The following is a 57,671-nucleotide window of genomic DNA, read 5'->3' on the forward strand; positions in this document are numbered from 1 at the left end:
AAATGATGGTCATTTAAGTAATCTTTTGCCACAACCGCGGCTTTTTCATGCTTGACTGTAACCCGATAATTCATTTCTTGCATCTCGCTAGTGGTAATCTTACCCGCTAACCTATTTAAACTTTTGACAATTGTCGGATTTTTCTTAGCAAAGTGCGTACGCATTAATGGTGCCCCTTGATAGGGCGGAAAGAAACTTTTGTTATCTTGCAGTAAAATTAAATGGTACTTTTTAATTTGTGGATCAGTTGTATACGCATCGGTCACATCCACCTTACCTTTCGCTAGCGCCTCATATCTTAATGAAGGTTCCATCGTTCGTACGCTGTTAAAATGTAGCCCATAGGCCTTTTGTAATCCTGGATAGCCATCAGCTTGTTGGAAAAAATCAGGGTCAAATGCCGCTTTAAGTTCAGGGTATTTAGCTAAATCAGCAAAAGTTCTCAAATGATATTTGTCTGCGATTGCTTTAGTGACTGTGATCCCATAGCCGTTTTGATATTTCATTGGTGCCAAATAGGTTAAGTTATACTGCTGTTTTAAGGCTTGAGCGGCATCTTTGTAAGCCGTGGTTGCATTTGCAGCCACGTTTTTATGTCCTTTCACTAATGATTGCAAAACTGTACCAGTAAACTCAGGATAAATATCGATATTTTGATTTTGCAATGCCTTGAACAAAAAGCTAGTGCCCCCAAAATTACGTTTTAATTTTACGTGAATATTCGGATTAGCTTGCTGAATCAGGTCCTTATACATGTTAATCAATACCTCAGGCTCGCCACCCATTTTACCTGCTATCGTAATGGTTTGCGTTTTTGGTGTCAACATCGTTTTAATTCCTGCAAAGCCGCCAAATAGCACAATTAAAATACCAATACCAATGACTAGGCGCTTAAAAGAAGCTCGCGCCAATACTTTGATCAACGCACTAGCAATCAAAGCTAAAATAGCCGATAACACTGCCCCAACGATCAAGGCATCATTGTTATTAGTTTGAATACCCAATAGGATGTAGGTTCCGAGCCCACCGCCACCAATTAATGCCGCTAAGGTTGCAGTACCAATCACCATAACAACCGCAATTCGGATGCCTGAGATAATCATTGGTAAGGCCAATGGAAATTGTACACGAAATAATTTAAATCGTTTAGAAACACCAAAAGCATCAGCGGCTTCAATCAATAACGGATCAATGTTGGTCAAACCGGCATAAGTATTTTGAAAAACTGGCATAATTGCATATAAAACTAATGCGATAATTGCTGGAACAGTACCAATGCCCACAAACGGAATCAAAATTCCTAAAATCGCTAAACTAGGAATTGTTTGAATCACACTGGTAACCTGAAGAAAAAACTCACCAATTTTCCGATGATCAATCAATACAACTGCTAATGGAACGGCCAGCACTACCGTGATTAAAATAGCAATAATTGACAACTCAATGTGCTGCCCCAACGCTGCAATAATGTCGCTACTATTTCTATTAATATAACTACTAAGTGAATTCATTACTTATTTAGCCTCCTGTTCTAGCGACGCCAAATAATTGATTAAATCTACCGGTCGTAAAGTCGTTTGTTCGACTTTAATTACTAGATCAGGTGTCGTCTTTAATTGCGCCGCCCAATCAAAAATCGTATCTGTACCCTTAAGTACTTGACCAACTTCAGTCGATGGTTGCCCAAAACCAGCCTTGACAACCTGATTCAAAAAAATATTTTGGGTATCATTTTCATCGAAGAAAGTTGCGACAAAAGCATTTGCTGGCTTAGCTAAAATTTCGTTAGGAACGCCAACTTGCTGCAAGGTACCATTATGGATCACGGCCAATCGATCGGCTAGCTTGATTGCCTCCGACATATCATGGGTCACGAAAACAAAAGTTGTTGCCAACTCGCGATGCAACTGAATCACTAAATCCTGAAGTTGTCGTTTAGAAATCGGATCCAATGCACTAAAAGGTTCATCCATCAAGACAATATTTGGTTCTGCTGCTAGCGCTCTTACAATACCAACCCGCTGAGCTTCGCCACCAGACAATTCGCTTGGCATCCTATTCATGAAAAGCGTAGCTCGCAGGCCAACCCGATCTAATAACTCGGCTACTCGCTGGTCACGTTTTTGCCTATCCCACCCCAGCGTTTCCAGCTGGATTGCTGCGTTTTGTGCAACTGTCATATTAGGAAACAACGCACCAGCCTGTAGTACATAACCGATATTTTGCCGTAAATGTCGAATATCAAAGCTTTTAACATCCGCACTATCAATAGTTACATTTCCGATTGTAGGTTCATTCAGGCGATTAATCATCTTAAGCAGGGTCGTTTTACCAGATCCAGAAGGACCAACAAGTACGAACAACTCGCCGCTTTTAATGGTTAAACTTAAATTATTTAAAGCATCATTACTAGCATATCTTTTAGTAACATTTTCTAATTTAATCATATAATCCCTCCTTCGACCTACTAAATATAATGATTAAAAATTACATATGCAACTAAACAAACCGATATTATTGAAAAAAAGTTATTTAAGCCCTATAATTATGTAACAGCAAAAGTTACGGAGATGATTAAATGCGTTTATCAACTAAATTCAGCGATACGATTCATTTACTTGCGTTTTTGCAAGTATATTCAGATATTAAATTAACTAGTGCAGTAATTGCGGCCAGTATCCAAACCTCACCTGTTGTCGTTAGACGTCTGGTTGGTGCTTTAAAGAATGCGGGTTTCATTGACAACGATCCAAAAAACCATAACCCCCGAATTGCCATCGATCCCAAAGATATTACCTTGCTGGATATTTATCTGATCACTGAAGGGCATACCCCACTTTTTGTCATTGATAAAGAAACCAATCCCCTTTGCCGTGTTGGCGGCAATATTCAGCCTGTTTTAACTAATATATACGGTGAAGCTGAGCAAGCTGCATTGACCGTTTTAAATAGTAAAACAATGCAAGATATCATTGATTCATTAATTGTTCACAATAAAGTTAAGCAGGCTAAAGAAAAGTCAGACCTGGCACAAGACGCGTAATTTCAATATATATTTATGGAAATAAATGAGTACATGACAAATTGTTAATTGTAAAATTTCACACTAAAAAAATCCCCGTCAAAGCTTAGGATCGCAATTAGCGAATCCCAAATTTTGGCGGGGATTTTGGCGGGGAACTATCTAAATACCCCGCCAAAACTTAGCTTTATATCTCAACAAAATACCGTTAAATCAACATTCCGGCTTCAATTTTTATATCTAAATTATTCCCACTCAATTGTCGAAGGTGGCTTGCTCGTAACATCGTACACTATGCGATTAACGTGCTTGACCTCATTAACAATTCTAACTGAGATTTCCTGCAAGACATCCCATGGAATTCGGGCAAAATCTGCAGTCATGCCATCAATTGAAGTAACAGCTCTGATACCGACCGTATAGTCGTATGTTCGTCCATCACCCATTACACCAACGCTCCGAATACCTGGTAACACTGTAAAGTATTGCCAAATTTCTTCGTCTAAGCCGGCTTTCTTCATTTCCTCACGTAAGATAGCATCGCTGTCACGCACAATTGTCAGCTTTTCTTCAGTCAACTCACCGATTACTCGGATTCCTAAACCTGGTCCTGGGAATGGTTGGCGCCAAACTAAATCATGAGGCATCCCCAGTTTCTCACCTAACTCACGTGCCTCATCCTTAAACAAAGTCCGGAGTGGTTCAATCAATTCAAAGTGCATATCTTCTGGCAATCCACCAACATTATGATGCGACTTGATTGTTTGTGCAGTATCCGTACCACTTTCAATCACATCAGTGTATAAGGTTCCTTGCGCTAAGAAATCAATTCCTTGCAGTTTTTGTGCTTCGTCGTTAAACACTTGAATAAATTCATTGCCGATAATCTTGCGTTTTTGTTCTGGTTCACTCACACCAGCCAGTTTGTCTAAAAAGCGTTTCTGGGCGTTAACTTGGATAATATTTAATCCAAATTTACCCGACAAGCTATCCATAACTTGCTCAGCCTCGTTTTTACGCAGTAGTCCATGATCAACAAAGATACTGGTCAACTGTGATCCAATTGCTTTGTGCAGTAAGACACCAACCACGCTGGAATCAACCCCACCTGAAAGGCCCAATAAGACCTTCTTATCGCCGACCACTTCACGAATATGTTCAATCTGCATTTCAATAAAGTCATCCATGGTCCAGTTTGATTCGGCTTCACAGACATCAAATGCAAAATGTTTCAAAATTTCAGTACCATACTCGGTGTTTTGTACTTCAGCATGAAACTGAATTCCATAAAACTTACGTTTATCATCGGCCATTGAAGTAATTGGACAGTTTACACTGGTTGCTACCGTCTTAAAACCATCAGGTACTTGACGAACCAAGTCGCCATGACTCATCCAAACATATTGTTTCTTTGGCAATCCTTTAAACATAACAGCAGAATCATCAGTCACTTCAATATCTGCGTGACCATATTCTGAGTTATGCGCATTTTCAACTACCCCACCAGGTAATTTGTAAGCCATTAGTTGCATCCCATAACAAATTCCTAAAATTGGAATACCTAATTCAAAAATCTCAGGGTCCACTGAAAAGGCACCGTCAGCGTACACACTATTAGGGCCACCCGAAAAGATAATTCCCTTAGGGTTGATTTTTTTTATTTCAGCTGCAGTAATTTTATGCGATAGTAACTCAGAATAAACTCCTAAATCACGAATCCGTCGCGTGATCAACTGGTTGTACTGACTACCATAGTCCAACACAATGATCTTATCGAACGAATCCAAGTTAGTGTTTGCCAATGCATGCCACCCTTTCTAGTTTTACTTTAATGCTCCCATTTTACGGGTTTAAAGTCACCTGGTCAATGCTTATTAGAGCTCTTTAATTTACTACTTCCGCAGATAAATTTTATTAATTAAGTGATGTTTCGTTTTATGCAGAATTAAGTCAGCCCGATTGCGTGTTGGCAAAATGAATTCTTCCAGGTTTTTCAAATCAATCTCTTTCCAGATTCGTCGTGCCATATCAAATGCCTCATCACGATCACCAATTGCATAAGGATAATAATAATTGGTTGGGTCTCTGAAGGCAGAATCTAGTAGCAACCCGAAACGTTCTAAAAACCAGTGTTGAATGAGCTCTGGTTGTGCATCCACATAAATTGAAAAATCAAAAAAATCACTGACATACAATCGTTCATTGGTTGGTAGCTGCAACGTATTAATTCCTTCAACAATCAAAATATCAGGTCGTTCAATCCGATGCATTCGATCTGGCACAATATCATAAGTTGCATGTGAATAAACCGGCGATTTAACTACTGCTTCGCCACGTTTAACATCGTTTAAAAACGTTAGTAGTTTTTCCATGTCATAAGATTCTGGAAATCCTTTGCGTTCCAATAAATGACGTTTTTTTAGCTCTGCATTAGAAAATAAAAAGCCATCGGTAGTAATCATTTCTACTCGTTGCTCCGGCATTAATTGATCCAGCAAAAATGACAATAGTCGTGCAGTGGTACTTTTACCAACCGCCACTGGACCTGCAATTCCAATAATAAACGGAATCCGGGGTTCTTTAATCTGCAAAAAGCTCGTTTTTTGTTGCTGCCACTGTTGGTACTCGTTAAACCTTAATTTAAGTAACTGAACTAATGGTAAATAAACAGCTTCAACATCATCTAACGAAATTCGATCATTTAGCCCACGAATTTGATCCAGGTTATCTTCACTAAGTTGCACACGCCCATTAGGGTAAAAGCTATGCCATTTATCACGATCAAACTGATAATAATTCACTCTGTCTTCCATGGTTGAATTCCTGTACATCCTTATGATTAATTTTCTCGTTCATTCTACCATAACTAACTGAAGTAGTCGGTTTATTTTTACTAATTCTGAGATTTCATTTTTTATTGCTGAAACGTGCAAATTACCGCAAAAGTCTAGGGCTAAAGTAAAATAAGCACTGATCCATAGTTCGGATTAATGCCAGCTGTTTCCTTTTTGTATTGCTGAAACGTGCAAATTACCGCAAAAGTCTAGGGCTAAAGCAAAATAAGCACTGATCCATAGTTCGGATCAATGCTTATTTTGCTTTAGCCTACGACTTCTGAACGCGGTAATTTGCACTCTTTTACTTTGCCGTTGGGAATACTAAATCACTTGTATCCATTCCCTTTAATTCTGGTGCGTCCGTTGAATAGTCACTTAGTGTTGATTGACCGTCATTTTTAGCCATAACACTTGTTGGGTTTGTCTTTTGTGCTGCTTTTAAGCGTTTCAAGCTCTTATTTAGATTGTATGAGAAGTCTGTTTTATCGACTTTCTTGAATCCTTTTGGTGTGTAGAATCGCAGTAAGTCACCATTGACAACCTTATCTGACAAGTTAAGTTCTGTTGTCACATATTTTTGTGCCTTCGCAATGACTTTCTTTTGTGCTGCAGTTTGTTTCTTAACTTCCTTACCAGTCTTGGTATTGTACACATGCCCACCGTACTTAGTATACGTAGATGATACAAAGTCACCATTTCTAAAAGCTACTACTTGTTTACGGTTATTCGACAGCAAATCCTGTCCAAATTGAACATATTTACTTGAGTCAATTCCTAGCAAGTTCTCAATCGTTGGTAGAACATCAATTTCACCACCATACGTGTGGTTGATGCCACCTTTCAATCCCTTCATTTGAATCATGAATGGAACCTTCTGGAACATTGCTAAATCATAGTTATTCACACTCTTCTTACCTAAGATCTTAGCAATCGCTGGCTTATGATTATCTGAAATTCCATAATGGTCCCCGTATAACACAACCATACTATTGTCTCGTAAACCACTCTTGTCGAGATAATCATAGAATTCGCCAATCGATTGATCTAAATAGTGTGCTGTTTGAACGTATGGATCAACAGTATTATCACCGGTATTCCAAGCCTTAATCGACTTATTGTCCTTGTCCAGAATATATGGATAGTGATTCGTAACCGTAATTAACTTAGCATAAAATGGCTGCGGTAGTTGCTGCACATAGTTAGCCGCATCTTCCATGAATAACTTATCCTTAATTCCGTACCCCGCATCATAGTTTTTCACCTTCGGAAAGTATGATTTACTGAAGTAATAGTCATAACCAAACGACTTATAAGCATTGTCCCGATTCCAAAAACTTGGAACATCTCCATGAAATGAAGCTGAAGTATAACCACCATTTTGATCTAGAATAGCTGGCGCTGCTTGGAACGTATTTGTTGTCCCATCAGTAACCATTGCAGAGCCTTCAGAAAGGCCAAACAACGAATTTTCCAGCATTAACTCTGCATCAGCTGTCTTACCTTGTCCAACTTGATGGAAAAAGTTATCAAATGCAATCGTATCACTCGAATGGTAAATCTTATTCAAGTTGGGAGTTACTTCTTGTCCATCCCACTTATAATCGATCATAAACTGTTGTAAACTTTCCAAGTGAATGATGAAGACATTTTTTCCCTTGGCCACACCTTTGTATTCAATGTTAGAATCAGCGTGATTTTTCTTTAAAAACTTAAGAACTGGTTTGATATCAGATGTGTTGGCCTTAGCCTTTACCGCATTATTTTGGGTCGTTTTAACTCCATCATATACGGTATATGCTTCTAGTCCCAAATACTTAACGATGTAATTACTATCAAATGTTCTTGTCAATAGACCAGATCTGTTTGATTCAGCCATTCCCAGATTAAAACCAAACAAAACGATTCCAATCACAGAAAAGACACCAGCAAACCGGAGTCTAAAATAGCGTGTATCAATCCGAATCACATGGAACGCCAGTAACAAAATCAATAGGATTACATCTGCGTAAACCAAAAAATCAGATCCACGCAAAATCCCCATCAAGCTCTTACCTAGGTTATTTGAAACTGAGCCAGAGCCCTTCATAATATTAAAACTCAAGAAATCAGAAAATTCGCGGTAATACAAAATGTTAGCAAACAGCCATGTCGACAAAACAGCGTTGATGAAAATCATTAACCAATATGCTAGTCGACCGCGGAAATACAAGGCAATCCCAATTAATAAAATCGCTGCTGGAAAAGGATTAAATGCCAGCAAGAATTGCTGGATGCTCCCTGTTGCCCCGAGCGTAAATTTATTTTGATATGCCCAATATGACTTAATTGCAAATAAAACAACCGTGAGTAGGAAAAAGCCTAGTCGAGTGTTTAGACCGCCTCTTACCTTCTGCAGCACAGTTTTCATAATCTTTCCTCCATCTAAAAATATCGCCACGTTCAATCATACCGTTTTTACGGTAGATAACAATTTAATCTCGTAATATTTCCCAAATGTTTAGAATTTCGTCACAAATTAAATTACAACGGTTAATTCAGAATCAAGTATAACCTAATTTGTTCCCGACCGGGATATCAACTTGCCATTTTATAGCTTTAATTGAAAAAAATATAAAGTTTTTTTGGAATTTATTATTATAACCAATTCTAAAACGTCAAGCCCACCGTCTAATGCCCCACAAGCTTACTTATCGTTCGATATTCGTTTCAAGTTAATTGATCATAAGCTCAAATCATAAAAGTTGTCTCTAAGCCTATTGCAAAGGGTTTCATAAGATGTTTTAATTAGATCGCACACAATAATATTTTGTAAAGGAGCGTGTAGGTTTATGAAAAACCAGGGACAAGGCGAACACACTTATCGTCGCTTGACGAAAGTATTGTTAGTTACCTTGGCAGCTGTATTTTCGATCTTAATTGCTGGTGGATTTCTCATTTTTAAGAATGAAGCACCACGACCACAAAAAATGGTGGATCCGGCAGGAACAACGATCATCAGTCATTCAGATATGTTGAGTGGCCAAGCTGTGTATGAAAAATATGGGTTAACAGATTATGGGACTCTTTTGGGGAACGGATCTTATTTGGGGCCAGATTATACCGCAGAAAGTTTACACATTTACTTGCGCGGAATGGATCACTATTATGCAAATACATTATATGGTAAGAGCTATAATTCAATTAGTGACTTCCGCCAAGATGCAATTAAAGCGAAAGTTAAAAAAGAAATTCGGGTGAATCGCTACGATAAAGCGACTGACACTCTAAAATTAACTAACGCTCAGGTAGCTGGAGTTAAGTATTTACAAAAGTATTATCGTCATGAATTCGTCAACAATCCACGACAAGCCGGCTTACCAGAAAACATGATTAATCAAAAAACAACTGATGAATTCATGTCTAATGGTAATAAGGTCGATCAACTCACGTCCTACTTTTTCTGGACAGCATGGGTTTCATCAACCAACCGTCCTAATCGTGAATTTACGTACACAAATAACTGGCCCTATGACTTAGACGCTGGTAACGTAATGCCTGCTGAAGCGATGGTTTGGACCGCAATTAGTGTTGCTGTGCTCGTTGCTGGTGTTGGTGTCATTATTTGGTACCAACGTCGTTATCACTTTGATATGGACGCTGCTTACTCAGAAGGTAATATGCCGGTGATTAACGCGGACGCACCAATTACAACTAGCCAGCGTAAATCAGCTAAGTATTTCATGATCGTGATGTTGATGTTCTTGGTGCAAGTTTTACTGGGAGCATTAATGGCGCATTATTATTCAGAAAATACGTTCTTTGGTCTTGATCTGCAAAATATTTGGCCATTCAACCTGGCTAAATCATGGCATTTGCAATTGGCAATTTTCTGGATTGCAACTTCTTGGCTTGGTGCTGGGGTGTACCTCACACCACGAGTGTTAGGCCGTGAGCCAAAACATCAAGGTGTACTAGTCGATATCTTATTCTGGGCATTAATCGTTGTGGTCGGCGGTTCCATGCTAGGCGAGTGGGGAGCCATTCTTAACTGGAAGTTCTTTAACAACAAATGGTGGCTCTTTGGTCACTTCGGTTGGGAATATATTGAACTTGGTAAGTTCTGGCAGATTCTGCTCATCATCGGAATGCTGCTATGGGTAGTCATCTTAATGCGTGGCTTCATTCCTAAGATGCGTAAGAAACTAGACGGCTACGACCGTACTCGTTTGATTACTTTATTGTTCATGGGTTCAATTGCGATCCCTGCATTCTACCTTGCTACTTTATTTATTTTGCCACATTCACACGTTACATTTGCTGATTACTGGCGTTGGTGGATTGTTCATCTTTGGGTAGAAGGTATCTTCGAATCATTCGCTGTAATCTTAATTGGATACTTAATGGTTGATATGAAATTAACTACGATTAAATCAACCATCCGTGCTCTCTACTTCCAGTTGATCCTATTACTTGGATCAGGAGTTGTCGGAATGGGACACCATTACTTCTGGGAAGGTGACCACTCCATTTGGTTGGCCTTAGGTGCTTGTTTCTCAGCACTAGAAGTTATTCCACTTTGCCTTTTGATTTGGGAAGCTTGGACACATTACCGAGTTGTTCGCGACTCAGGGATTGAATTTCCGTACAAACCAACCTTTGTTTTCTTAGCTTGGACTGGAATTTGGAATGCAATTGGTGCCGGTGCCCTCGGATTCTTGATTAACGCACCTGCAATTAATTACTTTGAACATGGTACTCAATGGACATCTGCTCATGCGCACACATCAATGGCCGGAGTTTACGGTATGCTTTCCCTTGCCATTATGTTGTTCGTTCTACGTAATGTTTCAAAGAAAGAAATTTGGACCCCTAAACTTCACAAGATGATCAGTTGGTCTGCATGGCTAATGAACATTGGTTTAGCTGGTATGACGATTATTGCACTACTACCAATCGGTTATTTACAGTTGGCAGATGCATTAAAACACGGTTACTGGCATGCGCGTTTGCTTAGTTTTTATCGTGATTCTCCAGTTGTTGAAATGCTTTGGGCACGAATTGTGCCAGATAGCATCTTCATCATTGGAGTGGTCATTATGCTATTCGTTGTTGCTAAGATCTTCTTCAATTTGAAGCCGGCAACGGCCGATCATGAAGACGTGCAAGAATAATTAAGATCTCTAAATCTTAAATCTGTTCCATAGAAATAGAGTCGCAATCATAATTTGATTACGACTCTATTTTTTATATTACCTTCTCCATTAATCCTAAGAAAATGGTAAGAATTAATAAATCGGCAGATCCTCCCAAGCTCAAATTATCTTTTGTAAAAACTTCATCCAGCTGATATAAAAATTGCAGTCCTTGATCTGTGCAACTACCACCTAGTTCAAAGTATCGTTCAACTTGGCGATGTGTCCAGTCTAGTATATCAACTGTACCTGCTCGTTTAATTAGATTTGAGTCGTCCGAGTAACTAACAATTGTCATTAAAGTATCTAACAACCGTTGATTAACTGTGCCCTTACTGGCTTTTAGATAAGGTAACGCATGATTAAAAACAATTGGAAATCCAGCCTGAGCCTCGCCACGAATACCAGTTTTTCCATACTTCAAAAACTGTTGTTCGCCCGCCGTTAAATTCATTGAATTTTTTTGTTTTATTTTATCAAAGTCATGATCAATCAGATCGTTGAGCATCGCCTTTATAATCACGACTAAATCATTATTAAAATTTGCCTGCACTTCACCTTTAGTGCGATTTAGAAGATACCCAGTCGCAGCTGTGAAAACACCAAGCGAAAACACTGCCCCTTTATGCGTATTTACACCCTTTGTAACTGCAAACATATCTTTTTCTGCTTGAATTCCCAGAGGACGGATGGTCTCGAATAGCTGTGTTAAATCATTATTACCGAACACTAATCCAGCTTGCACACATTGATTAAAATAGCTTTGTAAACTAACCGAACTATCAATGAAAGTAAAGACAGTCATATCCGAATGTGAGCCATGGCCATGTGGGTCAACCAACCCAGGCTTAGGGGTAACTGAAACTTCATACAAAAGTGCTTTCAAGGCATTTTCAGTAATTTCATTTGCAAGCTTAAGCTTATTTTTGCGCATCATCACTAAATATCTCCATCTATGTTTTCAGCATACAAGCACGATATTTTTGCCTGTAATTCAGCAACACTATGCCGTCTTGATCGAGCACATTCTTTAGCGGGCCGGCCACAAATTAAGCACTTCCTAGGTTCCATATCGAAATTACTACGCGACAAATGACCACTTTGATGACTCATAACATCAATATCAAAAAGCCTTCCCAAAGTCGCGTAGTTCTCAAACTCAATTGCCAACTGTTTAATAGTTCGCGCATTTTCATCAACAATTAAAAATGCTTCATTACCAGTATTAATGTTCCAATTAATTTCATCAATAATTTTAGGAATCGTCTGTTTAAAGTCCTTATATACTAAGGCAAACAATTTTTCTAAATATTGATTATTTTTAATTGGACCTGGAATATTCAATTTAACTGCTACGACTGTATATTCCAAGTATTGGCTCATTAATTGTTGCTGTAATGCCACTCGTTTATCTTTGTTATTAATAACATCCTCTATAAACTGTGGCTCACCGACTGTAAAAATACTATCTATCATCTATTTACCCTCTGAACTGATTAATATTCAATAATACTAAACCAAATTTACACGCTGCACCACAAGAAAAAGACGAATTACTATTTAATCACTAACTAGCAATTAAATCATCAATTCGTCTTTTTTTGCATTTAGTCTTTAACCTGTTTAATGGAATCAATAATAGTACCATCACGGTACTCAACTAATGCCACTGTTCGATCAGTGTATTCAATTGGTTTGGGTGTCCCTACAATTTCGCTAGCTCTTTTTTGTAAATCTGCAATTGTAAAGACTGGCACTCCTGGAACTTTCTTCATAGCTTCAATTAAGTCTGCACGTTTTGGATTGATTGCAATTCCTACTTCCGTGACCAACACATCGATTGAATCACCAGGAGTAACCACTGTCGTTACTTCAGGAACAATTGTTGCAATTCGTCCACGTACAAGAGGTGCTGAAATAATTGTTAATTTTCCAGTAGCGGCATCTTGGTGTCCACCGATTGCGCCACGAATAACTCCATCTGATCCCGTCATAACATTGACGTTGAATTTGGTATCAATTTCAAGAGCACTCAAGATCACAACATCTAATTGGTCCACCATTGCACCTTTATTGTAAGGATCTGCATACCAAGAGGCATCTATTTCCTGTTGATTCCTAGAAGTATGCATTGATTCAGCAGCACCTTTATCAAAATCTTGCACGTCCATCACTTTATCAACCAATCCCTCTTCCAAGAGATCAATTGTTGGCTTTGTAATCCCACCTAAGGCAAATGAAGCACGAATATTACTATTCTTCATACTCTCACGAAGATATCTTGTAACAGCCAAAGCAGCTCCACCAGACCCTGTTTGAAACGAAAATCCATCTTTAAAATATGGGGAATGTGTGATAACCTCATTAACCATTGCCGCAATTTTCAGTTCCTTTGGGTCCTTTGTAAATCTTGTTGCACCTGAGCCAATCTTTTCTGGATCACCAACCTTGTCAATTTGAACAACATAATCAACCTGAGTTTGATTAATTGACGCTGGTGTATTTGGATATGGGACCAAATTATCTGTCAGTAAAACAACTTTATTAGCGTACTGTGCATCCATCAAAGCATATCCTAATGAGCCAAATACAGCCTTTCCATCCATTCCATTAGCATTCCCCAGTCTATCTGAGTTAGGAACTCCTAAAAATGCGACATCTATTTTAATATCACCCTGTTCAATTGCTCGTGCTCGATTTCCATGAGATCTAAAAATAACTGGATTCGCTAATGCACCATGTGAAACCGCATCCCCTAAACTTCCACGCATACCAGACGATGTAATATTAGTCACTGTTCCGGCCTTAATTGCCTTCACAACCATATTATTCATCACATTTGTAAGTGAAGAAGGTGCCAAAGTTAGATCTTTAATTCCTTGATCCATAATTTCTTGCATAACTAGATTAAAAACAAAATCGCCTTCACGAAAATGATGGTGAAAAGAAATGGTCATCCCATCTTTAACATTGTTCGCAACAATCTCTTTAATTGAATTCGAAACCTTGTTATCGCCAGTAGAGATAGCTACTTTATGTGTTGCTCGTGATACCTCTTTATTTTCAATTTGAGTTGATTTATACGGTTGATAACCTAACTTATTCATCAAATCATCTGGTAAACTACGCTTTACATTATTATCCAAGTAAAACACCATCCTCATCTACTAACCCGGAAGCTTTTGCCAATTTCATTACGCGTTGTGCCCTCAAAGCAACAGGGCGATCGACCATTTGACCATTCATCGAAATTACCCCTGACCCTTTAATTCGAGCGTCTTCAATCGCAGCTAATACACTTTTGGCGTGTAAAATTTCTTTTCTAGTTGGTGCGTAAACCTCATTAACCATTGGTATCTGGCGTGGATTAACCAATGACTTACCATCAAATCCTAATTGATGAACAAAATTAGTTTCTCGCATAAACCCTTCAACATCATCAACATTTGAAAAGACAGTATCAAATGCAGCGATTTCAGCTGATCGAGCAGCATTTAAGATCATGTTTCTAGCAAATTCTAGCTCTTTACCATCTGCATAACGGTGAGTTTTTAAATCTGTAGTGTAGTCTTCAGCTGATAATGCAATTCCAATCATCCTATCAGAAGCATTAGCAATTTCAACAGCATTCAATACACCTTTAGCAGACTCGATTGCTGCCATCATGTGAGTTGTTCCCACAGGAATACCAAAATTATTTTCCACTTCAATAATTTTATTCTCTAATTGTTCAAGCATGCTAGCAGATTCTGTCTTTGGCAACCTAATAACTTCAATTCCAGCTTTAACCATTGCAGTAACATCGTTTTCCCAGAACGGCGTATCAAGACCGTTAATTCTAACAACAAGCTCAGCATCTCCATAGTTTTGGGTAGTTAGTGCCTCATACACCAAAATTCTGGCAGCATCTTTTTCAGCCAGTGAAACAGCATCTTCAAGATCAAACATAATTGAGTCAGCACCATAGATTCCTGCATCCTTTAACATCGCAGGATTATTTCCTGGCACAAACATCATTGTTCTTCTTAAACGTTCTTCAGTATTTTCGGCCATTTTTACAGCACCTCCCAAGATGGTTTATCAGCAATTCCCAGTGCTCGATTAGCAGCGGTTAAAGTACGGGCCCTAATAACACAGTTTAAAGCGCCTTTATCTACTGCCTTAACCTTTGCACTTTCGATATTGCTTGCTGCTAGTGTTTGTTTAATAACACTTTCAATTTCATCGCCGAATTCTTTTTTTACATCAGATTCAAGCTCAATCGTTATCTTTCCGTCACCTTTGCTAATCATAATTTGAATATCTGAAGACTCCAAAGTACCAGCTAATGCTGTGTTTTCAATTTCCATTAATATTCATTCCTCTCTCAATTCTATTTTGTAACCTACCTAAATTCGACTTGATAAAATCATACGTACTGTCAGGGACTAATTTCTCAATACTATCAATTTTGTTGTTTTTGATTGCTTTTCTGACTTCTGTCGCTGTTACATATCTGCCATCGTTCTTTTTTCGCTCAACAATATGAACGTTAATATCAGGTTCTAAAGTTTCTTGTACCACACGATTATAGATGCCGGTTGTTTTTGAAAATGGCTCGCTTCCTAAAAAACGTGAAGATATTCCTAGTGCCTTTGCAATTCTTTCTTTAAAAATTTGAGCATCCAATTCTGATTGATATTCAATTGTATTTTCGTTAGACTTCAAGAAATATGCTGGAAATGTTGCAGCGCTGATAATATAATCACCACCGGCAACTATGATCACGCGAGATGACAGATCAGATAATCCCTTCTTAACCAGGTCATATCGTTCCTGAGAATTAAATAACGAATAATCAGCACTAACCACAAATACATAAACAAAATCATTTTGCAGCAATGCTTGCTCTACTAAATATCGATGACCTTGAGTAAACGGATTAGCATTCATGACAATTCCAGCAATCTTGGGATTCCCCTCGATACGTGGCAAACTTTGCAAATAGCTCTCAATTGTTTGATCGCCGTTTTCCAATAACACAATAAAATCAGTCTGTGCAACTTTCTTAAACCCAACAAATTCAAAGCTTGCCATATGTTCAGGATTAGTAAAAACAAAAACATGGAAAATCCCTCGTTGCGCTAATCGGCTAACCAAGGTACTCACAATTGAATTAAACAAGCCAGTATATGATTCATCATCACTAACTGCAATGTATTTCAAAATATTACCAGAGGACGAACCAGTAGCGATTAATCGATCACTATCATCAAAAATTCCAATCGTACTATCAATTACCCTAGTCTCGGAACTATCAAAGTTGATTATTCCTCTGTTTTCCATAAACAAAGTCCATTGCCTAAAAATAGTTGGTTCCGCAAGATTTAAATCCACAACTTCGTTATTCATAGTTTCACCGTTCTTAGTTGATTTTTCGCTTTTGCATTTCTCTAATAACAAATTTTTGAGATGACTCTAAGTGTTGCTTCGTAATTCGTTCCAATGAACTTCTGTCCTTTAGGCGCATGCTATCATAAATTATACGATGTTCTAGCAAAGCCTTGTCTCGTCTCTCACGCGATCTTATTGAGATATCTCTGAAATAAATTAAGTATTCACGTAATTTATAACTAATTGATTTCAACCTTGGCATATCAGCTTTAGTATAAATAAATTCATTAAACTCAGAAATTCTTTTGATTACATTATCAACATCATCAATTTCATTCAATCGTTCAGTTTCAATCAATAATTGATTTAGTTTATCAAAGTCTTCATCTGTCATTTTATTCATAGCCGTAGCAGATGCCAATACATCCAGTGGAATACGAATAGCATAAATTTCATATGCATCTTTAATACTAATACCCCGAATAACAACACCTTTTCCTTGAATATGACTAACTAAGCCATCATTTTCAAGTTGCTTAAGAGCATATCTTATTGGTGTTCTACTAATATTCATTCGTCGAGAAACTTCTTTTTCGTTAATTCTCACTCCTGTTCCAACTTCGCCAAGAATAATTGTTTTTTGCATAGCCTCATACAATAGTTCTTTAATTGGCCTGTTGTCAGACAGGTCCAGACTTTTTTCCGTTTCTCTAATAAAATCATCCATTAGTAAAACTCCCAACGTTTTAAAATATTATTATAAACTATTGAGGAACATGGATTGGCATGTGTCCCAGTGCAAGAACAGTGACTACAAAAATCACAAAAACAACAGCTGCATACTTAAACGTTGCTCTTTGCCATTCCCCCATGTCTAATCCAGTCAAACGAAGTAGAAGATAAATGAACGCAACTAATGGACTAAGCAAATGGAAAGCTTGTCCCATCAATGATGCTAATGCCATCTGCATATCTGTAAATCCATATTGTAAACCAGTTTCTCTTAGAACTGGTACAACCCCAAAATAAAAACCATCATTAGAAAGGAAGAATGTTCCTGGGGCCGAAATAGCAGTGATTATTAAGCCCCAATATCCAGACCATGAATGCGGAATAACTGTCGTTAAGCTTTTTGCTAAACCAGTTGCCATACCAGTACCTTGAAATAGTCCCATGAAAACACCAGCCGCAAAAACTAAAATAACAACTTGCACAGCGGCTCCACCGTTAGCACCAATTCTAGCAGATTGATCTTTTAAATTTGGATAGTTAACCAGTAAAGCAACAACTGTTCCAAGTAAGAACAATAACAATGGTGGCAATCCCAGATCAATAAATGAGTCTACAACTAAAAGTGTAATTAATAATAAAGTCATAATACCATTAAATGCAAATAGTTTAGGCCGTCTCATTGCAGCTTTCTCAGGATCATCATCTTTGATCATCGCGTCAATTTCAATATCGGTCATTTCAGTGACACCTAATCGAGCTCGCTCTTTTTTCCCCATTCCTCGTGCAACAAGGAAAATAACATACGCTAATGAAAGAATCATTCCCGGTAATAAATACGTCAAAATGTTAGCACCAACATGGAACACGGCCATTGCTCTAGCTGTTGGTCCACCCCAAGGAAGCAAATTCATAATCGTATTTTGCAAAATTAACAGGACTGCTAAGTTCATTAATTTCATTCCTAGCTTTTGATAAATTGGTAGAAACGCAGAAACCACAATTAAAGTAGTAGTGGTTCCATCCCCATTCATCGAAACTGCGGCAGAGACTATTGCTGTAGCCATCAAAATCTTCATTGGATCACCTTTAGCAATATGAATCATCTTTTTGGTGATCGGATCAAATAGTCCTGCATCTAACATAATTGAGAAATACAAAATCGCAAATAAAAGCATTATTCCAGTTTCAGACGTGGTACTAATCCCGTCTAAAACCCATTTCCCTAATGTACCCTTGTTAGCAATTCCAAGGGCCATCGCGAGAATTGCGAATAAAGTTGGCACGATAACCAGTGCACTTAATGGCGACATCCACTTCTTCATGATTAAAATCATAAAAATTATAACCATTAAGTAGGCAAATATTGTTATTAGCATTTGGCATAATTCCCTTCAAAAAATAATTTTTTGGTTTTAAAAAACAAATATTGTGATTGTTTGATCATAAAGTGAGAAAATTGCAGGTTGAATTTTAAAACCAGAACAATTGTATACCATATTAATCTTCTGTAACCCCAATATCATTGGAAAGAACATTATAAAAACACTTTCCATATTTTTTTAATTGCTAGAACATAAAATGTTACACAAATAACAATAACAGAAGTTATCATCACTGAATACGCTTACATTTAACGAAAGTTATCTTATATTTTAAAAAGAACACATTTAAAACACCTAAAAAACGTTTATTAGGAAGAATTTGCATATAATTGAATATATAAAGTGAGAATATTTTTTTGATAGGAGAGTGATGATATGGGCTTTTTTAGTAGATTATTTGGTAAAGACAATGTCAATGAAGTAGTAAATTCAACGACATCGTCTAACGATTCACAAATAGTCAACTCCGATAAATGGCTGAATTTAGATAAATTTATTCAGTTGCAGAATCAACGTGACAATAGAATCGTTTCCATCCTTAGTACTGCCATCGCCGCAGGTGACAATAAAAAAAGTGAGTTTAGCATCAAAAACATCAAAGTGTTGAATCCTGAATTTAAGCTTGTTTCTTTGCTTGCTACTAGTATTGCAACAGGTGACAACCCTTCAAGTTCATTTGTCATTAAATCAATAAAAAAGAAAATAGATTAGGAGAACATCATGTTACGAAAATTTAAAATTACTGTCGACGGAACTGAATATTTAGTTGAAATGGAGGAAATTGGAGGTGCTCCTGTTGCCCCAGTGATCCAACAAGCAGCACCCGTAGCGACAAGCTCTCAGCCAGAGCCTGCTTCCAAAACTACACAACAACCCGCTCCAGCAGCTCAACCTACAACCGGTGCTGGCGATCCAATTGCTGCTCCTATGCCTGGTTCCATCTTAAAAGTGTTGGTTAAGGTTGGTGATGAGGTGCAAGAAAACCAACCTCTTCTTATTCTAGAAGCAATGAAAATGGAAAACGAAGTAGTTTCCAACCACGCTGGTAAGGTAACTTCCATCAGTGTAAATGTTGGTGAAACTGTCAATGCTGGAGACGCTCTAATCACTATTCAATAGAAAAGTTGAGGAAATTATATTTTGGAAACATTACTTCAAGGAATTACTTCAATAACTTGGCAACAAGTAGTCATGATGCTAATCGGCTGTTTGTTGATGTACTTAGGAATTAAAAAAGAGTATGAACCTACGCTTCTTGTACCAATGGGATTAGGTGCCATACTGGTTAACTTCCCTGGAACAGGTGTATTAACTCAAATGGTTAATGGTCATCAATCTGAGGGTGTATTGGATATATTGTTCAATGCTGGTATCACAACCGAGCTGTTCCCGTTGTTAATTTTCATAGGAATTGGAGCAATGATTGATTTTGGTCCTTTATTACAAAATCCATTCATGCTTATGTTTGGCGCGGCTGCCCAATTTGGTATCTTCTTCACTGTAGTTGTTGCCGTATTATTTGGATTTGACATTAAAGAGGCAGCTTCAATTGGTATCATCGGTGCGGCTGATGGACCAACATCAATTTTTGTTTCAGGGCAACTTGCGGCTAATCTATTAGGACCAATTACAGTTGCAGCTTACTCTTACATGGCATTGGTTCCAATAATTCAACCAGCTGCCATCAAAGCAGTTACTACAAAAAAAGAACGACAAATTAGAATGACTTACAAAGCGGAAGATGTTTCTAAAACTGTTAGGATCGTTTTTCCAATTGCAATTACTGTAGTTGCAGGCTTTATTGCCCCTATTTCTCTACCACTAGTTGGATTCTTAATGTTTGGTAATCTATTGAGAGAATGTGGTGTCTTAGATCGGCTATCCTCTTCTGCTCAGAATGAACTAGTTAATATAGTTTCTATTCTTCTAGGTTTGACTATCTCTGTTAAATTAGTTGCTAGTCAGTTTTTAAATGTTCAAACATTAATGATCATTGCATTTGGCTTAGTTGCTTTCGTCATGGACTCAATTGGTGGTGTTCTCTTTGCCAAATTATTGAATTTATTCCGAAAGAAAAAGATCAATCCAATGATTGGTGCGGCTGGAATTTCAGCTTTTCCAATGTCGAGTCGTGTAATTCAAAGAATGGCAACTGATGAGGATCCACAAAACTTTGTTCTAATGTATGCTGTTGGTGCAAACGTTTCTGGCCAAATTGCTTCCGTAGTTGCCGGTGGACTACTGTTATCATTCTTTAGTTAGAGAATAGGAGAAAAACTATGTTATTAGCAACAAGTGACCTAGCACTAGCTGGGGAATTAATGATATTTGGAATGGTCGGAATCTTTTTAGTACTATTTCTTCTTTACATTATCTCTCAAATTTTGATTAAAATTTTTCCTGCCAATAAAAAATAAAGGACTGAATAAATAATGAAAAATATTCGGTTTATGGAAACCGTTTTACGAGACGGGCAACAAAGTCAGATTGCCACTCGAATGCCTATTAGTGATATGCTCCCAATTTTAGAAACAATGGATAACGCAGGCTATCACGCTCTTGAAGTTTGGGGTGGTGCTACTTTTGATTCAGCCATCCGATTTTTAAATGAGGATCCTTGGGAGCGGCTGCGAACAATCCGAAAACATGTTAAAAATACTAAATTGCAAATGCTTCTACGTGGTCAAAATATTTTAGGTTATAAACATTATGCTGATGATGTGGTTGAAGAATTTGTCCACAAATCAGTTGAAAATGGTATTGATGTCATTAGAATTTTTGATGCTCTTAATGACACCAGAAATTTGGAAACCGCAATCAAGGCGACCAAAGACGCCGGTGGTGAAGCACAAGCTGCTATTTCTTATACTACAAGTGACTTTCACAGTATTCCATACTTTGTTGAATTAGCTCAGGAGCTTGAAAAGATTGGTGCAGATTCAATTGCAATTAAAGATATGGCCGGAGTTTTAACTCCTAATGATGCTTACAAATTAGTTAGCGAGATTAAGGATAAAACCAACCTGCCTCTCGAAGTTCACACACATGCAACCAGTGGCATCTCTGAAATGACATATCTTAAATCAGTTGAAGCTGGTGCCGATATAATTGACACTGCGATCTCATCATTTTCGGGTGGTACAAGCCAGCCAAGTACTGAATCCATGGCAATTGCATTGTCGGATTTAGGCTATGATACGAATTTAGATATTCCTAAGCTTTCAAAAATCGCTGAACACTTCAATCCCGTCAGAGATCGCTTTCGAAAAGAGGGGTTACTAAATCCTAAAGTTAAGGATACAGAGCCTCGAACTTTATTGTATAAAGTTCCTGGTGGAATGCTTTCCAATCTGTTGAATCAATTAAAAGAACAAGGCTTAGAAGACCGATATCAAGAAGTACTAGAAGAAGTCCCTAATGTTAGAGCGGACTTAGGCTATCCGCCTTTAGTAACGCCGTTGTCTCAAATGGTTGGAACTCAATCTGTAATGAACGTAATTAGTGGTGAGCGCTATAAACTTGTTCCAAAAGAAATTAAAGATTATGTCAAAGGTTATTATGGTAGACCACCAGTTAAAATTTCTGAAGACATTCGCGAAAAGATTATTGGCGATGACAAGGATGTTATTACGGTACGCCCAGCTGATTTGATTAAGCCTCAAATGGAACAATTTAGAAAGGAAATCGGAAAATATGCTCATTCCACTGAAGATGTGCTAACGTATGCCCTTTTCCCTGAGCAAGCAAAAGAATTCTTAGGTCGTAGAGAAGATCCATTCTATGATGTTCCTGTCCAAACGGTTAATGTATCAATCGATGTTAACTAAAAAAGCACTCAATTGAGTGCTTTTTTAGTTAACATTTGTACAGGCTTCCAGCAATAATTCAACCACATTGGTCTATTGTGTTCCATCACTCTGATTGGTCAAATATACCTTGGCATTTTGTGCAAAAAGCTCTGACACTACTTGACGACACGCACCACATGGCTGAATTTAAAGTATGGTATTATATGCTCTAACTAACATCCTCGTTGCTACTTTAAACAACTCACTTTGTCTCCTGCCTTATGAGGTAAAACTAACCCAATCCAATAGTGAAGCTAATCTTATCTGTCAGCTCAACCACCTAGTAACATGTTGACCACATCCATTTCATTGATAGTATCTTGACTAACAACACCAATGTCTTCAGCTTTAATATCAAAATAACAATTAACCTGTGTTATAATTTATCGCTAAAACGTGAAAATGACCGCAAAAGTCTAGGTCAAACACTAAAACAACCAACACGATTAAAATTCCAATCGCATTGGTTGTTTTAGTGTTTGACTACGACTTTTAAGCGCGGTCATTTTCACTCTATTTTTTTATATTCATTTTTTGGCACCTGATCTAGCAATGGTGTTATTGTTTTAATTCCAATAATCGTTAATGCGTGCATTGCTCGTGAACAGACGGTATATAACAACTGACGTTCATCTTCGTGGGCATACTTTTGTTGATTAGCATCCCAAACCACAACTGCATCGAATTCCAATCCTTTGGCTAGAAATGACGGAACAATAATTGTGCCTGAGACTAGTCGTTGATTTTCCGTTCTAATCAGCGTCGTTTTAATACCTCGTTGTTGCAATTCTTCATACAACGCTTCACTATCAGCTAAAGTTTTACCAATAATTGCCGTTGTGTCATGTTCACTTTCATATTGTTCTAACGTTGCTACTAACGTATCCACCGCTGCCTGGTTATTCTCACTAATAACAACTTGTGGCAATTCTCCCGTCCGTTCAAATGGTTCAATCGCCTCACCATTTGTCAGCAAATGCTTTGTAAAGTCTGTAATCTGTTTTGTTGAACGATATGATTTGGTCAATTGCACCACTTGCGTTTTATCTGGTTCAAACATTGTACTCAATTGATTCAACAATGTTTTGCTGTTTTCTTTAGTAAAAATAGCCTGATTTAAATCACCAAGCAGCGTGAATTTAGCTTTAGGAAAGCTAAACTGCAAGTATGCCAATTGATAAGCATCATAGTCTTGCACTTCATCCACAAATACATACCGCATATCTCGCTCACCTTTTTTACCAGTGATCAAGTCATACAAATATAAATACACCGTGACATCATTAGCGTCTAATTGTCGATTTTTTAGTTTGGCGTAGGTATCATCAGTTTGTTGATCCCACTGTTCTTTAGTCAAGTTGTAATCGCTTAATTTAACGAAATGAGGCGCCATCTTCATAAAGTGAATAAACTGAGCATTAATATTTAGCCATCGATTATGATCGATCGCCTTTTTAATAGGTCTAAAGGCTTGAATAACAATCTGACGTGCTAAAAATTTAAATTCCTTGTCAGCAGATTCAAACTCACGTGGCTGATCACCAAACAAATCATCAAGTTCTTGTTTATTAAGAGACTGGACCTGTTGTTCAACCCATTTAGCCCGAATTTCTGTACTAACACGCCGATTGAGCATTTTAACTAATTCTTGTTTCGTAGCATCCAGTCGGTTACCTAGATGATAGTTAGCATTGAAAGAATAGTAAATTTCTTCAATTTTTTTGCGGTCAAAAAAGACCTTGCCATTAAACATTAAGTTTCTAAACCGCATATCTTCTTTTTCTAGATGGCGACTGTAACGCTTGGTCGCATGGAAAAATTCCAAGCTAGTTTTTAATTTAGTAATCTGTTTGGTTGCCGGATCTTCCTGTGATTCAAACCGTTCCTGGAGTGATTGCACTGTAATACTTGGTAACCGCCGCTTAGCATACTGGAAGTAGGTCATCTGAACCATATTTTGTTCACCTAGTTCCGGTAAAACCTGATTGATATAATCATTGAATAACTGGTTTGGTGAAAACAAGATTACTTGTCCAGCATTCAAATTACCTCGGTACCGATACAATAACCACGCCACTCGTTGCAAAACAGCAGCCGTCTTACCAGAACCTGCAGCTCCTTGAACAAACAATAAATCTGAAGTTGTATTTCGAATAATTTTATTTTGAGCCTGTTGAATGGTAGCCACGATACTTTTCATTTTTGTATCAGAATGGGTGCCCAACGCCTCTAACAGCATTTGGTCACCAACCGTTTCATCAGTATCAAAAATAGTAACGATCACGCCATCTTTAATTTGAAATTGACGTTTTAATTTAACGTTTACTTCTTGTGTTCCATCTGGGGTCTGATAACTAATCTCACCTAAGCCACCATCATAATAAACACTCGAAATTGGTGCACGCCAATCATAGACTAAAAAGTGGTCCGGCCGATCTGTAAATGAAGCTAACCCAATATAAATAGTCTCAGCCGTTTTTTCGCCTTCCTCATGAAAATCAATTCGGGCAAAATAAGGTGTCCGTTCAAGCCGTTGTAATGTCTGCAACTGTCGGTTAGCATGTTGCCAACTATTTTCTCGTTCTGACAACATTTGTTGCTGCTGACGAACTGACATTGCTGTGTCCATCAACCCTGAATAAGAGTCACTATTAACGTGAATATCTCCAAATTGTTGATTAATGTTTTTGACTTCTTTTTGTGCCGAATCAGCATTCCCCTGTGCCTTTTTTTCGGCTGTGCGAACTTTGTCAATCACTTCGTTTAAATGTTGTTGTTCATATTCTCGAATTGAATCTGCCAAATGTCTGCCTCCGTCATATTAATTGTACAATTATAGCATGTTCTAGATATCACTCCAAATATATTCCAATCTAATTTTGAAGATTTTACCAAAATTGACTTAATAAAAGTTAAAAGTTATTCAAATAACTAGTCTTTTAGTGGGAAAGAACCTAAAATGAAAATAGTACAGAGAATGGAGGTCGCCCATGGATCAAATAATTTATGCATTAACTCATATTCAAGACTTGATCTTACCACTACTAAATTGGCTTGGTCCTTGGAGCTATGTCGTTTTATTTGTTTTGATCTTCATGGAAACTGGTTTAGTTGTTTTTCCTTGGCTACCTGGTGAATCGCTTGTGTTTGTTACCAGTGCCCTCGCAGCAGTGACCGGATCACAGCTAAATATTTTTACATTGATTTTTGTCTTCTTCTCGGCGGCCTTTATCGGTGATACGGTTAACTTTCATATTGGTAACTTCCTATTAAGATGGCCTTTTTTTAAAAAACATTTTGCGGGCCACAACTTACGTCGCGCCGAAATATTTTTTCAACGCCACGGCATCAAGGCAGTTGTCTTTGGCCGTTTTGTCCCGTTAGTACGGACCTTTGTTCCACTGGTAGCAGGAACGTCCAAGTTTAAACAGACTAAGTTCATGTTAGCTAACTTTATTGGGGTAACATTATGGGTCACCGTAGGTAGTATTCTTGGTTACTTTTTTGGCACAATTCCCTTTGTACAGACGAACTTATCGCTGATCATTCTTGGGATTGCATTAATCGCCGTCGCACCTGCATCAATTATTTGGCTAATTAAGGTCATTCGCCGCCACATCATTGCCAGAAACATGCTCTAACATCAACCTAAATATTTAACTAATCGCTGTCAGTTTTGTTATACTGGTGGCGATTATTTTTTTATTTTTTAAAGCTATACTTTTTAGATCATATCTTTTATATTAGACGTGTTCACTAGGCCAGATGCTTAGAGCTAAGCCTACAGCATCTTAACGGCCAAGTTCACACTTTTTTATAAACCAAAGGAAGTTAACCAACATGACTCAACTATCACTCGTTATCGTTTTATTTGCTGCTTTGCTAATTCCGCTCGTAATGGCCAAATTCAAATTAACCGCCTTACCAACTGCCGTGATTGAAATTATTACCGGTATTATTTTGGGACAAAGTGGTTTGCATCTTGTTAACGCATCTGAACCGCTTAACTTATTATCTGATATCGGCGTTATCGTTTTACTTTTTTTAAGTGGGATGGAAATTGATTTTTCATTATTTCAACGACGTCCAGTTCCTCGAACCCACTTTGAAAAGGAAGCCGCATTATCAGCCACCAAAATTAAATCACCTGTTAAGATCGCAACAGAAGCATATATTACGATTATGATTCTGTCTGTTTTATTAGCTTTATGTTTTAAAATTACAGGCTTATTTAGTGATGTTTGGTTGGCCGCTATCTTATTTTCCACAATTAGTCTAGGAGTTGTTATTGCAACTTTAAAGGAACGTGAACTACTCAGTAAAGCCTACGGTCAAACATTACTACTAATTGCCGTATTGGGCGAAGTCGTCCCGATGATGGCACTCACTATCTATGCATCAGTATTTGGCAATAGCCAGCATTCGCTCTGGCTCCTTTCATTAATTTTCTTTGCCGCTTTGATTTTGTTTCAACGATTCAGATCTTTCTTTAGTTTCTTTGAACGAATCAATAAATCGACAACTCAATTAGATATTCGGCTAGCTTTTTTCTTAGTAGTTACCCTCGTTACCATTGCTGAATCGGTTGGTGCCGAAAGTATTTTGGGTGCGTTTATCGCCGGAATTGTATTGAAACTATTGCAACCACATGAGGATACCCGCGACAAGTTAGACTCATTTGGATATGGCTTACTCATTCCCATCTTTTTTATCATGAGCGGTGTCACATTAAACATTCCAAAACTAGTTTCTGATCCCAAAACATTAATTCTGATCCCATTATTTTTCGTGGCCTACATCATTGCTAAATTAGCAGTCATCATTGTGCTGAAACAGCGATTCAAGCATCTGAATGCTTTAGCTGGTGGCACACTAAATATGGCCACAATTACACTTGTTTTAGCTGTGTTAAAAGTAGCTAAGAACATGCATGCAATCACCAGCCAACAGTCTGGTGCTTTCATCTTATCGGCTGTCATTACCTGTGTGATTGCACCATTATTGTTCAATCGTCTTTATACACCCGAACCAGAGGATAAACGTAAAGCAACGGTTAATTTCATTGGTACTAATACAGCCACAATTCCAGTTGCCCAACAGCTTACCAAAGATCGTTATGATATTACGATGTTCACAGATAAGGAAAAAAATTACCGCGCCTTTAATAGCGAGACGCATGTTGAATTGTTAGACAGTTTAGATACAAACGAAGTAGTTGAACATAAAGTCTTTAGTGCCGACATTTTGGTGTTGGGACATTTTGACGCAATGAAAAACTACCGCCTAGCATTAGCTGCAAAAGAATTTGGAGTCCCACGCGTCATTGCTAGATTTGAAGATCGCAATATTTTAAAAAATGAGGCTGAAGATGAATTAGTCAACGCCGGTGTAGAAGTTTATAACACACCGGAAGCCAATATCAGCCTGCTGCGAAGCCTAATTGAGGTTCCATCAACGCTACAAATCTTGCAAAATACCGAGGCTGCTATTTATGAAGTGACTGTGCATAATCGGCGCTACACCGGAACCTCGATTCGTGACCTTCCTTTTATTGCTGAAATCACAATCAGTCAAATCTATAGAGACGGTAAATTTATTAAGCCAGCCGGTGATACCTTAATTCAGTTAAACGACAGACTTATTTTCACTGGTAACAAAGATCGTGCACCGGTGATTCGCGAAGCATTGGGCCGATTAAATTCAAACTAATCTCTAACTATTAGCTGTGGCAACTATGGTACACTAACTATGTAATCACTCTGTATTTTTGAAAGGTGTTAACTCAAATGGCTATTACCGTTTACTTTGTTCGCCACGGACAAACATACTTAAACTTATATAATCGAATTCAAGGTTGGTCTGATGCACCATTAACACAAAAGGGGCTTGAAGATGCAAAGCACGCTGGTGAAACATTAAAACAAATTAATTTTGATACTGCTTTTAGTAGTGATTCCAGTCGGGCAATCATTACAGCCCAAAAAATCTTAGCTGCTAATTCGTCTGCACTGACAGAGCCAATCATTGAACCTGCTTTTAGAGAAGAATTCTTTGGCTACTTTGAAGGTGCTGATGGTCCTCACACTTGGGATTTTTTGGGACGTCCACTTGGAATGGACAACTTTGAAGCCATGATTGCTGGCCTATCGATCGAAAAAGTACGTGATATGATCCATGATGCTGACCCATATGGTGATGCGGAAAGTAATGACGCATTTTGGCAACGATTTGACTCAGGATTCGATATCTTACGTCAGCAACCAGATGGTTCAACCGTTTTGGTAGTCTCTCACGGTACTGCTATTCGTTCCATTGTCAGCCGTTTTGCTCCGGAAATGAACCCAACCGATTCGCCTAAAAACGGTAGCATCACCAAACTATCTTTAACTAACACGAGCACCAAGATCGATTTCTTCAATAAATTAACATTACCTACTGATATGTAACCTTACCTGAAGGGAGTTTTACATGGATAATACACAAGAAACACAACCAGTGATCATTGCTGGATTAAACAATAACCAAGCTAACTTTGACTACTCAATGGACGAACTCAAAAACTTGGTCACTGCTAATCACATGACAGCAATTGATACCATGATTCAAAATCTGGAGCGTCCTAACCCAGCAACCTATTTTGGTAAGGGTAAAGTGGAAGAACTTGCTCAGTTAGCTGCAGCACAGTCCGTTGCTATTGTTGTCGTCAATGATGAGCTCACACCCAGTCAGATCCGCAATTTAGAGGAACAAACTAAAATCCAAATCATGGATCGAACTGCTTTAATTTTAGAAATATTTGCTCAACGAGCACAAACCAAAGAAGCCAAGTTACAAGTTGAGATTGCCCAACTACAATATCGGCTACCACGATTACGGACAAGTGTTAACCAACGCTTAGATCAGCAAACTGGTGCCGGTGGTGGTAGTTTTACGAACCGTGGTGCTGGTGAAACAAAACTCGAAATGAACCGGCGAACGATCAAAAACTCGATTTCACATTTACGGGCCGAATTAGCAGAAATTGATAAATCTGCTATTACTAGAAGAGCACAACGTGATAAAAATGATATTCCCACTGCTGCTCTGGTGGGATACACAAATGCTGGTAAATCAACCATTATGAATGGTTTGATTAAAATGTTTGGAGTTGCTGATGATAAACAAGTATTTGAAAAGGACATGCTATTCGCCACTCTGGACACTAGTGTGCGTCAATTAACTTTACCTGATAATAAACAATTCTTGCTAAGTGACACAGTTGGTTTTGTCAGTCAGTTACCAACTCATTTGGTTGAAGCGTTTAAATCGACTCTCGCAGAGGCTTCCCAGGCTGATTTATTGATTCAAGTCATTGATTATTCAGATTCGCACTACAAAGAAATGATGCAAACAACTGCCGATACTTTAGCAGAAATTGGCATCAAAGATATTCCAATGATTAATGTTTTCAATAAAGCCGACAAGTTGACCATTGATTTTCCAGCACTCGAAGGCGATGACCAGATCGTCTTGTCCGCTCAAGATCCAAAGTCATTGAAAATGTTAGTTGATTTAATTAGGCAGCATCTATTCAAAGATTATGTAACCGCAGATTTACTTATTCCTTTTGCAGATGGCGACGTAGTATCATTTTTAAATGACCAAGCCAATATTATGAAGACGGAATATCTTGAAGACGGAACTAAATTAACTGTTGAATTGTCAAAAGTTGATTTACAACGGTTTAAAAAGTATGTTATTTAATCACAGTGTAAGTAACTACGATTAGAAGTCGGAATGTAACGATAAAATCCATAGCGACCTTCAAAAAAGAAGGCTACTATGGATTTTATTTTTTCATAAAAATTCCTGTAGTTGCGAACACGTTTCAAATCAGAGCGGAAATAAACTGATCTTAAACGCAATCATAATGATTTTAATTGATCTTGTTGCATGACCACATTATCTACTTTGTACAACCGCACTCCGCCATAATTGGTAGGCAGTCCAGCAACTCACGACCACAATTAACCAACCAAGTACTTCTAATGAAAGGCTTTTAACTAACGTTGCCGCAATGACTACCCCAATCACTCCACCTACAATAAATCCTAAAATTCCTTTTAATGAATATCGCTTTGTTCGCATAAAGTTTAAACTAACTGCCGGCATCAGCAATGCACACGATAGCATCATAATTGGAAAGGCCGCAATCGGCTTTAATCCAAGAAAATAAACCAATACCATGCATGGTGCATATAGGCCAACACCAGCTGACATTAACATTCCTAAAATGAAGTTACCACTAATTCCAATTACTAGTGGCCAACCACTTAATCCCATCGCATCGTTATGAATCGCAATCATCGAGACCCAACCCATTTTATTAATCGCCATTAAAATTGATGTGACAATCAATGCAATTGCCATAATTCGTTGAATCATCACCTGATTGAGCCGAACCACCACTTCACTACCAATCAGTGCACCAACTACCGCAGCACCCACCATGCTAACTAAAGTAATGGTATCAACTTTGACAACTGTCACAAAAAATAGTGCTTCTGTAATCGTCGGAATTGCATGAGCAATATTCATTGTGCCCGGCAAATTACGCTCATCATCTAAATAATGAGTCGCTTGAAATAAAGTCGTGGTTGTCACAAAGCTACCAATACCTAACGTATCTAAAAAATCAGTGACTAATCCAATTCCGCCACCAACTAAATTATCACGCCAATTAACTTTTATCACTGTTTGCCGTAACTGATACCCGATCAAGCCTAACAGACCGACAATACAAATAATTAAAAGAACAACAATTAACCTAATCATGTGTTTACTCCAAAATTTTAGTTACCAACTAACAGTCTACAAAATTTTAACGTAAAACACCATCAAAATAGTTTAATTTAATGCATTCGCACTCTTTTTACCAGATACAATTGTAACAACATCATTTAATCCAATCTCAACAATGTTCTTAATTGCCGTATTAGTGAAAAAGGCTGAGTGTGGTGAAATCAAGACATTCGGCATTGCTTTTAAAATTTTATAATCAGCTGGAATCTGATCCGGCGTTACTTGATGTTCAAAGAAGAGGTTTTCATCTGCTAATGTATCCAACGCCGCTCCGGCAATCTCATGTTGCTGCAAAGCTACGATTAATGCTTGTGTATCCACCAGGCCGCCCCGAGCCATGTTGATGAAGTATGCTGTTTTTTTCATTTGTTGTAATGTTTTTGCATTAATTATATTCTCAGTCTCATCTGTTAAGGGTGTGTGAATTGTAACGATATCGGCAGTAGTTAACAGTGTATCTAAGTCAACATATTCCAAAAATGGTGCCAATTCAACATTATGTACCGGATCATTAGCAATCACATGTGCTCCCAAGGCAGTATATATCTGAGCTGTGGCACCACCAATATGACCGGCACCAATCACACCCACGGTTAAGTCATGAATTTCGCGACTAATCATTCCGTTCCAAGTGAAATCACCATTTTCCATTCGTTGGTCAAAATACCCTAATTGGCGAATCAAACGCATTGCTTGCGTCAATCCTAGTTCGGCAATGGCACGAGGGGAATATGCCGGAATATTGGTAACTGTCAAACCGTACTGGGTGGCCAAATCTAAATCAAGCATTTCATAACCCACCATTCGAGCTGTAATTTGCTTGATTCCGTATGACGCTAATTTTTGATAAATAATTGGATCCTTAGTAGGAATTGTTTGTTGGATATCAATACCATCATACCCATTTGCTAATTCAACTGTTGCAGGAGTCAAATCATCGGTTATCTGTGTAACTTCATGCCCATTTTTTTGTGCCCAAGCTTCAATATACGGTCTTTCTTCAGCTAAAACACTGTACATAATAATTTTCATCGTTTTTGTTACTCCTCTATAAACTGTTTCACATCTAATTGTTTAATGCGCTCAAATGCAGTCTGCAAAACTGACAGTGGCTGAGTGGCCGCTATTCTTACGAAGCCTTCCCCAGCTTCACCAAAAGCCAACCCTGGCACGACAATAATACCAGCTTGCTGCAATAATTTTTCTGCAAATGTAACTGAATCTAACCCCGTCTTACGGATATCAACAAAGGCGTAAATGCCACCTTCAATTGGGCTAGTACCAAGCCAATCAATCGCTTCAATTTGTTCATTGATATACGTCAATCGCTGCATGAATTCAGCTGCAAAACCAGGAATAAACTCATCTGCATGCTTAATAGCATATAACGCAGCATTTTGTGATGGCGTTGGTGCTGAGTAAGTGATTCCTTCATTAACCAGTTTAGCTGCAGTAACTAAATATTCTGGTCCAATCAAATAGCCAACACGCCAACCCGTCATCGCATAACTTTTTGACATACTACCCAAAGTTACTGTATTTTCAGGAGCAAAAGTTGTAAATGGTACAAATTTCTGCCCAGGCATTAAATAATCTGAATAAACTTCATCTGCTAAAACAAAAATATGGTGTTGCTTAGCAATTTCAGCAAGTTGCTGTGCAGCCGCATTACTCATAACATTACCCGTTGGATTATTGGGTGAATTAATTATTACTGCCTTAGTTTTAGGTGTGATTAACGCCTCTACAGCTGCCGGATCAATCGCAAAACCGTTTTCTGCTTGGTTAGCTAAAATGATCGGCGTGCCGCCAGCCGCCTTCACTTCTTCTGGATACGGTGAAAAACTAGGTTGCGGTACAATCACTTCATCCCCAGGATTAAGCAATACTGCTAACGCTAAAAACAAAGCATGTGACGCACCAACTGTCACTCTGATTTGCGGCAATTCAAACGACAAATCAAACTTTGACTGGTAGTAATCTCCGATCGCTTGACGAAGTTCCGGTAGCCCATTAGCTTCAGTATAATGAGTCATCCCTTGTTTTGTTTTTTGAAATGAAGCCTCAATTACAGCCTGTGGCGTTGTGAAATCTGGGTCACCAATTGATAAATCGATGGCATTTTTGGTTGTGGCAGCAAGAGTCCCAATATCAGCTAGAATATTTGGTGCTGGATGCTGATAACGATTAGTTAAATACGAACTATCCAAGATAATAACCTCCTTAAAATTGAGTAAAGTACAAAGTTAGTTTTTAGATTTGATCAAACATGCTCACCAAGGCAGGCGTCTAGGCTTAAGCTGGGAATGACGATCAATAATCAAAAATCGATTCATTAATCGTCATTCCCAGCTTAATCTACGACATCTAATCGCCTTGGTTCGCACTCTGTGTTTTACACGATATTTGATTTACTACTTAAGTTATACCGCTTTTCAATCAAGCTTAGCAATCTTGATAAGCCAAATGTTAGGACAAAGTATATTAGTGAAGCAAAGACTAATGGAAGGAATGGTTTGAAACTTGCCCCCTGAATGACCCCCGTTTGGAACATTAATTCACCCACACCAACGACCGATACAATTGATGATTCCTTAATTACGGCAATAAATTCATTTCCTAAAGCTGGTAGAATATTTTTAAATGCTTGTGGTAAAACCACATACCGCATTGATAGTCCTGAGTTAAGTCCCAGTGACCGTGCCGCCTCGTTTTGACCTGTGTCAACAGAATTCAAGCCCCCACGGATGATTTCAGCAACATATGCTCCACTGTTTAACCCCATGGCTAGTGCACTAGATACAAATGCTGACACGTGCAGTCCAATTACTTGAGTACCAAAGAAAACAATAAACACCTGAACCAATAATGGTGTTCCCCGAGTGTATTCAATGTAAATCACACTTAACCATTTGAATATCTTTATTTTACTACGACGCATCAGTGCTAGTAATGTTCCTAAGGCTGTTCCAATAATCACACCAATAAATGCTAACGCAACTGTGAACCAGGCTCCTTTAACGTAATAACTACCATACTCTTTAAAGAAACTCTGTTTTGAAAACATTAATTTATTTGCTGTTTTTTGATACTTAGGCATTAACTTTTGCGATTTAATTTCACCAATCGATTTATTAACTTGTGCTGTCAAAGCCGGCGAATCCTTGGGCAAGGCTACTGCAGTATTTTTAATTGAATTAGTGAACCCAGGATTAATCATTGTTAAGCTTTTGTTTTGATCAACATAAGCTTGTCCGACTGGTCCCTCAGCTACAATTGCATCAATCTTTTTATTTTCTAATTGCAGCACCAAATCAGTAAATTTAGCTAATGAGGTTACTTTAGAACCATCCAGCTGAGTCTTAGCTAACTCTTCTTGTGTGGTTTGTTTTTGTGCACCCACTTTTACATTGTTGAAGTCCATTGTTGTTTTATATTTATCAACATCAGATTTACGGATCAGAATTTTTTGTTTGGCAGCAAGATATGTGTCGGAAAAAGTAACTTCTTTTGCCCGTTCAGGTGTTTTTGACATCCCCGAAATAATCATATCAATTTTACCGGTTTTTAATGCCCCCAATAAACCATCAAATTGCATTTCGTCTATCTTCAGTTTAACGCCCATGTCTTTAGCGATCTTCTTGGCAACATCAATATCGAAGCCAACAATTTTATCTTGACCTTTAATTGTTTTGTGAAACTCATAAGGCGGATAGTCGGCAGACAATCCAACGGTAATATACCCTTTCTTTTTGATATTTTGTAAGTATTGATCTGTTGGGGCAGCCTGCACGTCTTTTGGAACAAATAATGCCAGACTCCCCGCCATACTTGTTACTACTAGAATAATTGCTAACCATAAGTGAATTAATTTTTTCATGTTGTTCCTCCTCATATATAAAACATGGACGCAGATGCTTATCCCTCATAGATTAAGTTAATAATTGTAACTATCGACTCATTCCTGGATACATATCTCAGCGAACACGTTTATTATCTCTTAATCAATGAATTGACTTTACACCAAAATTCATATTTATGCAACTTTTTTCATTAAATATTCATTTTTTTATAGATTATTCATTTAATTATGCATATTAAGCTCTTTTTTAGCATTAACAACTTAGGATTGATGGCGAAATATATTTAAACTTGTAGAAAATAAGGTACAACTCTAAATTCGTCTCATGCTAACCTTTCAAACGTGTTCGTGACCGCAGAAACCTCCGCACAACCTCAAATTACATTTACTTTAAAACACTTTTATTAACACGTTTTTTTACTTTCTTAAACGTGTTCGTGACCGCAGAAACCGGAGCACAACCCAAAAATACCACCTACATGAGTTAAGTTCACCCATGTAGGTGGTATTTTTGGGTTGTGCTCCGGTTTCTAACCGCGGTCACTCACACTCTTCTTCTGTAATCCAACAACTGATGACTAATATCAGCTGTGGCCCCATATACCTGTTTGTAAATATTATGCATTTCCTGATACTTTGTCACATTTTCTGGGTTTGGTTCATATTCTTGTCCAAACTCAACAAATTGCTTAGCACAGTCTTGTACGCTATCAAACCATCCCATTCCAACTGCAGCTAACATTGCCGCACCCAGACCTGGACCCTGTTCATTTTTAAGACTAACTACTTTACGGTTGAAGATATCCGCTTGAATCTGAAGCCATAGTGGACTCTTAGCACCACCGCCAATTGAAACAACAGTATCAAAACTTTGTCCTTTTTCTTCAAAGATATCCATAATGTCCGCGAACGAGAAAACAATGCCTTCTAGCACTGCTCGGATAAAATCAGCACGCGTATCAGTCCCATCAATCCCGATAAAGCTTCCTCGAATATCTGCATCAGCATACGGCGTCCGTTCACCAACAATATATGGTGTAAATACCAACCCATTCGCTCCGACCTTTGATTTAGCTGCACTAGAAACAAATTCTGTGAAATCGTCGGTTGGACCAAACGTTTTTTTAAGCCAACTTAAACTGTATCCAGCTGCCAATGTAACTCCCATTGTATAAAATTTATCAGGAATTGCATGGTTAAAGAAATGCAACTTACCTTGATAATCAACATCTGAATTGTCCTCATATTTCAGAACTACCCCAGATGTACCAATACTAGCCATCACCATGTTCGGTGCTAAAATTCCTGCCCCAACAGCACCAGCTGCATTATCAGCTGCCCCGCCAAAGACCTTAGTAGTTTCACTCATACCAGAGAATAAGGCATAACTATCGGAGATATTCCCAGCATAGCCAATCGACTCAATCAGTGGTGGACACAGACTAATTGGCAGATCGAATGTATCACAAACTTCTTGACTCCATTCTTTTTTAGCAACATCCAATAATACGGTACCAGCCGCATCAGAATACTCCATTGCAATCTTACCAGTCATTCGATAACGTAAATAGTCTTTTGGTAGTAGGAATGTCTTTGCTCGAGCAAAGATACTTGGCTCATTTTCTTTCACCCATAAAATCTTTGGGAGCGTGAATCCTTCCAAAGGCTGATTACGAGTGATCTCAATATAACGTTCACCCATCTTATCAATAATTTCTTCACGTTGCTTAGTAGTTCGAGTATCGTTCCACAAAATGGCCGGTCGCAGTACTTGATTATTTTCATCAAGTAATACCAAGCCGTGCATTTGACCAGAATAACTAATTCCCTCAATTTCTTCTGGCTTAATACCATCATTTAAAATCAACCGGACAATTGCGACCGTGGTACCAGAAACCCAATCTTCAGGGTTTTGTTCGCTATAGCCTGGTTTAGGATTGCTTAATTCATAATCGAAGCTTTCTTGGGCCACAATATTTCCTTGTCGATCAACGGCAGAAACTTTAACAGCACTAGTCCCTAAATCGACACCTAATACATAACTCATGGTTGTTCCTCACTTTCAAAAGTAGAGTGTTAAGCCAACCGGGTAGCTTTCGTAGGCTAAGGCGATTACTCATTGTTTGCGCCCTGGGCAAATGATGAGTAATTGACTTAGCCCTAGAAAGCTGGTTGGATTAACACATTTCAACATAATAAACCCATTATCTCACCATACACATAAGTGGAGGGTGGAATCTTCATCCCATCCTCCACTTATTGTTTAGCTAATTTGATTTAACAATTATTTACCACCAAGTACACTAACAATATAGTGATTGATTGTGTCCTTAACTTGCTCTAGGTGATCTGAACTTGTAGCATCACGAAGATCTTTTTGAGTCTTATCCAATGAGTAGTTTTCAAGATCAGCTAATGAAGCTTTGCCACTTTCGATATCAGCACCAATACCTGATTGGTATGAGCTGTAACGATCAGCAACTAAGTTTTCAAGTACCTTATCTTCTTTCATCTTCAAAGCAACCCGAAGACCCGCAGCAAAACTATCCATACCAACAATGTGGCCATAGAATAAATCTTCAGGTGCAAATGATGAACGACGTGGTTTAGCATCAAAGTTCAACCCACCACGAGGTCCAATGCTGCCTTGTTCAACAACTTCATACATTGCAGCAGTTGTTTCGTAAAGGTTTGAAGGATATTCATCGATATCCCAGCCAATTAGCTTGTCGCCTTCGTTAGCATCTAATGATCCTAACAAACCAGCTTCACGAGCAACGCGAATTTCATGTTGGTATGTGTGACCAGCTAAGTTAGCATGGTTTCCTTCCAAGTTCAATTTGAAGTCTTTATCCAAGTCATATTCTTTCATGAAGGCAATTGTAGTTGCTGCATCAAAGTCATATTGATGAGTTGTTGGTTCCTTTGGTTTTGGTTCAAGCAACATTTGTGCATCAAACCCAATTTCATTAGCATAATCTTTAGCTAAATGGAATAGTTTTGCAGCATGTTCTTGTTCCTTCTTCATGTCTGTGTTCCAAAGTGATTCGTAACCTTCACGGCCACCCCAGAAGACATAGTTTTCAGAACCGACACGCTTACCAATTTCAAGACTGTGCTTTAATTGAGCTGCAGAATATGCAAAAACATCAGCGTATGGTGATGTTGCAGCACCGGCAACAAAGCGAGGGTTAGTGAACATGTTAGCTGTGTTCCAAAGAACTTTCATTCCAGAAGTCTTTTGATTTTCAACAATCTTGTCAACAACCTTATCCAAGTTAGCGTTAGTTTGACGTAATGTATCTCCTTCGGGTGCCAAATCACGATCATGGAAACATAGGTAATCTACACCTAATTTATCGTAAAATTCAAATGCATAGTCAACTTTGGCCAATGCTTGGTCCATTGGATCTGTGTATTTGTCATAAGGGCGAATAGCTGTACCATCACCGAATGGATCGACTAAACGTTGGTCAAATGTATGCCAGTATGCAACTGAGAACCGTAACCAGTCACGCATCTTTTTGCCACCAATTACTTCATCAGCATTGTAATAATGAAATCCTAAACCTGATTTTAAGTCTGCACCTGTTCCAACATAAGGAACTTTATCTACATTCCAATAAGCCATGTTATAAATAGCCTCCATTTTATTTAGTTTGTTGTTTGAACCAACTTACATGATTTATTATAGCGCTTACCCATCTTTTTGCAACCCCTTTCACACATTTTTATAAATAAAAAAACCACAAATTAATGTGGTTTTACAATAAACACTATTTATGCTAAATCGCCTGCTCATCAAAGTCTGGCACGGCTTTTTTTAGTGAGTAATTAAACTTAAGTTGTTGTTCAGTAATCCCGAGTGCTTGGTGAGTTGCTGCTGAACATCCTCCTAACAATGAAGCAAATTTAGCCCCTTTTAATAATCTAATATCTGTTTTACCCTCACCTGGTAGTTGATTGTATTCAGCTTGGATCATGGGAAGTAACTCCGCAATGTTTTCAATTAAGTCTGAACTTAAATAAATTGCATCCGGATTAAAGCTAATTGCTGTGTTGTAAACCATCGTAGTTATATAACTACAAAAATCTTTAATTGCTTCGACCACCACTGAATCATGCTGTTCATATAATGATGCTACTTCAGCAAAATTAAGCTGTTTCAGTTTTTTTCGTTGCTTAATCAATTCTAAGATTGCATCTTGGGAGGCGTAGTTTTCAATTTTTTCGGCTTGCTGTGGCTGCGACAGATTCATGGTATAAATTGAACGGCCGATTTCACCCGCCTCGCCATGTTCACCACGATAAATATTATGATCAATAATTATCCCGGCACCAATTCCCTTGTGGATACTGATAACAACAATGTTATTCATCGTCCGATGGGAATCTCGAGAAAAGTCGCGTTGGAAAGTCGCAACTAAGTTGGCCTCATTTTCAATGATTACTGGAACTTCAAACTGTGTTGTCAGTTCATCATATACAGAAACATCTTCCATATCGATAAATGGTGAATATGTAACTTTATTATTAAAAACGATTCCATGTACTGCGACAGATATTCCTAACAATCCTTGGACCATATCGGCAGCACCGACCGAGTTCACTGTTTTAATCATCAAAGCAATAATTTGGTGAATATCAAAACCAGTTGTATCAAATCGTTGGTAAAAAAAGGCGGTGCCTTCAAGATAATTTCCCATTACATCAAGATGATGAAATCCAATGTCAAAGTTAACTGTAAAACCATACTTTGGGTTCACCTTAATCATAACGGGCTTACGTCCACCTACCTGCGTACTTTCACCTTGCCCCATTTCAACTACTAGCTCACGATCACTCAAATCATTAAAAATAGCCGAAACAGTCGATTTATTTAAATCTAGATTGCGCGAAATTTGGATACGTGAAATCGGGCCCCCAATAAAAATCTGTCTTAGGACCGATTTTTCATTTAAATTGCGAATGCTTTGTTTGTTTAGTGCCATACCAAATATCCTCGTTTCATTACGTATCTCTTCATATCCTTGTTATTATAACGGTAAAGCACGCTTTGCGCAAAAGTTGGTATAGTATTGTAATCAAAAAGAGGAGCAGGACAAACCATTTTTTCCTGCTCCAATAATATTTAACGATATTATTTTTAAAGTGTGCGAAAAAGCTGGAGCCAGGATTCATTTACTCGCCTATTGTTTAACAGTTCATTACTACTAATTGCAAATTAAATTCTTTAATGTCTACCCGGTTCATTCAAAAACTGATAAACCGCGCCAATTAAATTAGCATCATTTTCAAAATAACAGGTTTGAATATTAACCGACATATTGGCTTCGTGTTTTTCCATCAATACATTAACTTGCTGTGTCAATCGTGATACTAGGCCACGACGAGCAGAAATGGCACCACCTATTAACAAGCAATCCGGATTAACGCTCACCATTATGTTATAGGCAGCAATACCCAGCCAATGATAGAATTCATCAACACATTTTTGCGCTAGTGCATTTCCTTTGTCGGCCGCATCAAAAACACCCTTACCCGATAACTTTGTCGCTGTTGAATTCAACTGATTAAACCGTTGGGCCATTTTTACCGGACTACCTAACTCGCTTAAAGTATCACCCGCTGCATTCATTACTGCATAACCAAATTCACCAGTAAAATATTCGTGGCCAGTTAGTAATTTCTTATTGGCAACAATTGCACCACCAATTCCAGAGCCAACCACCAGTAGTGCAGCAAGGCTTGTTTCACTAGCGTTACCTAGCCATGATTCGGCCAATGCAGCACAATTAGCATCATTTTGAACACTTACTGGTAGGCCAAGTTGTTCAGACAACTCTTGTCGAATATCAAAGCCATTTAAATAATGGACTGCACTAGTTCCTGCAATTAAACCTGTATCTGTATTAACACTACCCGGTAAACTGATTGCGATACCTATAATTGGGCTAGTTAGCAGTTGGGCAAATTCCGTTTGAACATGCTTAAGTTGCTCAACCATCTCCACCCACCTAGTAGGTGTAACAAATTTTCCTTTATTTGACAGTTTTTGTTCATGCCACAATCCATACTTAACCGATGTGCCACCAATATCAAATGCTAAAACACTCCCGTTAACCTTTTCGTTTTTCATTGTTACCACCAACTAATTACTTTAATATCGTACCATTTGATTGAATTACCTTTTGATACCAATAAAACGAATCTTTACGATATCGCTTTAGACTGCCACTGCCATCATCATTACGATCAACATAGATAAATCCATAGCGTTTGGACAATTGACCAGTACTGGCGGAAACAATATCAATAGCACTCCAGGGTGTATACCCCATAACATCAACACCATCTTCAAGCATCGCCAGTTCCATTTGTTTAATATGATCGCGCAAATAGTCAATTCGGTATTGGTCGTGAACTTCATGATTGTCTTCCAGTTTGTCTATTGCTCCAATTCCATTTTCAACAATAAATAAAGGGGCATGGTAACGATCATTTAACCAGTTAAGTGAGTACCGCAGGCCTTGTGGGTCAACTTGCCAACCCCAATCAGATTGGGGAACAAATTTATTTGTAACTAGATCATCGTGTTCATTATATGAAAATCGAGCATCTTCATGATCAGTAGCTGCCGTGGCAAAGGACATGTAATAGCTAAGACCCAGATAATCTGCTTTACCTTTAGTTAGGTTATCCAAATCTGCTTGGGTGATATCTAAATCAAATTTTTTGGCGGCAAAATAATTGGTTAACCAGCTTGGATATTGACCCAACATCTGGACATCTGAAAACCAAAACCGTGCTTGCATTGCTCGCTGTGCTTTAAAAACATCGCGAGGTTTGTCAGTCGCCGGATAAACTGGTGACATTGCAATCATCGCCCCAATTTTAAAATCAGGGTTAATTTGATGACCAACTTGGACTGCGATTGCACTAGCCACCACTTCATAATGACCAGCTTGATACATCACTGCTTCTGCATTTTCGCCAGGCTTAACTGTGATCCCAGAATTAGTAAACAAAGTAAACGCTCGATCATAGTTAATTTGATTATTAATCTCATTAAAAGTCAGCCAATACTTCACCTTACCTTTGTAGCGTTCAAATACTGTCTGAGCAAAATTAGTAAAAAATTTGATTAATTTACGGCTACGAAAACCGCCATATTCAGTTACCAAGTGATATGGCATCTCAAAATGTGACAACGTTACCACTGGTTCAATATGATACTTTAGGCATTCATCAAACAATCGATCGTAAAATTCAAGTCCTGCCTCATTTGGCTCAGTTTCATCCCCATTAGGAAAAATTCGTGACCATGCAATGGATGTCCGAAAACATTTAAATCCCATTTCCGCAAAGAGTTTCACGTCAGCTGGAAATTGATGATAAAAATCAACTGCATCATGATTAGGATAGAAATATCCGTCCTGAACACCATTAGTGATCGTCCGTTCATCGTGATTACCAGCTGCACTCATCACATCCGCAACGCTGAGTCCTTTGTTGCCAATATTATAAGCACCCTCGACTTGGTGAGCTGCAACAGCGCCGCCCCATAAAAAATCCGTTGGTATTGTTGACGTCATTGATATAAAGACCTCCTTTAATAAGAGTGTGAACCAAGGCGTTTAGATGCCGTAGACTAAGCTAGTAAGGATAATTGATGAATCGGTCTTTGATTTATTGATTGTCCTTACTAGTTTGGTCCTAGGCATCTGCCTTGGTGAACACGTTTCAAAAATAAGAGTGTGAACCATGGCGTTTAGATGCCATAGACTAAGCTAGTAAGGATAATTAATGAATCGGTCTTTGATTTATTGATTGTCCTTACTAGTTTGGTCCTAGGCATCTGCCTTGGTAAACACGTTTCAAAAATAAAAACTAACCAGTCTAATGATGAAAAATTAACCGCGTTCCTTCCATATGCAGTACTCGGTGAATGGCCATTGATGCTCCACCCAACAGCGTTGCTGCTTTAACATCTTTTGACATTACTAACGGTGGTACTAATGGAATAAACGATAATTTCATTTGAATATTTTTTAGGATTTCTGGAATTTGATCAATTAGCGGCGAATTAAAAAAGATCATCTGTGGATCATACGCTGCAATCAAGTCACTAGTGACTATCGCTAAATGGTAACAAAAATGTTCAATCAGATTAGTAATATCTTCATCGTCATTGTTATAATCAGCCACCAGCATTTCCAACGAATAAGCTGGATTACTTTTAAGTTCTGCTGCTTTAACGATAAGTGCTTGTTGCGACCACTGTGAATTAAAATTTGGTAACTTAGCTAATTGATGTTCATTTTGCCCTTCACGACTAATAATCCGACCAATTTCACCAGCTTGCCCATAGTTTCCAGTATACAGATGTGTGTTGATAATAATCCCAGCACCGATACCTTCATGTGTCGATTTGAATTTATAATTAAATCAACCGCACAAATAAAAGCCACCTCACATCTTGAGGTGGCTTTTTATTACGCAATTTTTATCTATTCGTTATCAGCTGGATCCTTAACAATTATGACATCACATTTAGCATTTTGAACAACATAGTTAGTGTTTGAACCAATCAGCATTCTTTCAATTCGATTCAATCCAGTTGCACCTAACACGATTAAATCAACATTTTCACTTTCTGGTAACTTCTCGGCCAATTCTGTTTTAGAATCACCATAGTAAATTTTGGCATCAACTGGAATTCCTTCTTGTTTTACTTGGTCGACACATTTTTCCATGAACGCTCTAATTTGTTTACGCGAGTCGTCAATCAATGTGGGATCCATCCGATAAGTTGCGGTCGCACCCGCTGCCATTGCCATAAACTTAGCATCATTTTGCACCGTCACCAATAACAAGTTTGCTCCAGCCATTTTAGCTAATTCAATTGCACGTTCTAACGCTAATTTTGATTGCTCAGAACCATCAAGACCGACCATGATTTTTTCATATTTTTCCATGTTATTGCCTCCTTTGACTAATAGACAAATCTAAACGTTATTAAAACTATTTTCTAATATAAGTCTAACAACTATTTTACATTTTAGCCAGCAATAACCTATGTCTTCAAATAAAAATCAAATTTTGAGGGAGGGTTTACTTTTAATTTTTGTCGAGGACATTTTCATGTGCAGAAACGTGTTTGCAACCGCAAAAGTCTATATATAACTAAATAACCACCAACACGATTCAAAACCCAAATCGTATTGGTGGTTATTTAGTTATACTACGACCTCTGAGCGTGACTTTTCACACTCTTATTTGTTTGCCAAACCCGCACGCTTGTCCAAGTAACCTTCGATTTGTTCCAAAGACTTGCCTCGTGTTTCGAACACACCTGAGTGAACAAACCAAATTGACAATACACACAATACACCGTAACCGATGAATAATGTTTCCGTTCCTAGCGCTGCTAACAATGTTGGGAAAGTTAACGAAACTATCATGTTAGCAGTCCAGTTAACAGTTCCACTAAGACCAACACCTAAACCACGAATGTTAAGTGGGAAAACTTCACCAATCATAACCCACATAACTGGGCCCCATGTTGCTGAGAAAAAGGCAATATAGATTGTCAAAGCAATTGCAGCAATATATGCAGCGCTCATTGATCCATGTGAATAGTGCATTGCAATGCCTAAAGTAAATAGTGAAAGTGCCATGCCAACCGCACCTACGATCAACATTGTCTTTCGATTAACCTTATCCATGATCACCACAGCAATTGCAGTTACGATCACGTTAAAGATACCAATACCAATATGTGCCAAAAGCGCAGCAGAAACACCAAACCCAATATCGGTAAAAATAGTTGGCGCATAATACAAAACAGTATTACATCCCATTACTTGTTGAAAAATAGCTAAACCAATACCAATAATCAATGCCGGACGAGCAACTTTAGAGAATAACTCTTTCCAGCCACCCATCTGAATCTTAGCTTTATCTTCAATATCATTTAACTCAGCCTCGACTTCATCAGCATCACGCAATTGACCTAAGACTCCCCGAGCTTGATCAATCTTACCAACTCGTACCAAGAAACGTGGACTTTCTGGTAAGAATAGACCACCAATGAACAAAATAGCGGCGGGTACTGCGGCAGCAGCTAGCATGATTCTCCAGCCATGATACATACCTGACCACGCATAGTTAGTAACATATGCTAAGAAAATTCCTGTCATAATCATCAATTGATTTAAACTGGAAAGCGTCCCACGCATTTCAGCAGGTGCAACTTCCGATAAATACATCGGAACTAATGTTGAAGCTCCTCCAACAGCGATTCCTAGAACAAATCGGAAAGATACTAAACTCCAAAATTCAGGTGCAATTCCACAACCAATCGCGCCAATGAAGAATATGACTGCGACCGAAAGAACCATCTTTCGTCGCCCAATCTTATCAGACATTGGTCCAATAATAATGGCTCCAACTAACGCACCCAGCAAAACGCCTGAAACAATCCATCCTTGTTGCCAAGTATCTAAGTGTAGTTGTTTTTGGATGAACAAAATGGCCCCTGAAATGACCCCAGTATCATACCCAAACAGAATTCCACCTAAAGCACCAAAGAAATATATAAATCCTCGTGAAACTTTATGCATGCTTAACTACCCCTTATAGTTAAATTTATTAGTAAGACAAGAGTAAAAAAATAATGGCTTAGTTTGTTTTCCTGCCCAACCAACATATACGTTTCATTATAAAGCGTTTTCAATAATTTGCAACCGTTTTCTAAAAATGCTTAAGCTGACAACTAAATACAAAAAAAAGTGCTAAACTGTTAATAATAATTAAATTAATTTACATTTTATCGGAGGTCGTTTCATGAATATTACAAAAAAAGGATTTGGTACTTATAACAATCAACAAGTTGATCAATATACACTAACTAACGACAACGACGTTAGTATTTCAGTTTTAACATTTGCTGGTTTATGGCGTGAGTTTAACGTTCCTAGTAAAGGTAAAACACAAAATATTCTATTAAACGCATCTAGTGTTGCTAACTATAACAATAATCCATTTTATGTTGGTCGCGTGATCGGTCGTATTGCTGGCCGACTCAAAAATGGTCAATTTAATCTCAATGGCACTGATTACCAAGTTGATCAAAATGAAGGTAACAATATGTTGCACGGCGGTAAAAATGGATTTGCCAATCAAGTTTGGGCTGCCACAACGGATCAAACATCCAACACAGTTTCCATCACACTGACAAAAACAATGACTGAAGCAATGGACCAATTTCCTGGAACCATGCCTGCATCAGTTACCTACACCTTGAGTAATGATAACTCAGTGAAACTGGCATTCACAGCCAGTTCAGACGAAGATACACTCTTTAACCCAACTAGCCATGCCTATTGGAATCTAGCTGATGAAAATACTGATAATATTTTGAATCATACTTTACAAATCAATTCAGATAATCACTTAGATGTTGATAACGAAAAAATGCCAACAGGAAAAATGTTGGCCAATCAAGGAACTCCATTTGATTTTAGCCAACCTGTTGTGTTAAAAAAAGCTATCCATGAAATGAGTAACACCACAGAAAAAGGATTTGATGACATCGTAGAGGTCAAAGGTAGTGAAGATACACCGATTGCTACATTAACTGACCAAGCAAGCGGTCGTAAGATAAAAATATTCTCAAACCGAAACGGGTTAATCGTTTTTACTGCCAACTCAATGAATTCTGATGCAACCTTTAATCGTGGTATTGGTCATCCTTATGAGGCCATCGCACTGGAAGCACAAACTCTGCCAGATACTCCTCATCACCCAGAGTTTGGCGACATTACCTTGAAGGCCAACGAAACCAAATCATATGAAATCAAATATGAAGTTGAATTCTAATATAATTTGAATATGCATAAAGGCAAGGAAAATAAGATTTCCTTGCCTTTTTTATTTCACCTAACTGCCAGTTACTTGCCCACTTTAGGTCTACGTCATTTTTTATTAATAATCGAAAGTTATCAGTAATAATATTTGCTTTATCAATCAAAAATGAATACGCTTACAGTAATTTAACTTATTCAAAATTAGAAAGGAATGATTACGATGAAGTTTAAGAATATCACCGTTGCTGGAAGTGGTGTTTTAGGTACCCAAATTGCTTTTCAAATTGCCTTTAAGGGTTTTCATGTTACTGTTTATGATATTAATGATGAAGTCCTTGCAAATGCAAAAGTCAAAATGGCCAATCTAGAAACTACTTACAAAGCCGAAATGGCAAAAGCTGAGGAAAACTTCTCTAAATCGACTGCAGATTTATCATACAATACTAATTTGTTACCAGGCCTTAATCAAAAGGTAACTAGTGCAATTGACCAGTCAAAACAATCAGTTAACTCCACTTTAGGGAGAATTAGTTATACCAGCGACCTGCAATCAGCTGTCGTTCATACTGATTTAGTCATTGAAGCAATTCCTGAAGTGGCATCTATTAAACACGAGTTCTACCAAAAATTAGCACCGCTAGCGCCGCAAAAAACTATTTTTGCAACTAACTCATCAACTTTAATTCCAAGTATGTTTGCTGAAGACACTGGTAGACCAACTAGATTTTTAGCTTTACATTTTGCTAATGAAATTTGGAAAAATAATACGGCTGAAATCATGGGGCACGCTCAGACTGACCCAGATGTATTTAAAGACGTTGTTTCGTTTGCTAAAGAGATTGGCATGGTTCCGATTCAAGTTCAAAAAGAACAGCCAGGCTACATTTTGAATTCCATTCTTGTTCCATTTCTAGATGCAGCTGAAATGCTTTATTTAGAAGGCATTGGCGATCCGGAAACAATTGATAAAACCTGGATGCTTGCAACTGGCGCACCACAAGGGCCATTTGGAATCCTTGATGTAGTTGGTATTACTACTGCTTACAACATCATTGAAAACTATGCAGCCACCACCGGCAACCATGAATACGATCAATTAGGGAACTTACTTAAAACTAATTTCATTGATCAAGGAAAACTGGGAGTTAGTTCAGGTGAAGGATTCTACAAGTACCCTAATCCACGGTACTCACAACCTGGATTTCTGGAATAAAATAAGCACAGCATCTGATTGATCATATTTGAAACGTGTTCACCAACTAATGAAGTTTTTTATGTAAAAAGAATCCCTAGTAACCTTCAAGAAATGAAAGTTACTAGGGATTTTATTATTACACTCTAACCTCTAATTGAATTTGTTCATATTCTTATTATGCTAACCGATGTTCAAAGTATCGTGAAAGCAGTGACAATGCATAACAAACAACAAAGTATAAAACAGCTAATGCGATAAACATTGGAATGATATAGTTTGAATTTTGTCCATAGATAATTTGTGCATGATACATCATCTCTGGTAACACAATGATCGTTGCAAGTGAAGTATCCTTAACTAAGGAAATAAACTGACTAACCAATGCTGGAATCATATTCTTCATTGCCTGTGGCAACAGAATAATTCGTAATCCTTGCCAATAAGTAAGCCCATTTGATAAGGCACCTTCCATTTGACCAGAATCAACTGCAATAATTCCAGAGCGTACTATTTCAGCAATCATCATGGACTCAAAGACTGTCATCGCTAAAATGGCTGCTTCAATAATCGCTGGTTTAAAGCCTAAGTTAGGTAAACCAAAGTACGTAAAGAAAATAATTAGCAGTAAAGGTAAATTCCTAATCAGATCAATTACAAACCCCACAATTGCAGAGAAGTACTTGATTTGGGCATATCTAATGACCCCTAACACTGTGCCAATAATGTAACTAAGAATAATCGAAGCTACTGAAACTTCAACTGTAACCCACAACCCTTGAAGCAGGTAGCGGATATTCAACCATGAATACGCATCAATAAAGTTTTGCATTCTCCGCCACCTCCTAGGCTAATTTCTTCTCTAAGTGTCGCATATAATAACTGAGCGGCATTGTAATAATTAAATATAAAATTCCAACTGCAAAAAATGTAGGCATTGTTTGTAATGTGTCGTTAGCAATCATATTCCCTTGATACATAAGGTCAAAACCAGCCACAAAGGCTAATACAGACGAATTTTTAACTAAGTTGATAAACTGGTTGCCAAGTGGTGGAATCACAATCTTAAACGCCTGTGGCAACACGATAAAGCGCATTGATTGCCAAAATGATAATCCGTTAGATAGCGCACCTTCCATTTGACCTTCATCAACGGACTGAATTCCCGAACGTACAGTTTCTGCAATAAATGCCGAAGTATAAATTGTTAAACCGATCGTTCCGGCTGTAAACCCATTAATCTTAGTCACATACAGTGGCAATACCACAAAGAAAAACATCGTGATTACCAGTAACGGAATATTACGAAAAATTTCAACATAGACCCGACCAATGATTCGCATAAGCTTGTTAGGCATGATTTCAAAGATCGCAAACAATGAGCCAATGATTAAGCTGAAAAACAAAGCAATAATGCTACACAGTAACGTTTGTCCCAGTCCATATAGCAATGATTGCCATTGCGTGGCAAAAATATGAATCATTAGCGTTTCATCTCCTCGTAGTTAAATCCTTTAACATGGCCAAACCATTTATCCAAGAGTTTGTTGTACGTCCCATCTTTTTCAACCTTAGTAAGTGCTTTATTGAGACGATTTTTAAACTTGGTTTGCCCTTTGTTAACTGCAATTCCGTATGGTTCATTAGTAAATGCACCACCGACGACAACATAACCAGGATTTTCTACGGACATACCATACAAAATACCATTGTCAGTTGTTAATGCATCACCTTGTTTAGATTTTAATGCCGTAAGTGCCTGAGCGTAGTCAGATAATTGCAAAACGCGGGCCTTAGGAGCAAATTTACCTATATTTTGTACTGAATTTGAACCAGTAACCCCTAAAACCACAGCGCCTTTTTTATTCAAGTCTTTAACGCTGTGAATTGGACTACCTTTCTTAACTAAGATTGCCTGACCGGCATCAAAATAAGACCTAGTAAAATCAACCTGTTTGGCCCGTTCTGGATTAATTGTCATCGTTGCCATAATTGCGTCAATGTTACCATTTCTAAGTAAAGGTACTCGCGTCTGACTCGTTACCGGCACAAAAACCGCTTTTCCATTTTTACCCAGAATTTCCTTGGTCATTGCTTTAGCCAAATCAATTTCAAAACCCTGAACTTGGCTATTTTTAACATTCATTAATCCAAATAACTTGGTATCTGCTTTGACACCCCAAGTAATCGTATTGTTTTTAATATCATTTTGTAACACATCTTGATCTGACAAAGCTGTTTTCGTGCCACAAGACGTCATTGTGATTAACAACAACGCAAGGGCAGACAACAAGCCAATGAAACGCCATCGTTTTCTCATGGCTGTCCCTCCCTTACTTGTGAACAATAATCTTACTCAAGAACTGACGAGCACGTTCGTTAGTTGGCTCACCATCAAAGAATTGTTCCTTGGTATCATCTTCCAAGATTTGACCGGCATCCATAAAGATTACCCGGTCACCCACTTCACGAGCAAAGCCCATTTCATGGGTTACCACTAACATCGTCATACTTGAGTCACGGGCAATGTCTTTCATAACGTTCAACACATCGTCAATCATTTCTGGATCCAAAGCAGATGTTGGTTCATCAAATAACAGGCACTTAGGCTTCATTGCCAAACTACGAGCAATTGCAATTCGCTGTTGCTGACCACCAGATAATTGCCGTGGATAACTATCGGCCTTACTTTCCAACCCGACCTTTTTAAGTAAACTCATTGCAAATTCTCTGTTTTCTTCATCAGGACGCTTTAAAACAATTTTAGGTGCTAACATAATATTTTGTAGCACTGTTTTGTTTGCGTATAAATTAAAATGTTGAAACACCATGCCAACATCTTTACGAATTTTATTTGGATCTGTCTTTTTATCAGCCAAATCATAACCATTAACGATTAATTTTCCTTCTTGAATTGGTTCCAGTCCGTTAATTGTGCGGATTAACGTACTTTTACCTGATCCTGAAGGTCCAATTAACACAACAGTTTCTCCGGCTTCAACGGTCAAATTGATATCCTTTAACGCTTGAAAATCACCATAGTACTTTTGGACATCATGAAACTCGATCATTGACATACAAATCCCCTCCACTCTTCCATCATAATTACTTAATCAAGTTAAAATTTTCATTTCAATTTAATAAAGATTAGATTAAATTGTAAAACAAATTCACGGTAACGTCAAAATTTAATCATCTTGAAACCGTAATCCAGTGAACATTCTTTTAAATATTAAGTAAAAGACCCCATAAACAAACGAATCGTTTGTCATTTTATAATTATTCCTATTTTAAATAAGGAGTGAATATTTACTTATTGTTCTTTGACAGCAACGCACGATATAAACTCTATTTCTTTAGGTTTGATCAATTAAAAAACCAGTTGATTCACTCTAGAATCAACTGGTTTTCCTGTTATCCACGATAATTTATTAATTCGATCCTTAAACTCTGCTTGCCACAAAATCTTTAATTCTATTCATGGCTTCTTTCAAGTTTTCCATCGAAGCGGCATAGCTAATTCTAACGTAACCTTCACCACCAGGACCAAACGAGCTACCGGCTACCAATGCTACCTTATTTTCATATGCTAATTGGCGACAAAATGTTTTATCATCAATATTGAGGCTAGCTGGAATCTTAGTAAACAGGTAAAATGCCCCTTCTGGTTGGTGTGCTGTGAAACCTAATGCACTCATTTTTTCATAAACGAACTTAGCACGTTGTTCATATTCTAATTTCATTTTAGGCCCATCCTCGAACCCATTTTCAAATGCTTCTTGGGCCGCATCTTGCGATACTCTAGCTGCTGTAGTAACCGAGTATTGATGAATCTTAGCAAGTTGCGTAATAATTTGCTCAGGCGCGCATAAAACCCCAATCCGCCAACCAGTCATCGCATGTGATTTAGAAACACCATTTATTAAAATAGTTTGTTCAGGCAAATACTCTGCGATTGAAACATGCTTATCACCATACGTTAATTCACTATAAATTTCATCAGCGATAACAAAAATATCGTACTTTTTCAAAACCGATGCAATTGCCGCCACGTCTTCACGACGGTAAGTCATGCCGGTTGGATTAGACGGGAAGTTAAGCACGACCGCCTTAACGGCATCACCATTATCTTTAATTGCTTGTTCTAATTTTTCCGGAGTTAGGACAAAATTATTATCTGAAGTATCAAGAAAAATAGGCTCGGCTCCGTTTACTTTCGTAATTGGAATATACATAGGCCAAATTGGAGTGGGAATAATTACTTTATCTCCTCGATTTACTATTGAGCTGATAGCTGTCCAGATTGATTCCGTGGCTCCCACCGTAATAATGACATTTTCTGCATGATAGTTTAACTGATATTTTTTATTAAAAAAGTTAGCAACTGCCGCTCGCAACTCAGGAGTTCCGTTAGAAGGAGCATAGTGAGTATGATTTTCTTTGATACTTTCAATCGCTGCATTCTTGATATGCTCAGGAGTATTAAAATCCGGTTCTCCTAAAGTTAATTTGATAATGCCGGGAATCTTAGAAACTTCCTGATCAAATGAGCGAATATCAGATGGTGTTACCCGACTCAAATCTTCACGCATCCGACCAATTAAACGTTGTACCTTATCTGCCATTGTGATTCCTCCGTTTTAAAAATTAGAAACGCATTAAAATATAATGACAATAATAGCAATATGAAATACAGGTGTCAAAAAAATAGAGTGTAAAAAGACGCGTTTAGAAGTCGGAGTGTAACGTAAAAATGGTATGTGCGTGGTTCGAACTTAAACCACGTACGTACCATTTTTACGTTACGCACAGACTTCTACGTTTTTTTACACGTTTCCACAATAAAATTGGGGAATAAAAATTATATGCACAATAAAGCCAACAATAAAACGAAACTATATATATAAATATTCTCAAATATTGAACATACCAATACATATTAACGTCCTATCTTTTTTACCGTAACGTGTCCGCATGGCCTGAATCCTAGGGCTAAGTCATAAAAGCCCATCAATGAATCAAAAATCAATTCATCAATGGGCTTTTATGACTTAGCCCTAGGATTCTTAGCGGCCTTGCGGACACTCATTTCGTTTTGTATGCAACCTTCACATTCAATCCGTATTCATGTTCTTTAACAATTGTGGTTTGGCTTCGGCCGGCTATTTTTTCCGGCCCATCAGTAATGAATACATTAGCTAAAAATAGCTTATAATTTTTTCTAGCCGTTACTACTTCAGTTAAACCAACACTGGTTAGATGGCCGACTGCCAATCTTTCCATTTGATTCATCCCAATGTACACTTCTAATCGCGATCCGGTCGGTACCAACTCAAAGTATGGCACAGTTTGATCCGGTCTTAGCGCTGGTACTGATCGTTTTTCTTTTCGATTATAATTAATAATCTCTTTTTCACTCATTTGATTATAATCGGCGATTAACAAATTATGTTCGATTAACTGTTTGACGACCCGATTTAAATTAGCTTGTTCATGTTCATTAACCGCAACCGTTGCTGGTAAAACCTGATCATTTTCAAATAAACCATTGGCTGGAATATTGGGGGATACTGGCTGTACTTTTCTATTTTCCTCACCAACACGACGGCCGCCCAACAACTTCTCAATTTTAGGAGATGGGTCTAATTTAGTCGTTTTGTCTGTGAAATAATAAATTACATTCATTGCCACAGCGTACATCAACGCAATAAATGCTAGCATGAACAAAAAGCCCCGTAGCCATGCATGATTAATAAAGAAGCGAATTGCAACATAAAATAAATACCAATCACCAACAAATCCAACTGCAGTATAGATTTGATTTTTTAATTTTGAGTTCACGTTAAAATAACCAAGCGAATGGTTAATCATGTCTAAAAAGCTTAACATCGTTATTCCTCCCTCCTAGATTATTCTGACGTTACACTTGCTGAACTACTAGTAGCCGGCTGACTAGAGGTAGTGCTGCTGGAACTGTTAACAGCAGCGCTACTACTGGTTGCTGGAGTGTCATTATCATTATCTTGATCAGTAGTTGAACTTGATAACGCATTTGATGTTTCTGTACTACTAGTATCACTAGCAGATGATTCATCCTTGCCAGAGGACTCCTTGCTAGATTCATCTGCACTAGAAGCACTTGATCTAGTAGTAGAACTACTAGTGGAGCTAGTCGTAACTGCAGCCCCTTCGTTTGTATTGGTAACTTTATTAGCCACCACGTTGGTTGCACTTAACGCCAACACCATTGAGACAATCGCAAATGGTGTAATAAATGGTGGTGTTCGATAAGCCATATTAAAACTCTCCCCTTTTTAAAAACTCATATGTGTCGCAATATTTTGTTTATCTACCGTATTTTATTTGAATGAGCATTGACTAACAGCAAGCTCGATATTATCGCAACACCCATTTTAAACTATTTCAATTGGTTTTTGCTTGAAAGTAATGTTAAGGATTAGATAAGATCGTTAAAAATTAAAAAATGATCATAATCGGGCTTCATTTAACTACGCCAATTACCATCATTTTTATTACTCTGCATTATTTTTTTGACACTGGGCACACAATCCTACTAACTCGAATCGATGGCCAGTAATTTGTGCACCTGGTAATTGCCGTTCAAAAAAAGCCATATCAATCGGGCACATTTCAATTTCTGTTACACGACCACAATTTTGACAGACAAAATGGTGATGATGTTGATTGGCATAATCACATTGATACTTAACTTGCATCTGGTCATTTTTTATGTGTGTTTCAACGATCCCTACTTCTTCGAATTCTTTTAGATTACGATAAATCGTGTTATGACTGACACCCGGATAAAGCTCACGTAAATATGAATCAACGGTAGTAATATCAGTGTAACGATCCTTGTGTTGGGCCAAATATTCAACCAGCGCTTTACGCTGTTTCGTCAATTTATAATGGCTAGTTTGTAAGATCGATAACGCCTGAGTTGTATCAACATCCATAATTCCGTGCACCCCGCTAAATAATAATGATTACAATTTGAGAACAATATACCATATTACCAAACAAAACTAAACCTATTTAACTTCATCTGTTAACTCTGCCACCAGCTGATCCAACTTTTGTTGCGTTTCATGCCAATCATCATTAACAATTAGATGTGCAACTTGGGCCAAACTCTTTGGTAATCGCAAATCGCGTTGATACTCTTGACTGGCAATCCGTTGTTTGAGGGCTTGTGTTTGATCACCCCGCTGAGATAAACGTGAGACTAACGACGTTGGTTGACTAACAGTTAAAAAAATAATTACGGCCTGATCACCTAGCTGCTCATGATATGTTTGCGCTCCTTTTGTATCTAACACAATTGTGATCAAAGAGTTTTTTTGCCACCCTTGATCTAGTGCTTCATACGATGAGCCATATAGATGGTGATCATATTGAACTTGTTCTAATAAGTGAAGTTGTTTCATTGATTGATCTGTTTCAAAGTGATAATCCACGTTGTCGACTTCTCCTGGTCGCGGTGCCCGGGTAGTGTGCGTTATTACCTTGGGCATCCCATACTTTTCCAATAAATAATTACTCACGGTTGTTTTCCCTGCTCCAGTCGCACCCGTAATCACTATCACTCGTTTCATTAATTCCAGTCCCTCCTTTATTGTTTTAAATGTGCATTAACTTGATCTAGTAACTGCTTGAGATTATCATAAGTCAATTTTTCGCGAGCTGTTTCGTAATTAAACCAACCAGCCTTTTTTATTTCAGCCGCTTGTAATTTAACTGATTGATGGGCATCAACTTGAGCTGTGAATAACGTCATCTGTTTATGATTACCGTTTGGTAAATCATACTCGGTATAAACACTAAACTCAGAATCGATCGGTAATTCAAGTTGTGTTTCTTCCATAATTTCCCGCTGCGCGGTCTCGATTAATGACTCATTTTGCTCCACATGACCCTTAGGAAAACCCCAAAAATGACTTTTATTTGTGCTCTGTAACAATAAATACTGAAGCTCGTTAGCTGTTTTTTGATAAACAACCGCCCCACTTGTAATTTCTAACCCCATTTTTTTCTCCTCATTTGGCCTTATCATTATTTTTTAATATTACTATTTTTCATAATTCTCTCCACCATAAGCCGTAATATTAATAATAAATCAACATTTTTTATTTCTTTGCTTTATAATTTTAATTGACTTTTAATCTTAAGCAACGGTATGATAATTTCTAGTTTAATCGCAATTATTTAATTAATCAAAGGTGGTTTCGTTTATGTCATTAAATTTATTTCGTAAGGAGAGTCTTGGTCGTTACTTAGAACGTGATAATCGTTTTGCCAAAACCATGTCAGCATTCGATTTGATCGCATTAGGTGTCGGTGCTGTGATTGGAACTGGTATTTTTATTTTGCCAGGAACCGTTGCCGCCACAACCAGTGGCCCTGGGATTATTTTATCATTTTTAGGTTCCGCTGTAGTTTGTGCTTTAGCCGCAATGTGTTATGCCGAATTTTCATCGGCTTTACCAGTTGCCGGGAGCGCCTACTCCTACGGTAACGTTGTTATGGGGGAAATCGTTGGTTGGATTCTCGGATGGGCATTAATTCTGGAATACATGTTGGCTGTCGCCGCTGTATCGACCGGTTGGGCAGCTTATTTCAATTCATTTATTGAAGGATTCGGGCTACACGTTCCAAAGGCAATCTCCGGTTCATTTGATCCGGCCCATGGAACCTACATTAACTTAGTTGCTGTGCTAATCGTATTAGCAATCGCATTAATGCTATCACGTGGTATGTCAACATCTATCCGCATTAACAATTGGGCGGTTATTATCAAAATTGCAATTATCATTATCTTTGTCTTAGTTGGAATGTTTTACATTAAGCCAGCTAATTGGCACCCATTTTTACCTTACAAGGTAAAAGGAGTCTTTCAAGGTGCCGCGCTTGTCTTCTTTGCTTATCTTGGTTTCGATGCCGTTTCTTCGTCTGCAGCTGAGGTTAAGAATGCCAAGAAAAATATGCCAATTGGGATTATCGGCACATTATTAGTAGCTACTTTTCTCTATATGGCTGTTGCAGTGGTCTTAACTGGAATGGTGAAATACACTAAGTTAGATGTCGCTAATCCAGTTGCTTTTGCATTGCAGGCTGTTAATCAGAACTGGACAGCTGGATTAATTTCAATTGGTGCCTTAATCGGAATGTTCACCATGATGGTTACAATGATCTACTCAAGTTCTCGGTTAGTTTATTCAATCGGACGAGATGGATTATTACCGTCTTTTCTTGATAAAGTCGAACAAAAACACAAAATTCCGCGCAATGCATTAGTCACTGTCACAATCATTATTGCGGCAATGGGTGGTCTTGTACCACTAGATGAACTAACTAGCCTAGTTAATATTGGAACACTAATCGCATTCACATTCGTCTCATTTGGTATCATTCCCTTACGTCACCGTAAAGACATTAAAAACGAAGGCGGTTTTAAGGTTCCTTGGTACCCCGTATTACCAATTATTTCAGGACTTGCATGTATTTTAATGTTAACTCAATT

At 38.0% G+C, this 57,671-nt stretch carries 50 protein-coding genes (2 of these 50 running past the window's edge); 14 read left to right on the forward strand and 36 right to left on the reverse strand.

Features of this window, described 5'->3' with window-relative positions:
• Together FFM51_RS02120 and FFM51_RS02125 are read right to left on the reverse strand one after the other, a co-directional pair.
• Positions 1-1,511, reverse strand: partial view of an ABC transporter permease/substrate-binding protein gene (locus FFM51_RS02120; RefSeq protein WP_137597019.1) — the 5' portion only. 22 nt of this gene lie to the left of the window's left edge; the window shows 1,511 of its 1,533 coding nt (coding positions 1-1,511); it begins with the start codon at positions 1,509-1,511; its stop codon lies off the left edge, out of view.
• Positions 1,512-1,514: 3 nt separating this feature from the next.
• A complete protein-coding gene (locus tag FFM51_RS02125) occupies positions 1,515-2,447 on the reverse strand; it encodes an ABC transporter ATP-binding protein (protein WP_137597020.1) in 933 nt (310 codons plus the stop codon).
• Between the two features lie 131 nt (positions 2,448-2,578).
• On the opposite strand from FFM51_RS02125, the gene FFM51_RS02130 reads away from it, so the two are divergent.
• Entirely contained in the window at positions 2,579-3,043 is a 465-nt protein-coding gene (locus FFM51_RS02130) for an Rrf2 family transcriptional regulator (protein ID WP_137597021.1), read from the forward strand.
• 224 nt (positions 3,044-3,267) lie between these two features.
• Here the strand turns inward: FFM51_RS02130 and guaA are convergent, their stop codons facing one another.
• The 3 genes from guaA to FFM51_RS02145 form a co-directional block, all read right to left on the reverse strand.
• Positions 3,268-4,824 (reverse strand): glutamine-hydrolyzing GMP synthase, encoded by a 1,557-nt coding sequence (gene guaA / locus FFM51_RS02135; protein WP_137597022.1) that lies wholly within the window; start codon positions 4,822-4,824, stop codon positions 3,268-3,270.
• A 90-nt stretch (positions 4,825-4,914) separates the two neighbouring features.
• Entirely contained in the window at positions 4,915-5,835 is a 921-nt protein-coding gene (coaA, locus tag FFM51_RS02140) for a type I pantothenate kinase (RefSeq protein ID WP_137597023.1), read from the reverse strand.
• 325 nt (positions 5,836-6,160) lie between these two features.
• Positions 6,161-8,266, reverse strand: coding sequence for an LTA synthase family protein (locus FFM51_RS02145; RefSeq protein WP_137597024.1), 2,106 nt, complete (start codon positions 8,264-8,266; stop codon positions 6,161-6,163).
• 421 nt (positions 8,267-8,687) lie between these two features.
• Between FFM51_RS02145 and FFM51_RS02150 the strand changes: the two genes are divergently transcribed.
• The gene (locus FFM51_RS02150) at positions 8,688-11,009 is read left to right on the forward strand and encodes a nitric-oxide reductase large subunit (RefSeq protein ID WP_137597025.1); all 2,322 of its coding nucleotides are present in this window, start codon (positions 8,688-8,690) and stop codon (positions 11,007-11,009) included.
• A gap of 73 nt (positions 11,010-11,082) precedes the next feature.
• On the opposite strand, the gene citG is transcribed toward FFM51_RS02150, so the two are convergent.
• The 8 genes from citG to FFM51_RS02190 form a co-directional block, all read right to left on the reverse strand.
• The gene (gene citG / locus FFM51_RS02155; protein WP_414691947.1) at positions 11,083-11,967 is read right to left on the reverse strand and encodes a triphosphoribosyl-dephospho-CoA synthase CitG; all 885 of its coding nucleotides are present in this window, start codon (positions 11,965-11,967) and stop codon (positions 11,083-11,085) included.
• Positions 11,968-11,969: 2 nt separating this feature from the next.
• Positions 11,970-12,506 carry a citrate lyase holo-[acyl-carrier protein] synthase gene (gene citX, locus FFM51_RS02160; RefSeq protein ID WP_137597026.1) on the reverse strand — a complete coding sequence of 179 codons (537 nt, stop codon included), beginning with the start codon at positions 12,504-12,506 and terminating at the stop codon, positions 11,970-11,972.
• 131 nt (positions 12,507-12,637) lie between these two features.
• Positions 12,638-14,176, reverse strand: coding sequence for a citrate lyase subunit alpha (citF, locus tag FFM51_RS02165; RefSeq protein ID WP_137597027.1), 1,539 nt, complete (start codon positions 14,174-14,176; stop codon positions 12,638-12,640).
• The gene (citE, locus tag FFM51_RS02170; protein WP_137597028.1) at positions 14,169-15,083 is read right to left on the reverse strand and encodes a citrate (pro-3S)-lyase subunit beta; all 915 of its coding nucleotides are present in this window, start codon (positions 15,081-15,083) and stop codon (positions 14,169-14,171) included. The genes citF and citE overlap by 8 nt, the downstream gene beginning before the upstream one ends.
• A 2-nt stretch (positions 15,084-15,085) precedes the next feature.
• On the reverse strand, positions 15,086-15,379 hold the full coding sequence (gene citD / locus FFM51_RS02175; protein ID WP_137597029.1) for a citrate lyase acyl carrier protein: 294 nt from the start codon (positions 15,377-15,379) through the stop codon (positions 15,086-15,088).
• Entirely contained in the window at positions 15,369-16,421 is a 1,053-nt protein-coding gene (gene citC, locus FFM51_RS02180; RefSeq protein WP_137597030.1) for a [citrate (pro-3S)-lyase] ligase, read from the reverse strand. The genes citD and citC overlap by 11 nt, the downstream gene beginning before the upstream one ends.
• Before the next feature lie 13 nt (positions 16,422-16,434).
• Positions 16,435-17,130 (reverse strand): GntR family transcriptional regulator, encoded by a 696-nt coding sequence (locus tag FFM51_RS02185; protein ID WP_137597031.1) that lies wholly within the window; start codon positions 17,128-17,130, stop codon positions 16,435-16,437.
• Positions 17,131-17,167: 37 nt separating this feature from the next.
• On the reverse strand, positions 17,168-18,511 hold the full coding sequence (locus tag FFM51_RS02190; protein ID WP_137597032.1) for a CitMHS family transporter: 1,344 nt from the start codon (positions 18,509-18,511) through the stop codon (positions 17,168-17,170).
• A gap of 381 nt (positions 18,512-18,892) precedes the next feature.
• Here FFM51_RS02190 and FFM51_RS02195 point away from each other — a divergent pair, with 381 nt between their 5' ends.
• From FFM51_RS02195 to FFM51_RS02210, 5 genes are read left to right on the forward strand one after another with little or no spacing between them, the layout of a single operon-like run.
• A complete protein-coding gene (locus tag FFM51_RS02195) occupies positions 18,893-19,228 on the forward strand; it encodes a hypothetical protein (protein WP_137597033.1) in 336 nt (111 codons plus the stop codon).
• A 9-nt stretch (positions 19,229-19,237) separates the two neighbouring features.
• Complete coding sequence (locus FFM51_RS02200) at positions 19,238-19,636, forward strand: acetyl-CoA carboxylase biotin carboxyl carrier protein subunit (protein WP_137597034.1); 399 nt, start codon at positions 19,238-19,240, stop codon at positions 19,634-19,636.
• Between the two features lie 21 nt (positions 19,637-19,657).
• Positions 19,658-20,779: a sodium ion-translocating decarboxylase subunit beta gene (locus FFM51_RS02205; protein WP_137597035.1), complete on the forward strand. Its 1,122-nt coding sequence runs from the start codon at positions 19,658-19,660 to the stop codon at positions 20,777-20,779.
• A gap of 17 nt (positions 20,780-20,796) precedes the next feature.
• A complete protein-coding gene (locus FFM51_RS08750) occupies positions 20,797-20,934 on the forward strand; it encodes an OadG-related small transporter subunit (protein WP_170999545.1) in 138 nt (45 codons plus the stop codon).
• Positions 20,935-20,949: 15 nt separating this feature from the next.
• A complete protein-coding gene (locus FFM51_RS02210) occupies positions 20,950-22,344 on the forward strand; it encodes an oxaloacetate decarboxylase subunit alpha (RefSeq protein WP_137597036.1) in 1,395 nt (464 codons plus the stop codon).
• Positions 22,345-22,873: 529 nt separating this feature from the next.
• On the opposite strand, the gene helD is transcribed toward FFM51_RS02210, so the two are convergent.
• Positions 22,874-25,168 carry an RNA polymerase recycling motor HelD gene (helD, locus tag FFM51_RS02215; protein WP_137597037.1) on the reverse strand — a complete coding sequence of 765 codons (2,295 nt, stop codon included), beginning with the start codon at positions 25,166-25,168 and terminating at the stop codon, positions 22,874-22,876.
• A 187-nt stretch (positions 25,169-25,355) separates the two neighbouring features.
• On the opposite strand from helD, the gene FFM51_RS02220 reads away from it, so the two are divergent.
• From FFM51_RS02220 to hflX, 4 genes are all read left to right on the forward strand, one after another.
• Positions 25,356-26,006: a VTT domain-containing protein gene (locus tag FFM51_RS02220; RefSeq protein WP_137597038.1), complete on the forward strand. Its 651-nt coding sequence runs from the start codon at positions 25,356-25,358 to the stop codon at positions 26,004-26,006.
• 199 nt (positions 26,007-26,205) lie between these two features.
• A complete protein-coding gene (locus FFM51_RS02225; RefSeq protein ID WP_137597039.1) occupies positions 26,206-28,074 on the forward strand; it encodes a cation:proton antiporter family protein in 1,869 nt (622 codons plus the stop codon).
• Between the two features lie 77 nt (positions 28,075-28,151).
• On the forward strand, positions 28,152-28,811 hold the full coding sequence (locus FFM51_RS02230) for a histidine phosphatase family protein (protein ID WP_137597040.1): 660 nt from the start codon (positions 28,152-28,154) through the stop codon (positions 28,809-28,811).
• Between the two features lie 22 nt (positions 28,812-28,833).
• Complete coding sequence (gene hflX / locus FFM51_RS02235) at positions 28,834-30,108, forward strand: GTPase HflX (protein ID WP_137597041.1); 1,275 nt, start codon at positions 28,834-28,836, stop codon at positions 30,106-30,108.
• 198 nt (positions 30,109-30,306) lie between these two features.
• Here hflX and FFM51_RS02240 read toward each other — a convergent pair whose 3' ends face one another.
• The 12 genes from FFM51_RS02240 to FFM51_RS02295 form a co-directional block, all read right to left on the reverse strand.
• Entirely contained in the window at positions 30,307-31,179 is an 873-nt protein-coding gene (locus FFM51_RS02240; protein ID WP_137597042.1) for a TSUP family transporter, read from the reverse strand.
• A 72-nt stretch (positions 31,180-31,251) separates the two neighbouring features.
• The gene (locus tag FFM51_RS02245) at positions 31,252-32,238 is read right to left on the reverse strand and encodes a D-2-hydroxyacid dehydrogenase (RefSeq protein WP_137597043.1); all 987 of its coding nucleotides are present in this window, start codon (positions 32,236-32,238) and stop codon (positions 31,252-31,254) included.
• Positions 32,239-32,246: 8 nt separating this feature from the next.
• Positions 32,247-33,416, reverse strand: coding sequence for an aminotransferase class I/II-fold pyridoxal phosphate-dependent enzyme (locus tag FFM51_RS02250; protein ID WP_137597044.1), 1,170 nt, complete (start codon positions 33,414-33,416; stop codon positions 32,247-32,249).
• A 185-nt stretch (positions 33,417-33,601) separates the two neighbouring features.
• Complete coding sequence (locus FFM51_RS02255) at positions 33,602-35,086, reverse strand: ABC transporter substrate-binding protein/permease (RefSeq protein WP_137597045.1); 1,485 nt, start codon at positions 35,084-35,086, stop codon at positions 33,602-33,604.
• A gap of 526 nt (positions 35,087-35,612) precedes the next feature.
• Positions 35,613-37,115 carry a xylulokinase gene (gene xylB / locus FFM51_RS02260; protein WP_137597046.1) on the reverse strand — a complete coding sequence of 501 codons (1,503 nt, stop codon included), beginning with the start codon at positions 37,113-37,115 and terminating at the stop codon, positions 35,613-35,615.
• 237 nt (positions 37,116-37,352) lie between these two features.
• Positions 37,353-38,699 (reverse strand): xylose isomerase, encoded by a 1,347-nt coding sequence (gene xylA, locus FFM51_RS02265; RefSeq protein ID WP_137597047.1) that lies wholly within the window; start codon positions 38,697-38,699, stop codon positions 37,353-37,355.
• A gap of 154 nt (positions 38,700-38,853) precedes the next feature.
• Complete coding sequence (locus FFM51_RS02270) at positions 38,854-40,059, reverse strand: ROK family transcriptional regulator (RefSeq protein ID WP_137597048.1); 1,206 nt, start codon at positions 40,057-40,059, stop codon at positions 38,854-38,856.
• Between the two features lie 242 nt (positions 40,060-40,301).
• Entirely contained in the window at positions 40,302-41,207 is a 906-nt protein-coding gene (locus FFM51_RS02275) for an ROK family protein (RefSeq protein WP_137597049.1), read from the reverse strand.
• Between the two features lie 16 nt (positions 41,208-41,223).
• On the reverse strand, positions 41,224-42,663 hold the full coding sequence (locus FFM51_RS02280) for a 6-phospho-beta-glucosidase (RefSeq protein ID WP_137597050.1): 1,440 nt from the start codon (positions 42,661-42,663) through the stop codon (positions 41,224-41,226).
• Between the two features lie 304 nt (positions 42,664-42,967).
• Entirely contained in the window at positions 42,968-43,483 is a 516-nt protein-coding gene (locus FFM51_RS02285; protein ID WP_137597051.1) for an ROK family protein, read from the reverse strand.
• A gap of 95 nt (positions 43,484-43,578) precedes the next feature.
• Positions 43,579-44,046, reverse strand: coding sequence for a universal stress protein (locus FFM51_RS02290; RefSeq protein WP_137597052.1), 468 nt, complete (start codon positions 44,044-44,046; stop codon positions 43,579-43,581).
• A gap of 297 nt (positions 44,047-44,343) precedes the next feature.
• Positions 44,344-45,693, reverse strand: a complete 1,350-nt coding sequence (locus FFM51_RS02295) for a sugar porter family MFS transporter (RefSeq protein ID WP_137597053.1) — start codon at positions 45,691-45,693, stop codon at positions 44,344-44,346.
• A 223-nt stretch (positions 45,694-45,916) separates the two neighbouring features.
• Between FFM51_RS02295 and FFM51_RS02300 the strand changes: the two genes are divergently transcribed.
• Together FFM51_RS02300 and FFM51_RS02305 are read left to right on the forward strand one after the other, a co-directional pair.
• A complete protein-coding gene (locus tag FFM51_RS02300) occupies positions 45,917-46,951 on the forward strand; it encodes an aldose epimerase family protein (RefSeq protein WP_137597054.1) in 1,035 nt (344 codons plus the stop codon).
• Between the two features lie 207 nt (positions 46,952-47,158).
• Complete coding sequence (locus tag FFM51_RS02305) at positions 47,159-48,151, forward strand: 3-hydroxyacyl-CoA dehydrogenase (RefSeq protein WP_137597055.1); 993 nt, start codon at positions 47,159-47,161, stop codon at positions 48,149-48,151.
• A 157-nt stretch (positions 48,152-48,308) separates the two neighbouring features.
• Here FFM51_RS02305 and FFM51_RS02310 read toward each other — a convergent pair whose 3' ends face one another.
• The 10 genes from FFM51_RS02310 to FFM51_RS02355 form a co-directional block, all read right to left on the reverse strand.
• Positions 48,309-48,962, reverse strand: a complete 654-nt coding sequence (locus FFM51_RS02310) for an amino acid ABC transporter permease (protein WP_137597056.1) — start codon at positions 48,960-48,962, stop codon at positions 48,309-48,311.
• A 13-nt stretch (positions 48,963-48,975) separates the two neighbouring features.
• Positions 48,976-49,614, reverse strand: a complete 639-nt coding sequence (locus FFM51_RS02315; protein WP_137597057.1) for an amino acid ABC transporter permease — start codon at positions 49,612-49,614, stop codon at positions 48,976-48,978.
• A complete protein-coding gene (locus tag FFM51_RS02320; RefSeq protein WP_137597058.1) occupies positions 49,614-50,450 on the reverse strand; it encodes a transporter substrate-binding domain-containing protein in 837 nt (278 codons plus the stop codon). Before FFM51_RS02320 ends, FFM51_RS02315 begins: the two co-directional genes overlap by 1 nt.
• A gap of 13 nt (positions 50,451-50,463) precedes the next feature.
• A complete protein-coding gene (locus FFM51_RS02325; protein ID WP_137597059.1) occupies positions 50,464-51,207 on the reverse strand; it encodes an amino acid ABC transporter ATP-binding protein in 744 nt (247 codons plus the stop codon).
• Between the two features lie 366 nt (positions 51,208-51,573).
• Positions 51,574-52,755: an aminotransferase class I/II-fold pyridoxal phosphate-dependent enzyme gene (locus FFM51_RS02330; protein WP_137597060.1), complete on the reverse strand. Its 1,182-nt coding sequence runs from the start codon at positions 52,753-52,755 to the stop codon at positions 51,574-51,576.
• Between the two features lie 460 nt (positions 52,756-53,215).
• A complete protein-coding gene (locus FFM51_RS02335) occupies positions 53,216-54,019 on the reverse strand; it encodes a DUF6681 family protein (protein ID WP_137597061.1) in 804 nt (267 codons plus the stop codon).
• A 20-nt stretch (positions 54,020-54,039) separates the two neighbouring features.
• The gene (locus FFM51_RS02340) at positions 54,040-54,426 is read right to left on the reverse strand and encodes a hypothetical protein (protein ID WP_137597062.1); all 387 of its coding nucleotides are present in this window, start codon (positions 54,424-54,426) and stop codon (positions 54,040-54,042) included.
• Positions 54,427-54,663: 237 nt separating this feature from the next.
• Positions 54,664-55,107 carry a Fur family transcriptional regulator gene (locus tag FFM51_RS02345; protein ID WP_137597063.1) on the reverse strand — a complete coding sequence of 148 codons (444 nt, stop codon included), beginning with the start codon at positions 55,105-55,107 and terminating at the stop codon, positions 54,664-54,666.
• 75 nt (positions 55,108-55,182) lie between these two features.
• The gene (locus tag FFM51_RS02350; protein WP_137597064.1) at positions 55,183-55,746 is read right to left on the reverse strand and encodes a guanylate kinase; all 564 of its coding nucleotides are present in this window, start codon (positions 55,744-55,746) and stop codon (positions 55,183-55,185) included.
• 17 nt (positions 55,747-55,763) lie between these two features.
• Positions 55,764-56,177, reverse strand: a complete 414-nt coding sequence (locus tag FFM51_RS02355; protein WP_137597065.1) for a bis(5'-nucleosyl)-tetraphosphatase — start codon at positions 56,175-56,177, stop codon at positions 55,764-55,766.
• A gap of 205 nt (positions 56,178-56,382) precedes the next feature.
• Between FFM51_RS02355 and FFM51_RS02360 the strand changes: the two genes are divergently transcribed.
• On the forward strand, positions 56,383-57,671 hold the 5' portion of the coding sequence (locus FFM51_RS02360) for an APC family permease (RefSeq protein ID WP_137597066.1). 100 nt of this gene lie beyond the right edge of the window; the window shows 1,289 of its 1,389 coding nt (coding positions 1-1,289); it begins with the start codon at positions 56,383-56,385; its stop codon lies beyond the right edge, outside the window.

Source organism: Paucilactobacillus kaifaensis, from assembly GCF_005405145.1.
Taxonomy (GTDB): Bacteria; Bacillota; Bacilli; order Lactobacillales; family Lactobacillaceae; genus Paucilactobacillus; species Paucilactobacillus kaifaensis.

What these genes read in the sequence shown, in the direction of transcription:
- FFM51_RS02325 (WP_137597059.1), bottom strand. Translation starts at nt 51,207, where the DNA reads ATGTCAATGATCGAGTTTCATGATGTCCAAAAGTACTATGGTGATTTT.
- FFM51_RS02335 (WP_137597061.1), bottom strand. Translation starts at nt 54,019, where the DNA reads ATGTTAAGCTTTTTAGACATGATTAACCATTCGCTTGGTTATTTTAAC.
- xylA (WP_137597047.1), bottom strand. Translation starts at nt 38,699, where the DNA reads ATGGCTTATTGGAATGTAGATAAAGTTCCTTATGTTGGAACAGGTGCA.
- citD (WP_137597029.1), bottom strand. Translation starts at nt 15,379, where the DNA reads ATGGAAATTGAAAACACAGCATTAGCTGGTACTTTGGAGTCTTCAGAT.
- citE (WP_137597028.1), bottom strand. Translation starts at nt 15,083, where the DNA reads ATGGCCGAAAATACTGAAGAACGTTTAAGAAGAACAATGATGTTTGTG.
- FFM51_RS02195 (WP_137597033.1), top strand. Translation starts at nt 18,893, where the DNA reads ATGGGCTTTTTTAGTAGATTATTTGGTAAAGACAATGTCAATGAAGTA.
- FFM51_RS02345 (WP_137597063.1), bottom strand. Translation starts at nt 55,107, where the DNA reads ATGGATGTTGATACAACTCAGGCGTTATCGATCTTACAAACTAGCCAT.
- FFM51_RS02240 (WP_137597042.1), bottom strand. Translation starts at nt 31,179, where the DNA reads ATGATTAGGTTAATTGTTGTTCTTTTAATTATTTGTATTGTCGGTCTG.
- citC (WP_137597030.1), bottom strand. Translation starts at nt 16,421, where the DNA reads ATGAATAACGAAGTTGTGGATTTAAATCTTGCGGAACCAACTATTTTT.
- citX (WP_137597026.1), bottom strand. Translation starts at nt 12,506, where the DNA reads ATGATAGATAGTATTTTTACAGTCGGTGAGCCACAGTTTATAGAGGAT.
- FFM51_RS02185 (WP_137597031.1), bottom strand. Translation starts at nt 17,130, where the DNA reads ATGGATGATTTTATTAGAGAAACGGAAAAAAGTCTGGACCTGTCTGAC.
- citG (WP_414691947.1), bottom strand. Translation starts at nt 11,967, where the DNA reads ATGATGCGCAAAAATAAGCTTAAGCTTGCAAATGAAATTACTGAAAAT.
- hflX (WP_137597041.1), top strand. Translation starts at nt 28,834, where the DNA reads ATGGATAATACACAAGAAACACAACCAGTGATCATTGCTGGATTAAAC.
- FFM51_RS02290 (WP_137597052.1), bottom strand. Translation starts at nt 44,046, where the DNA reads ATGGAAAAATATGAAAAAATCATGGTCGGTCTTGATGGTTCTGAGCAA.
- xylB (WP_137597046.1), bottom strand. Translation starts at nt 37,115, where the DNA reads ATGAGTTATGTATTAGGTGTCGATTTAGGGACTAGTGCTGTTAAAGTT.
- FFM51_RS02350 (WP_137597064.1), bottom strand. Translation starts at nt 55,746, where the DNA reads ATGAAACGAGTGATAGTGATTACGGGTGCGACTGGAGCAGGGAAAACA.
- FFM51_RS02275 (WP_137597049.1), bottom strand. Translation starts at nt 41,207, where the DNA reads ATGAAAAACGAAAAGGTTAACGGGAGTGTTTTAGCATTTGATATTGGT.
- FFM51_RS02305 (WP_137597055.1), top strand. Translation starts at nt 47,159, where the DNA reads ATGAAGTTTAAGAATATCACCGTTGCTGGAAGTGGTGTTTTAGGTACC.
- FFM51_RS02230 (WP_137597040.1), top strand. Translation starts at nt 28,152, where the DNA reads ATGGCTATTACCGTTTACTTTGTTCGCCACGGACAAACATACTTAAAC.
- FFM51_RS02255 (WP_137597045.1), bottom strand. Translation starts at nt 35,086, where the DNA reads ATGAAAAAATTAATTCACTTATGGTTAGCAATTATTCTAGTAGTAACA.
- FFM51_RS02190 (WP_137597032.1), bottom strand. Translation starts at nt 18,511, where the DNA reads ATGCTAATAACAATATTTGCCTACTTAATGGTTATAATTTTTATGATT.
- coaA (WP_137597023.1), bottom strand. Translation starts at nt 5,835, where the DNA reads ATGGAAGACAGAGTGAATTATTATCAGTTTGATCGTGATAAATGGCAT.
- FFM51_RS02150 (WP_137597025.1), top strand. Translation starts at nt 8,688, where the DNA reads ATGAAAAACCAGGGACAAGGCGAACACACTTATCGTCGCTTGACGAAA.
- FFM51_RS02295 (WP_137597053.1), bottom strand. Translation starts at nt 45,693, where the DNA reads ATGCATAAAGTTTCACGAGGATTTATATATTTCTTTGGTGCTTTAGGT.
- FFM51_RS02280 (WP_137597050.1), bottom strand. Translation starts at nt 42,663, where the DNA reads ATGACGTCAACAATACCAACGGATTTTTTATGGGGCGGCGCTGTTGCA.
- FFM51_RS02225 (WP_137597039.1), top strand. Translation starts at nt 26,206, where the DNA reads ATGACTCAACTATCACTCGTTATCGTTTTATTTGCTGCTTTGCTAATT.
- FFM51_RS02210 (WP_137597036.1), top strand. Translation starts at nt 20,950, where the DNA reads ATGAAAAATATTCGGTTTATGGAAACCGTTTTACGAGACGGGCAACAA.
- FFM51_RS08750 (WP_170999545.1), top strand. Translation starts at nt 20,797, where the DNA reads ATGTTATTAGCAACAAGTGACCTAGCACTAGCTGGGGAATTAATGATA.
- FFM51_RS02245 (WP_137597043.1), bottom strand. Translation starts at nt 32,238, where the DNA reads ATGAAAATTATTATGTACAGTGTTTTAGCTGAAGAAAGACCGTATATT.
- FFM51_RS02340 (WP_137597062.1), bottom strand. Translation starts at nt 54,426, where the DNA reads ATGGCTTATCGAACACCACCATTTATTACACCATTTGCGATTGTCTCA.
- FFM51_RS02220 (WP_137597038.1), top strand. Translation starts at nt 25,356, where the DNA reads ATGGATCAAATAATTTATGCATTAACTCATATTCAAGACTTGATCTTA.
- FFM51_RS02145 (WP_137597024.1), bottom strand. Translation starts at nt 8,266, where the DNA reads ATGAAAACTGTGCTGCAGAAGGTAAGAGGCGGTCTAAACACTCGACTA.
- FFM51_RS02270 (WP_137597048.1), bottom strand. Translation starts at nt 40,059, where the DNA reads ATGGCACTAAACAAACAAAGCATTCGCAATTTAAATGAAAAATCGGTC.
- FFM51_RS02310 (WP_137597056.1), bottom strand. Translation starts at nt 48,962, where the DNA reads ATGCAAAACTTTATTGATGCGTATTCATGGTTGAATATCCGCTACCTG.
- FFM51_RS02355 (WP_137597065.1), bottom strand. Translation starts at nt 56,177, where the DNA reads ATGGGGTTAGAAATTACAAGTGGGGCGGTTGTTTATCAAAAAACAGCT.
- FFM51_RS02125 (WP_137597020.1), bottom strand. Translation starts at nt 2,447, where the DNA reads ATGATTAAATTAGAAAATGTTACTAAAAGATATGCTAGTAATGATGCT.
- FFM51_RS02130 (WP_137597021.1), top strand. Translation starts at nt 2,579, where the DNA reads ATGCGTTTATCAACTAAATTCAGCGATACGATTCATTTACTTGCGTTT.
- FFM51_RS02300 (WP_137597054.1), top strand. Translation starts at nt 45,917, where the DNA reads ATGAATATTACAAAAAAAGGATTTGGTACTTATAACAATCAACAAGTT.
- FFM51_RS02320 (WP_137597058.1), bottom strand. Translation starts at nt 50,450, where the DNA reads ATGAGAAAACGATGGCGTTTCATTGGCTTGTTGTCTGCCCTTGCGTTG.
- FFM51_RS02315 (WP_137597057.1), bottom strand. Translation starts at nt 49,614, where the DNA reads ATGATTCATATTTTTGCCACGCAATGGCAATCATTGCTATATGGACTG.
- FFM51_RS02330 (WP_137597060.1), bottom strand. Translation starts at nt 52,755, where the DNA reads ATGGCAGATAAGGTACAACGTTTAATTGGTCGGATGCGTGAAGATTTG.
- FFM51_RS02200 (WP_137597034.1), top strand. Translation starts at nt 19,238, where the DNA reads ATGTTACGAAAATTTAAAATTACTGTCGACGGAACTGAATATTTAGTT.